This is a genomic window from Microbacterium sp. NPDC076895, from assembly GCF_040687115.1.
In the GTDB taxonomy this organism is placed as follows: domain Bacteria; phylum Actinomycetota; class Actinomycetes; order Actinomycetales; family Microbacteriaceae; genus Microbacterium.
In genome coordinates this window covers 1-51,014 of the sequence record NZ_JBFBMQ010000019.1, presented here as the reverse complement: position 1 = coordinate 51,014, position 51,014 = coordinate 1, and the positions used below count along the sequence as shown (strand labels likewise).

Here is a 51,014-nt window from a genome sequence, read left to right as displayed (position 1 = left end):
GTGCGACCCTCGCAGACCTTTCGGCGGCCATCGGACTGTCGGTGTCCGCGGTGCAAGCGCGGGTGCGCCGGCTGGAGAGCCGCGGCATCATCACGGGATACCGGGTCGTCGTCGATCCCGAGGCTGTCGGCAAGCCGCTCGCCGCCTTCGTCGAGATCACGCCACTCGACCCAGCTCAACCCGACACGGCACCCGAGATGCTCGCTCACCTGGAGGAGATCGAGGCGTGTCACTCCGTCGCCGGTGCGGCGAGCTACCTGCTGCTCGTGCGGGTCGCGACGCCCCGCCACCTCGAGTCCCTGCTTCGCGACATTCGGTTGGCCGCCAATGTCAGTACGCGAACGACCGTGGTGCTGCAGACCTTCTACGAGCATCGTCCGATCGCGCCGGCAGCCCGAGGCTGACGGGCGCGACATGCTCGACGCGAGAGGGGATGCCGGACCGACCGAGCGCCCTCGGCCGGTCCGGCGGGGACTACTGGCCGCCCTCAGTGAGCGTGACCTCGATCGGGGTGTACGTCGCTGAGACGTCGTACCCTTCCTCGACGAGCTCCGCGAGAGCTCGCTCGATGTACTCGTTGGAGTACGCCGACGCCGGCGGCTCAGCCGTGATGAGGTTCAGTCCGTCCTGGTTGACCGCCGAGAGGGCGCCGGCGACAGTCTTGTCCCAGGCTGCCGGGTCCATCACGCCGAACTCCGAACCGTTCCAGATGAGCTTGTTGACCTCGTTCATCATCCACTCCTGGTGAACAGGTCCGACCGGGAAGGCAGCTTCTGCGTTGATCGCGTAGTCGTAGGTGATCGCGGCAGCCTCGACGGGATTGTCGCGAGCGTAGATCCAGCCCTTCGCGATGGCCTTCAGGAACCGCACTGCCGCGTCGGCGTATGCCGGGTCGGACGCGAGGCGCTCGGTGTCTGCCCAGATCGCGTCCTGCAGCATCGCGCCCTCGGTCTCCTCGTACGAGATGACGTTCAGATCGTCGAGTGTGTACAGCTCGCCTGTCTCAGGGTTGACGGTCTCGAGCACCTGCGCGAGCTCGTTGTAGGTCATCGCCTGGGCCGCGTCCACATCGCCATCCAACAGCGCGTTCATGCTGAAGTCCTGCGTCGTGATCGACACCGTCGTGGAGTCGAGGTCATCGGCTGCCATCGCCGCGAAGATCTCCCACTCGTTGCCAAAGCCCCACGAGCCGATGCGCTTACCTTCGAAGTCGGCAACCTCGGTGATACCCGAGTCGGCCCAGGAGACCTGCGTCGTGCCAGATTCCTGGTAGACCTGCGCGATGTCGGTGAGTTCGACGCCGGTGGCCTCGAGGCTGCCGAGCACCTTCGGAACCCAGGCGATCGCGAAGTCGACGTCTCCCGCGATCAGGGCGTCCTGGGGGACGATGTCGCCGCCGGACGGGATGATCTCGACATTGTCGAAGCCCTCCTCCTCGAAGTAGCCCTGGTCGAGGGCGACGTAGTAGCCGGCGAACTGCGCCTGCGGGAGCCACTGCAGCTGCAGGCTGACGGTGGTGAGCGGTTCGAACTCACCGCTGTCTTCTGTCGTGGCTGGATCGGACGAGCCCGCGCACGCCGCCAGTGTGAGCGCGGCGACGGTGAGGGTGGATGCGGCGACAAGGCCGCGTCTGGTGCTGTGTCTCACGGTGTTCCCTTCTTCGGTGGGGGTGCTCTCTCGGTGGTGCGGGTGGTGCCGGTGGTGCTCGATGCCGGTCAGACCGGCATCCTTCGGGTCGCCAAGCGCTCCAAGAGCGAGGTGACCAGGAAGAAGACGAGGCCGATGATGATGCCGCCGAGGACGAACGCCCACGCCAGGGCCGCGCGCCCCGATTTCGCGTACGTCGCGATCGCGGTTCCGATGCCGTCGGCTGGCCCACCGAAGTACTCGGCCACGAGTGCCGCGATGACCGCGAGGGAGCTTGCGATACGCAAGCCCGTCATGAGGTACGGCAGGGCTGTCGGCAAGGTCAGCAGTCGGAAGGTCTGCCCGGGCGTTGCCGCCGAGGCCCGGAACAGGTCTCGGTGCACGGGCCGGCTCTGGCGCAGCCCGCGCAGCACATTGATGAAGACGGGGATGAACGCGGCAAGCCCCGCCACGGCCTGCCTGCCGAACTGGCTGGATGCTCCGAACATCGTGTTGAGCACGGGGGTGATCGCGACGATCGGAATGACCGCGAGGGCTGCAACGATCGGCGCAAGCATCCCGTCGAACTGTCGGATCGCCGCGGCCAGCGCCGCCAGCGCGATCGCGATGAGCGAGCCGACGAAGAGTCCGATCAGGGCGTTGGTGGCGGTGACCACCATCGCCTCCGTGATGATGTCGGCGTGTGCGATGAACTCTTGCACGATCGCGACCGGGCTCGGCAGCATCCGGGGCGCTGCAGCTGCCACATCCACATAGAGAATCCAGGCGGCAAGGCCGAGGATCCCGACACCGACGGGTGCAGCGATCCGTGCCCACCCCGGCAGGGGGCGGGCCGACATCGTCGTGTCGCGCAGACTCATCTCTCGTTCGCTCTCTCGACCTTGGCGCCGTGGAGGGCCTCCCGCACCGCCGTGACGCGCTCGAAGTACGCGGGTGACTCGCGGAGGTCCTCGCCTCGCGTCGAGTCCAGCCCGATGGGGACGATCTCGGTGATGCGGCCGGGCCGGGGACTCATGACAACGACCCGATCCGAAAGGAAGACGGCCTCGGGGATCGAGTGCGTGACGAACACGACGGCAGCGCCCGTCTCGCCGGCGATGCGCGTGAGTTCGGACTGCAGGTACTCGCGCGTCATCTCATCGAGCGCTCCGAACGGTTCGTCCATCAGCAGAAGCTTCGGACGTGCCGCCAGCGCCCGCGCGATGGCGACACGCTGCTGCATGCCCCCGGAGAGTTGGTCGGGGTAGCGGTCGATGAAATCCGAGAGTCCGACCAGGTCGGCTAGCTCCCGCACCCTCGCGTCGCGCGAGGACTTCACGGTGCCGTGCAACTCGAGGGGGAGCGCGATATTGCCCGCTACCGTGCGCCACGGCAGGAGCCCCGCCTGCTGGAAGGCGATGCCGTAGTCCTGATCGACTCGGGCCTGGTGTGCTGGTTTTCCGAAGATCTGCAGCTCGCCCGTGGTCGCGACATCCAGGTCAGCGATCAGGCGCAGCAGGGTCGACTTACCGCATCCTGATGGTCCGATGAGCGAGACGAACTCGCCCGCGGCGACCTCCAGGTCCACGTCGGTGAGCGCGGTGACGTCCGCGCTCGCGGTAGGAAACACCTTGCCTATTCCTCGCGCCTGCACGGCGAGGCTGTCGGGGGCGGTCGTTTCGGGGCTCATGCGGTGGCCTCTCCTCGTCGGTAGCGGTGCAGACCCACGCCGATCAGCGCGACGGAGCCGGCAGCGATCAAGCCCAGCGCGACCGAGCCGAAGATGGGCCCCCACGGGGCGGCAGGGTCGCTGGATGCTTGACCGGCGAGCTGGATCAGCATCCGCCCGATGCCGCCGCGCATGCCGATCGAGACCTCCGCGACGACGACCCCGAGTACGGCGTTGGCAGCCGCGAGGCGCAACGCGGGAAGCAGATGGGGGACCGCTGCAGGAAGGCGCAGGTGACGGAGGGTCGCCCAATAGCCGACGGCGTAGGTGCGCATCAGGTCGACGTGGATGCGGTCGGGCGCTTCCAGGCCCCGCAGAGCCCCGATGGCAACGGGAAAGAATGCAAGATACGACGCGATGACGGCTACCGAGAGCCACTGCGGCCAACTCGTTCCGCCGCGATCGATCTGGTTGCCGATCGCGTTGATGACGGGTGCGAATGCGATGAGGGGAACCGTCTGGCTCACGACGATCCACGGCAACAGGCCCCACTCGAGCAGCTGCCAGCGCTGCATGACGAGAGCCAGCGCACCGCCAACGACGACGCCGAGCACCCACCCGACTGCGGCGATCCCGAGGGTGGTGAACGCGGCGATCGCGACGGTGGCGATCAGGGGCGGTGTGTCGCCGCCGCTGGTCGGGGCGAAAAGTCGCGCGACCATGTCCCACACGTGGGGCATCGCGCGATCGTGAGTACGCGGCAGGATCATGAATCCAGAGCCGGTTTGCCCCTCGACAGCGCCGATCGTGACGCCGTCGGCGGGCCCGAGGAACTTGTACCCCTCCCACAGCAGGATGATCGCAAGAACGCCGAGGATGCCCCACCCGAGACCTTCGATCCGTCCGCGCATGCCAGCTCGGTTCATTCGCTCGCGTCGATCCTGTCGTGCCGTCGTCTCACGACTTCGCCGTGACCTTCTCGCGGAGGGCCGGGATCACGGTCTCGCCGTACACGCGGAGCGTCTCCTCCTTGTTGTCGTGCTGCAGGTACCCCGCGAACTGGGTGACGCCGAGTGCCCGCAGCGCCTCGAGTTTGGCGATGTGCTCCTCGGCGGTGCCGAGGACGCAGAACCGATCGACGATCTCGTCGGGAACGAAGTCCACGTGGTCGTTGTGGCTCTTGCCATGTGAGTTGTAGTCGTAGCCGGTGCGGCCAGCGATGTAATCGGTGAGTGCCTGCGGCACAGCGCCATCAGTGCCGTACTTCGCGACGATGTCGGCGACATGGTTGCCGACCATCCCGCCAAACCAGCGGCACTGGTCGCGCATGTGCTCCCAGTCGTCACCGATGTACACCGGGGCGGCGACGCAGAACGCGATCGACTCCGGGTCGCGGCCAGCGGCAGCGGCGGCATCCTTCACCGTCTGGATCATCCACGCGGCGATGTCGAGGTCCGCCAGCTGCAGAATGAACCCGTCGGCGACTTCGCCGGTGAGCTTGAGCGCGAGTGGACCGTAGGCGGCGACCCAGACATCCAACTCCGACCCTGTACTCCACGGGAACTGCAGCGTCGCGCCGTTGTATTCGACGGCGCGGGAGTTGGCGAGCTCCCGGATGACGTGGATCGACTCGCGCAGCTCCTTCAGCGTCGAGGGCTTGCCGTTCGTCACCCGAACCGCGGAGTCGCCGCGACCGATGCCGCAGATCGTGCGGTTGCCGTACATCTCGTTGAGGGTCGCGAACACGGATGCCGTGACCGTCCAGTCGCGCGTCGCGGGGTTCGTGACGAACGGACCGACGGTGACCTTGCGGGTCTCGGCGAGGATCGCCGAGTAGATGACGTAGGGCTCTTCCCAGAGCAGATGCGAGTCGAAGGTCCAGACGTGGCTGAACCCGTGCGCCTCGGCGAGCTTGGCAAGCTGGATCACCCGTGACGCGGGCGGATTGGTCTGCAGGACGACACCGAAATCCATGGTCTGCCCCTCACACCAGGTACTGGCTGAGGCCGCGCTTGACGAAGCTGCCGTCGCCCTTGCGGCCGAGGTACTGGCCGTCATCGACGATGACCTTGCCCTTGGAGATCACGGTGTCGACGTGCCCATCGATCTCGAACCCCTCCCAGGCGGAGTGGTCCATGTTCATGTGGTGGGTTTTGTCGTAACCGATGGAGGTGTGACCGTTCGGGTCGTAGACGACGATGTCGGCATCCGCCCCGGGCTGGATGACGCCCTTCTTGCCATACATCCCGAACATGCGCGCGGGGGTCGTGCTGGTGAGCTCGACCCAGCGCTCGAGGGTGATCTCGCCGGTGACCACGCCCTGATACATGAGGTCCATGCGGTGCTCGACAGAGCCGATGCCGTTGGGGATCTTGCGGAAGTCCTCCAGGCCCAGGGTCTTCTGATCCTTCATGCAGAACGGGCAGTGATCGGTGGAGACCATTTGCAGGTCGTTGGTGCGCAGGGCCTGCCACATGTGGTCCTGGTGGCCTTCGGCGCGGGAGCGCAGCGGCGTCGAGCACACCCACTTGGCGCCCTCGAACTCTCCCCACTGCTCGCTCGATGCCCCGAGCTGTTCCTCGAGCGAGAGATAGAGGTACTGCGGGCAGGTCTCGCCGAAGACGTTGAAGCCGTTGTCGCGGGCCGCGGCGAGCTGTTCGACCGCTTGCTTGGCCGAGACGTGCACGACGTACAGGGGTGCTCCGGTGATGTTCGAGAGCATGATCGCGCGGTGGGTGGCCTCTTCTTCTGCCTGCCACACGCGGGCCTTGCCGTGGAAGTAGGGCGAGGTCTTGCCGGCGTCGACCAGCTGCTGGGCCAGGACGTCGATGACCGGCCCGTTCTCGGCGTGCATCATCGTCAGCAGCCCGGTGTCGGCGGCGACCTGCATGGCCTTCAGGATCTGCGCGTCATCCGAATAGAAGACGCCCGGGTAGGCCATGAAGAGCTTGTAGCTCGTGATGCCTTCGTCAACGAGGGTCGGCAAGAACGCGAGCGATTCGTCGTCGATGCCGCCGACGATCTGGTGGAACCCGTAGTCGATCGCGCAGTTTCCCGCTGCCAACTCGTGCCACTTCGCAAGGCCGTCGGGCACTTTCGTGCCGTACGTCTGCACGGCGAAGTCGACGATGGTCGTCGTACCGCCCCACGCTGCCGCGCGCGTGCCGGTTTCGAACGTGTCGCTCGCGAACGTGCCCCCGAAAGGCAGCTGCATGTGCGTGTGGGCGTCGATGCCGCCGGGGATGACGTACTTGGCGCTCGCATCGACGACAGTGTCGACGGATGCCGCCAGGTTCGTGCCGAGCAGTTCCGAGCCGGGCGCGAGGACGGCGACGATCTTCTCGCCGTCGACGAGGACATCGGCCGGAGCCCGCCCGGTGGCGGAGACGACGGTGCCGCCGGTGATCAGTGTCGTGCTCACGGTGCGGAGATCCCTTCGTAGCTGTCGGGGCGACGGTCGCGGTAGAACTGCCAGTCGTCGCGCATCTCCTGCACCATGTCGAGGTTCAGGTCGCGAATGAGGACCTCCTCGTGCTCGCTCGAGCCCAGCGCCCCGACGAAATTGCCGCGCGGGTCGATCACCTGGCTCGTGCCGTAGAAGCTGACAGCCTCGTCGCCGTACTCGTTGTCCTCGCGGCCGACGCGATTGGGCTGGAGGACGAAGTAGCCGTTGGCAACAGCCGCGCACGGCCCCTCGACCTCCCACAGGCGGTTGGACAGGCCCGGCTTGGTCGCATTGGGGTTGAAGACCATGTGCGCGCCGTTCAGGCCGAGCTCGCGCCATCCCTCCGGGAAATGGCGGTCGTAGCAGATGTACATGCCGACCTTTCCGACCGCCGAGTCGAAGACGGGGTAGCCGAGGTTGCCCGGACGGAAGTAGAACTTCTCCCAGAACTTCTCGACGTGGGGGATGTGGTTCTTGCGATACGTCCCCAGCACGGTGCCGTCGGCATCCACGAGAACCGCCGTGTTGTAGTAGACCCCGGTCTGCGCTTCCTCGTAGATCGGCAGCACCATCACAGTGCCGAGCTCTTTCGCTACCGCGGCGAAGCGCTCCACGATCGGGCCGTCGACCGGCTCGGCATAGCGGTAGTACTTCTTGTCCTGTGTGATGCCGAAGTAGGGCCCGTAGAAGAGCTCCTGGAAGCACACCACCTGCGCGCCGTCGGCGGCGGCATCCCTCGCGAATTGCTCGTGCCTGTCGAGCATGGATGCCTTGTCGCCGGTCCACGTCGTCTGCGTGATGGCCGCTCTCACCGTCGTCATCTCGTGCACTCTCCGTCCGGTCGAAGGGGCCACGAAGCGCCGTGGCGTGTCTGTTATTGTTCGGCGTGAACATTTCCCTTCGGTTTCGTCCCGTGTCGCGACCGTAAATGTTGGTGTGATCGAGATTGGGTGGGCGATGACCACGGTGATCGATCGTGCGCACTTCACCGATCCCACGCCGCGCGCTATCGCGGCAGAGCTTGCCCGCCTGATCACGGCCGGCGATCTGGCCGCCGGTGAGCGACTGCCGACCGTGCGCGAGGTCGCGGGACGGCTCGGTGTGAGCCCTGCGACAGTGAGCGCTGCGTGGAAGGCGCTCTCGCAGGCCGGGCTGATCGTCTCCCGTGGGCGGGCAGGATCGTTCGTGCGCGAGGAACGGCAGGAGTGGATGTCGCCGCGCGTGCAGGGCCTTGCCCAGCATCCGGGATCGCCGCGGCTCGACCTCTCGGGAGGGACTCCGGATGCCGACCTGCTCCCCGACCTCGCGCGTGCCTTCTCGCGGGTGTCGCCGCGCGCTCACACCGGTCGTTACCACGAGTCGCCCGTGCTACCCGAACTGGAGACGTTGCTCCGCCGGGTGTGGCCGAGCGATGCGGAGGCGATCACTGTCGTCGACGGTGCCCTGGACGGCGTCGGTCGTGCGCTCGAACAGGTCGTGCGCTTCGGAGACCGCGTGGTGGTCGAAAACCCCGGCTTCCCGTACTTCTTCGACCTCATCGAGCACCTGGGGGCGCAGCCGATCCCCGTAGAACTCGACGCCGAGGGGATCGCGCCGAGTAGCTTCGCGCGTGCGCTTGCGACGAGGCCGACCGCGGTGCTTCTGCAGCCGCGCGCACACAACCCCACGGGTGTGTCGACGAGCCCCGAGCGCGCGGCTGAGCTTGCGCGATTGGTACGCGCCTCGCGAAACGGAGCGCGGGTCGTCATCATCGAGGACGACCATTCCGGGCTCGTCGCCGCAGCGCCCGAGGTGACGCTCGCCCGGTGGCTGCCAGAGCAGGTCGTGCACGTACGCAGCTTCTCGAAATCCCACGGTCCCGATCTGCGCATCGCCGCGCTCGGAGGCCCATCGCGCATCGTCGACCGCGTCGTGGCGCGCAGGCTGCTGGGGCCGGGATGGACCTCACGTACCATCCAGGCCGTACTCTTCGATCTCTTGTCAGACCCCGTATCGATCGAGGCTGTGGTTCGCGCCCGCGAGAGCTACCGGACTCGTCAGCGGGAGCTGGCCGGCGCACTGCGCCGCCACGGAGTCTCAGCCGTTGCCGGTGACGGCCTCAACGTCTCCTGGGACGTCGCGGACGAGCGCGCGGCGCTCCTTCATCTCGCTGCGGCCGGCATCGGTGTGGCGGCGGGGTCGCCCTTTTTCCTCTCAGACCGCACCGCTCGCCCCCTCATCCGCGTCACTGTCGGTCTCGTGAGCGGTGACGTCGATGCCGTGGCTGCCTCGCTCGCGCGTGCGGTGCGCGTGACGGGCTGAGCGCCACCGCCCCAGTTGCGGCATCCGGCTGTTCCCGACGTCCGAGCCGCGCAGTGCGCTTCCCCGCATGACGACTCCCGCTCCGGCGGATCCCACAGTTGCCTCCGTGCGTACACGCCTGTTCGGCACGGCGAACGAGCGGACGTTTCTGCACGTGCTCGTGAACACCGCTGCCGCGAACATCACGACGAGCTACCTGTGGTTCGCGCTCACCTTCTGGGTGTACCTCGAGACCCGATCTGTCCTGGCTACCGGGATCATCGGTGGGACCTACATGCTGCTGTTGGCCGTCTTCGCGATGTGGTTCGGCACGCTCGTCGACCGGCATCGCAAGCATCGCGTGATGGTCTTCTCCGCTGCCGCGACGTTGGTGGCTTTCCTGATCGCGGGGACTCTCTACCTCGCTCAACCCGAGTTCGCGCTGGTCGACATCACCGGGCCGTGGTTCTGGTTGTTCGCGGGTATCATCCTGCTCGGATCCATCGTCGAGAACATGCGAAACATCGCTCTGTCGACGACGGTTACTCTCCTCGTCCCCGAAGAGCGGCACGCGAACGCCAACGGTCTCGTCGGCACCGTCCAGGGCATCGCGTTCATCATCACGAGCGTCTTCAGCGGACTCTCGGTCGGCATGCTCGGCATGGGGTGGACACTGCTCATCGCCATCGTTGCGACGGTCATCGCCGGTGTTCACCTGCTCCTGCTTCGGATCCCCGAGGACCAGCCGACGGCATCCGTGGGGCGCGGCGTCGACCTGCGCGGCGCCATCACAGCAGTCCGGCTCGCGCCGGGACTGTTCGCGCTCATCATCTTCTCGACGTTCAACAACCTCATCGGCGGGGTGTACATCGCCCTGATGGACCCGTACGGCCTGACCCTGTTCACCGTCGAAGCCTGGGGAATCGTGTTCGGGGTCGCCGCGACCGGCTTCATCGTCGGTGGCATCGTGATCGCCAGGTTCGGCCTCGGGCGCAACCCGATACGCACGATGCTGCTCGTCGTCGCGGGCATGGGGCTGCTGGGTGCGCTGTTCACAATCCGGGAGTGGTGGTTGCTGTACGCCGCCGGCATCTGGCTCTACATGGCCCTCGTTCCAGCAGTCGAGGCAGCCGAGCAGACCGTGATCCAGAAGGTCGTGCCGTACGGATCGCAGGGGCGTGTGTTCGGGTTCGCCGCGGCTTTCGAATCGGCAGCCGCCCCTATCACTGCGTTCCTGATCGCGCCGATCGCGGAGTTCTGGATCATTCCGTACATGGAAACGCCGAGCGGCCAGCAGGCGTGGGGGTGGCTTCTCGGGGACGGTGAGGCGCGGGGCATCGCACTCTTGTTCGTCTTCGCGGGGCTTGCCATGGTCGTCATCGCCCTGCTCACATTCACGACGCGGTCATATCGGCTCATTACCGAGCAATACCGGACCGCGCCCGAGACGCCGTCGCAGACCGAGTCCGAGACCGAGACCGAGCGGACGCCTGCACCGTAGGCGGTCGGCCCGGCGCACATACATCTTCAGACTGACGCGCTCTGGGCGCGCGTTCCGTAGCGTGGGTGAGGTGAGACGCTCCGCACTCTTTCGTGAACTCCTGCCGTACCAGGTGGCAACCGATGTGTCGGTTGCGGGAGTGTTCGGGCTGCTCTGTCTCCCCTTTGAGCTGACGATCGGCGGCTGGGCAGCCGAGTCGGCACTGCCGACCGTGGTCATGTGCCTTCTCTTCGCGGCGGCGCTCGCGCTGCGGCGGCTCTCACCGCCCCTCGCGCTCGCTACGGCGTGGGTCGGCGCGACGATGCAGATGCTGATGCTGCGTCCACCGTCGCCCGTCGACCTCGCGATCTTCGCCGTGCTCTACGCGACGGCTGCCTACGGGAGTACGCTGGTGTACTGGCTCGGATTCTCGTCGGCGATCGTCGGGGCCACCATCATCACCGGCTATCTCTTCGGTTCGCAGCTGCTCAGTGCCGCGTCGTGGAGCGTCCTTCCGCTGGCAGCCGCTGTTCTCATCGCTGCGGGGTTCGCGTTGCTCCTGGCCTGGACCGTGGGTGCTCTGGTCCGAACGTCGCTGCGCGCTCGACGCACCCAGCGTGAGCGCGAGCGTGCCGAACGGGAACGCATCGAGGAGCAGGAGCGAGGTCGGATCGCGCGCGACATGCACGATGTCGTCGGTCATTCGCTGGCCGTCATCATCGCCCAGGCCGATGGGGCTCGCTACGCAGCCGACGCCGATCCGCAGGCGGGGAAGGATGCGCTCGCGACGATCTCGACAACGGCGCGCAGCGCGCTCGCTGATGTTCGGCTGCTGCTGGCGCAGTTGCGCCACAGCGAAGGGATGGCGCCGCAGCCGATGCTGAACGATCTGGAGAGTCTGTACTCCCAGGTGCGAGCTGCTGGACTCGCGGTGCGCGTAGACGTGGAACCGATGCCTCCCGCGAACGTGCCGGCTGCCGTGCAATTGGCCATCTACCGCGTGCTGCAGGAGGCGCTCACGAACGCCATCCGCCACGGCAACGGAGATGTCGAGGTGACGATGCGCTGGCTCCCGGACCGTCTGCACCTGTGGGCATCGAATCCTGTCGCGGAGCCCGTCGACCCGCCCGCGGCGGATGCCGCGCCCCTGACTGACCCCGCCGGAGTGACCCACGGTATCGTCGGCATGCGCGAGCGGGCGCGGCTGGTCGGTGGGGCAGTGGAGGCAGGGATGGTCGGGGAGCTGTGGGTCGTGCGGGCGACCTTCCCCTTCGCCGCGGAACCGCAACCTCACGGGTCCGCGGCACGATGAACGACCAGAGCAACCCCGGTCCGGGCGTCATCCGTGTCGCGCTCGTGGATGACCAGGCGCTCTTTCGCGCCGGCATCCGCATGGTGATCGACTCCCAACCCGACATGGCCGTCGTCGGCGAGGCGGGAGACGGCCAGGCAGCCTTGTCGATGGCGCGACACACGCATCCCGATGTCGTGCTCATGGACATCCGGATGCCCGTCATGGACGGGATCGAGGCGACGGCGCATTTGCTACAGGACCCTGACGCGCCACGGATCGTGATGCTGACGACGTTCGACCTCGATGAGGCAGCCGCACGCGCGATCCGCGGCGGCGCAAGCGGATTCCTGCTCAAGGATGCCGAGCCGGAGTTCGTGCTCGCCGCAATCCGCAGCGTGCACTCCCGTTCGGCGGTGATCGCGGCAACGGCCACGGCGCAGCTGTTCGCGCATTTCCGGGACGAGCAGACCCGGCCGGCGCCGCGCGCGTTCGGCGAGCTGACCGAGAGAGAACGCGAGATCTTCGGTCTCGCCGCCCGGGGCCTGTCAAACGCCGAGATCGCGACGCGAGAGTACCTTTCTGAGGCAACGGTGAAGACGCACATCAGTCGCGTCCTGGGCAAGCTCGGGCTGCGCGATCGCGTCCAACTCGTCGTCTTCGCCTACGAGCACGGCCTCGTCTGACCGTTCATACCTCGCGCGCGACGGATGCCGCGGAATCATCCTTCCGATGGATGACGCAGCGACGTCGGGCTGACGCGGGGATCGGTGTCCGATTCCTAGCGTCGGAGATATGAAGATCACCACGACGCAGATGGGCTTGGCCGCCCGCGTAGAGAACCTCGGCAAAACCTACGGCACCGGCAGCGGAGCGGTCAGGGCGCTCGATGACGTCACTGTCGGCATCCGTCGCGGGGAGTTCACCGCGATCATGGGCCCCTCCGGCTCGGGCAAGTCGACCCTCATGCACATCATGGCTGGGCTCGACGCCCCGACTGCCGGGCGGGTGTGGATCGGCGACACTGACATCACCGATCTCGGTGACCTCGAACTCACGATCCTCCGTCGTCGTCGTGTCGGCTTCGTGTTCCAGTCCTTCAACCTCGTGCCGACCCTCGATGCGCTCGGCAACATCCTGTTGCCCTTCGACCTGGACGGCCGCACGCCGAGTGTGTTGGAACGCTCGCGTATCGACGGGCTGATCGACACCCTCGGGCTTCGCTCGCGCTTGAATCACCGGCCGCACGAGCTCTCGGGTGGCCAGCAGCAGCGTGTTGCGATAGCCCGCGCCCTGGCGACCGCGCCCGACCTGCTCTTCGCCGACGAGCCGACGGGAAACCTCGACTCGCGCTCGGGGCGTGAGGTGCTCGCTCTGCTGGCTGAAGCGAGCCGCACCCGGGGGCAATCGATCGCCATGGTCACCCATGACCCCGTCGCCGCCAGCCACGCTGACCGGGTCCTGTTCCTCGGCGACGGGCGCCTCGTCGCCGACAAGCCCGCGCAGACCGCCGAGCAGATTTCGGCGCACATGCTGGCAGCCGACGGTGGCGACGCCGGCGCGCAGACGCGTCGGGCGGAGGTCGGCGCATGAGCGCGGTCGCGGCATCCGTCGATAAGCCGTCGCTGCGCGTGCCGCGCGCCCGGGCTAACGTCGCGTGGCTGCGTGAACGCGGGATGGGGGCGAGCATCCTGGTCGCTGCAATCTCGACCGTGTTCGGGGTCGTGCTCATCGCCACGACCGACTTTCTGGCGGCGATGCTGCGGGCGGACCCGTACATCGGCGACAGCGGCACCCTCGCCTTCATCCTCGGATTCCTCACGCTCCTGCTCGTCGCGCTCGCGGTCTATGTCGCCGGCATCGTCACGGCCAACACGTTCGCGACTGTCGTCGCCGGACGATCGCGCCAGATCGCCCTGCTGCGTCTGATCGGCGCGTCGGCGCGGTCGCAGCGAGCACGCGTGGCCTCCCAGGGCCTGATCGTCGGCGTGCTCGGCGCGACGATCGGCACGGTGCTGGGCATCGTCGTCTCTGCCGCCGGAGCGCAGATCGCGATAGTCCGCCTCGGGCTTGATGGCGTGCACGTCGCGCCCGTCACGCCGTCGATGCTGCTGCCCGCCGTGATCGTCGCACTCACCACGTGGCTGGCGGCGTGGATCGGTTCCCGGCGAGTTCTCGCGGTCACCCCGCTGCAGGCAGTGTCGGGCTCGGTTCCCCTCGCCACCGATGAGGTAGGCGCCCGTCGAGGCAAGCACGCGGTTGCCGGCATCCTGTTCGCCCTCGGCGCGGTTGCGCTTGCCGCGGGCATCCTGCTGGGACTTGTCTCACCGCTCGGCGTGGTCGTCGCCTTCGTCGGTGGAGTCCTCTCGTTCACCGGCATCACGATGGCAGCTCCGCTGGTCATGCCTCCGGCGCTGCGCCTGGTCGGCCGTGCTTTCGGGCGCTCCGCTCCTGCGCGGCTCGCGGTGCAGAATGCCTACCGGAACCCGGAGCGCTCCGCCCGGACATCGATCGGCATCGTCATCGGCGTGACGCTCGTCACGATGTTCGCCGTGGCTATCGAGTCGGTGAAGGCAGTGCTCACGGCCAACGCGGGAGGCAGTCTCGAACCCGAGCTCGCGAGCATCATGGACACGTTTGCCGCGATCATGATGGGACTGGTTGCGATCTCGGCGGTGATCGCGGGAGTCGGGCTCGTGAACCTGTTGACCCTCGGCGTCATCCAGCGCACCCGGGAACTGGGGCTTCTCCGCGCCCTCGGCGTCTCAATCGCGCAGATCCGCCGGATGGTGCTGTTGGAGGCGGTGCACGTGACGGTCACCGCGACCCTCCTGGGCATTCTGCTCGGCATCGTCTACGGCTGGGCCGGAGCGCAGTCGCTGCTCGGTAGCGTTCCCACGAACCCGGACGGGATCATCCAGGCCGGCATCGTCTACCCCGCGGTCCCGATGGTTCCGCTGATGGTGATCGTGGCGGCGACGGCGATCCTCACCGTCGTTGCGTCAGTCACCCCCACGCGCCTGGCAACCCGCGTCGCGCCGGTGGCGGCGCTGAGCGAGTAGCCGGTCAGAGGTCAGGCCGTGGCGGCCGCGTCGGCTTCTCCTGACTCGGCCGTCACGGCATCCGGATCGTGCGCCCACGACGGCGCGATCTGACGGATGCGGGCTGCCCGCCACTGCCAGAGCGCCCAGAGGCCCGGCCACAGCGCGGGTGCAGCAGCGCCACCGATCACGAGGCGCTCTCGCCACAGGGTGCGGCCATCCGGAAGGGGAGACACCGCCATCTGGTGGTCCCAGACGTCGAGGACCGCGAGTGGGCCGGTCAGCGGCATCCCGGAGTCACGGATGATCCGCACGCGCACCCCGCCTACCTCACGTTCGGCATCCGTGATCGAGATGAGCTGACGGCCGACCGGGATAAGCCCGGCGACGCTGAGCCCGACTGCGGCATTCTGGCCGTGCTCCCACTGCGTCGGGATCGCTTCCAGCGGCTGCATGTCGAGGAACGGTCCGTACACCTCGGCGAGTACCCGCGGTGAGTGCAGAGCGCGCCAGGCGGCGTCGGCGTCGCAATCGATCGTGAACTTGCTGAGCACGCGCATGCGGCAAGTCTCGCATCCGGTCTCGCCCTACGCTGGACGGATGCCGACAGTCGAGCCCGCGCCTCGCGAAGAACAGTCCCGGTACCAGGTGCGTTTCGATTGGGGTCTTGCCGGCCTCGACCGGGTCGCGCCGGCCGAGATCACGATCGTGGTCGACGTGCTGGCTTCGGGCACGGATGCCGAGCTCCTCGCCTCACGAGCCGCCGATCGCGGCGCCGTCGTGATCCGCGCTGACCTGCGCACAGCGAGCGCCGCAGCCGACGCTGCCGTCGCAGAACAGCACCGTCGGGCGGCGCGCACGAGTATTGCGGTGATCGCGGTCGGGCAAACCGACGCCAGTTCTGGTGCACTGAGGTTCGCGGTGGAGGACCTCTTCGGGGCGGGGGCCGTGATCGACGCACTCGCTGCGCGAGGGATCGATCATTCGTCTCCCGAGGCTGCTGCCGCTTGTGAGGCGTTCCGGGGACTGCGCCCCGCGCTTCGCCACCTGCTCACCGCCAGCGTCACCGGCCAGTGCTGGCTCGAAGAGGGTCGGCGCGACGCGGTTTTGGCCGCGGCCGAGGTCGACGCGGCTCGGTGAACTGCGTCGCCGAGAGAGGCGAAACCGAACGACACGCGGGTTTCGCGAGGCGTTGAGTCGCGTTCACGTCGCGGCCATGTTAGCGATAACTTCTGTCATCCTTCGCGGTGAGGTTCGTCCCCCGTCGGCATCGCCCGGTGCCGTCGTGGAAAGGAATCCTCCGTTCATGACCGTCGATCGACGCGTCACTCGGAGCGCTGCTGCAGCCTGTGCTGCACTCGCGCTCGGGTGCGCTCTCCTCGTTCCCGCTGTCGCTACCGCTGAAGACGGAAATCAGCTCGTCGGCCCCGCCGAGACGCTTCTCATCGAGAACGTCCATGCCGCAGGCAAGGTGCTCGTGATCGGCTCCGAGCAGGCTCAGCTGACCAATCCCGATGACACACCGGCTGCCGCAGCCATCTTCGAGATCGGTGAGACCGCGTCGGCGATCACCGCGCAGGAGGTCCTCGCATACCCGGTGCTCGGCAAGGAAGACGTGTTCGTCGTCACCAACGCCGACGGCGAGGTCCTTGCCCGCCGACCACGTAGCCATCGTGAACGATCCGGCAGCCGACACCGCGATCATGTACGTCGATGGCGTTCCGGTTCTGCGCAACGCGTCGTCGGTTGGCGGGATGATGGCAGCTGACTTCATGCCATGGATCATCGGCACCTCCACCTGGGAGACCGAGCCCGATCACGGCTGGTACGGATGCGTCGGTGAGACCCGCATCGTCGATCACGCGCTCACCACCTCGCAGTTCCTCTACAACCGAGTGAACATCGCCGATTCCTTTGCGGTGACGACCGATTTCGGCGCTGTCTACGCCCCCGACCAACAGCTCACCGAGGTCACGGGAACGGGCCTGCCCGGCTCCGGCGTGCGCATCGCGGACGCGGACGGCACCCTCGGTAGCGCCGAGGTCGGCGAGGACGGATCGTGGACGGTGACCCTCTCGACGCCCGTCGGCGGTCCCGGCGCGCATCCGTTGACGATCACTCCGAGCTTCGGAACACGCGACGGTGCCGCTCAGGAGGTCGTCTATCTGGTCGGCGTCACCGATCAGTGGCGCCCGTCGGACAGCGAGCTGACCGCTGACCTCGAGAACGCCATCACCGTCGCCCCGAACCCGTTCGCGCCGGGAGACACCGTGACGATCACCCTGCCGGCCGGTCACGAGGGAGACGCGGTGTACGTGTTCGCCTTCTCCGAGCCCACGGCGCTGGGGTCGGCGACGGTGTCGGGCGCCGCGCGCATCACGATGGTGACGCCCTCGAGTGAGCCGCTTGGAGCACACCGGGTTGCGGTCTACGCCGCCGACGGCACGCTCCTCGGTTGGCAGTCGGTCACGGTAGCTACCGCGACGCCGGCGAACCCGGCCGACCCCGGCGCGGCCCCCGGTGGATCCTCGCAGGGCGGCGACCTCGCCTCGACCGGCGGCCTCATCGGTGTGTCGGTCGCGCTAGCCGCGTTCGCTGCGGCCCTGGTGGGCGGCGGGCTGTGGCTCGTGCGTCGGCGCCGCACGGTGAGCTAACGAATCGCGCTCTCAGCCCGAGCCCGCCTTCCGTAACCTGTGGGAGGCGGGCTCGGGCGTTGCGGCGCCGGCGGCAGCCCCGCCGTCAGCGCGGGGTCATCGCCGCCAGGCGCGTGGACGCCGTGATCTCGCGCCTGGTCCACGTGAGCAGGTAGCGCTCGTCGAAGCGGGGAGCGCAGCGGGCGCAGGAGGTCTGCCGGCTCGCGCGGCGATGCCGGTAGGCGACGTGACCGGCGGGGCACACGCCGACCCAGGGCGCGAGTTCTGTCGCTGTCTCGCCGTGGTGCGTGGTCCCGCCCACATAGCCGAGGTCTCGCGCGATCGCTTTCCAGCGCGGCCCATGGCCTGCTGCCGCGCCGGCGAGGGCGTGCGCCACCTCGTGCAGCAGCGTCTGGTGGTTGGTGTCATCATCGTGGCGGGCCGCGAGATACCGGGACACCGTGATGCGCTTGCGGGTGAAGTCACAGAGGCCCGCGCGCCGCTTCGCGTTGTCGAAACCGAACGACCACTCCGGGCTCAGGTGCACCGAGAGCAGGGCCTCGGCCCAGTGGCGAACGCGGTGCAACTCGGACATGACGACAGCGTAAGTCGGGCCTCAGACACCGGCCGGTCAGCTGGCGACTGCCGCGCCGGCCTCGGCCCGCCGGCGCTCGGCGGCGTCGATCGCGAGAAGAGTCGACTCGAGCTGGTCGTCGGGGGCTGACGTGCTCTGGCGAGCGAAGAGTGCGCGCTTGAAGTCAGCGCGAGCTGCGTCGAAGTCTCCCGCGTCGTAGTGCACTTTGCCGCGGTGCTGGTACGCGAACGCGGCGATCGATGCCCAGCCTGCCCCCTCGGCCTCGACGGCGCAGGTGGTGAGCTCTTGCGCGGCGGCAGCGAGCGAGCCGCGAAACTGCAGCACTGTCGCGTGCAGGATGCGTGCGCGCAGCAGATCCTTGCGCGTTCCCGCCATCCGGGCCGTGCGCACCGTCTGGTCGGCGATCTCGAGCGCGTCGTCGAGGCGGTCCAGAACCTTCAGAAGCCACACCCGCTCGAGCAGGGCGGGGAGCGAGCGCTGGTCGCCGAGTTCGTCGAGGCGGTCGCGGCAGTCGCGGGGGTTGACTACTTCGCGCAGCGTGACGGGGTCGTAGCCGTGGATATAGCTCACTCGCGCTCCTTCCCGCAGAGCGGTGATCGCCGCGGTCAGGCCGCCCGATTCCGCATCCTTGCCGCACCTCGCCCCATACGCGGTGCGCTCTCATTGTGACGGCGTCGGCGAATCGCGCCGGCTTCCCACGCCGTCAGCGCTCGAACAGCGTCGCCGAGGGCGCTGGCGACGGCGCGGCGTCGGCATCCGTGACAGGGCGCGAACCTGCGACGAACGCGTCGATCTCTGCGCCCTGCGCCACCTTCGCCGGATGCGGTCCTGCAGCCATCAGCCGCGGGAGCCACGCGGTGGGAAGCGGGGTCCGGGATGCCGCGATCACGATGTTCCCGAACCGCCTGCCCTTCAAGACTTGCACTTCGGCCAGCAGCGCGACGTGCGGGAGTTCGCTGCGGACGGTGGCGGCTTGGCGCCGCGCAAAGGCGAGCCCCGCGCCGTCGGCGACGTTGACCAGCAGCACGCCAGTCTCCGTGAGGTAGCGCGCAACGAGGCAGTAGAACTCGAGACTCGTGACGTGAGCCGGCGTGCGCGCGCCGTGGAAGATGTCTGAGATCACCAGGTCGGCCTGACCGCGAATGCCCGCCGGCAGCCGTTCCAGCACGGCCCGGGCATCTCCGGTCCGCGTGCGGATCGAGCCGCCGGCGCGTGAACTGGACGGCAGCGGCAGATGTTCGCGGACGAGCGAAACCAGAGCCGGTTCGAGTTCGATGACCTGCTGCCGGGACCCCGGTCGGGTCGCTTCGACGTACCGGGGGAGCGTGTAGGCGCCGGCCCCCAGATGGATGGCGGTGAGCGGCTCGCCCGGCTCTCCGAGCTGATCGATGACGGCGCCCATCCGTGCGACGTACTCGAAGTGCAGGTGGGTGGGATCGGCGAGGTCGACATGGGACTGCGGGGTGCCGCCGACCTCGAGTTCCCATCCGCTTGCGAATGCCGACGGGACGATGCGCGCCACGGATCCGTCCGACAGCCGCACCTGGGGCGGCGGGGCTTCGACGTGCGCTCGGGCCACGCATCCACCGTAGACCGGGCGTACCGTGGTCGCATGAGGACCATCGACCTGAACGCCGACCTCGGCGAAACGGTCGACGGGGTGCCTACCGCTGACGACGAGGCGCTTTTCGCCGTCATCTCCAGCGCAAACATCGCCTGCGGTGGTCACGCCGGAGACCCGGACTCCATGGTTGAGGCTGTCGAACGGGCTGCCCGGTTCGGGGTGGTGATCGGCGCTCACCCCTCCTACCCCGACAGGCCCGGATTCGGCAGGCTGCCGCTCGCGATGGCGACGGCCGAGCTTCGCGGCACCGTGTCTGCGCAGCTGGATGCTCTCGCGGACGTCGGCGCCGACATCCGGTATGTCAAACCCCACGGTGCGCTGTATCACGCTGTTCGCACGGATGCCGCGCACGCGGCGGCGCTCGCCGCCGCTGTGGCAGATCTGTCGGGTCGGCTGGGCCGAGGACTGCCGATCCTCGCTATGCCGGGCGAGATCTCCGAGGCGGCGCGAGAGCACGGTCTGGAGGTCGTAGCTGAAGCGTTTCTCGACCGCGGCTACACGCCGAGCGGAGAGCTCGTCCCCCGCGGCGAGCCCGGCGCGGTTCTCGAGAATCCTGATGCCGCCGCGATCCGGGCCGTGCGCCTGGCACGCCAGGGCACCGTCGTCGCCGTTGACGGCACGAGTATCGCGGTGAGCGCTGCCTCCCTCTGCCTGCACGGCGACTCGCCAGGGTCGGTTGCGGCGGCTCGTGCGGTGCGGGCGGCCCTGGATGCTGCGTCAATATCAGTGCGAGCGCCGTGGTGAGCAGCGCCGGGGTCCGAGTCTTCGGCGACACGGGTCTGCTCGCTGAGGTGCCCGAGAGCATCAGCCCCGCCGAGGCGCTGCGGGTCGTCATCTCGCTCCGCGAGCGACTCTCCAGTTCACAGCCCGCGGGCGTCGTGGATCTCGTCCCTGCCGCGCGCACCGTCCTCGTGCGGTTCGCACCGCGCGAGGTAGCCACCTCGGTCGTGCGCGCCTGGATCGAGAAGAGTCTCGCCGATGCCCTCGCGGTGACTGACGTACCGGCGCGTGCGGCCGTGGACGGGAACACGGATGTCGAGATCGGCATCCGGTATGACGGACCCGACCTCGACAAGACCGCGGCCTTCCTCGGCATCCACTCCGCTGACCTCGTCTCTGCTCATCTGGCGGCCACCTGGACGGTCGCCTTCACGGGGTTCGCGCCTGGCTTCGGGTATCTCGTGAGCGAGGACTGGCCCTTCGACGTGCCTCGCCTCGCGTCGCCGCGTACGCGGGTCCCGGCAGGCTCGGTGGGACTTGCCGGGAGCTTCTCGGGTGCCTACCCGCGATCGACGCCGGGAGGATGGCGGCTGATCGGCACCACCTCCGCCCCGCTGTTCGACCCGGATGCCGCATCCCCCGCGCTCCTACGCCCCGGCATGCGCGTTCGATTCCGCGAGGTCGCCGACCTCCCCGCGTCCGGCCCCTCCCTCGAGCGCGGCAGTTCTGTGCATCCGCTGCGCATAAATGCGCAGCACTCGCACGAAACCGCCGCACACGCGCGAGGCGGAGTGGAGGCGGATGCCGGCAGTGGTCCCGTGCTGCGGGTCGAGGCGCCGGGGCTGCTCGCGACGGTCCAGGATGCCGGGCGCCCGGGACACGGGTCGCTGGGCGTCTCCGTCTCTGGCGCCCTCGACCGCGCGGCCCTGCGCACCGCCAATCGCCTCGTCGGGAACCCCGAGGGCGCGGCGGGCCTGGAGATCACAGCGGGCGGATTCGAAGCCACCGCGCTCGCTGACGTGTGGATCGCCGTGGCCGGCGCGTGGGGCGAGCTCACCATCGACGGACGCGGCATCGACCACGGCGCGGCGCAGCTGTGGCGGCGCGGTGAGCGCCTGCGGATGGGGTGGTTCACGGCCGGCGTTCGCGCGTACCTCGCCGTTCGCGGCGGCATCGAGGCCCGGCGCGTCCTGGGCTCGGCCGCTACCGACACCCTCGCCGGCCTCGGGCCAGAACCCCTCCGCGCCGACGCAGTCCTCTCCGGCGGGGCGCTCGCGGTCGACGAGATCCCGGCATCCGATCTGGCGCCCTGGAGTCCCCCGCCGGCCGATCTGGTCGTCCGCCTCGTGCCCGGACCCCGCGAGGATGCCTTCACTCCGGCGTCGGGAACCGCGCTGTTCGAAGCGGCGTGGACTGTCGGCGCTGCTGCCGACCGGGTCGGGATGCGGCTGGAGGGGCCGCGGCTGGATCGCACGGATGCCGGGGAGTTGCCGAGCGAGGGGATGGTTCCGGGGGCGATCCAGGTGCCACCGTCGGGCTCTCCCACGATCCTGCTGGCCGACGGTCCCGTGACCGGCGGCTACCCGGTGATCGCCACGGTTCTGGATGCCGATCTCGACCTGCTCGCACAGGCGGGGCCGGGCGCCACGATCCGCTTCATACACGCGACACAGCACTGAGATCGCTGGTTATACCGCACGAATTTCGACTCGTCAAGAATCCCGCTGGACACGGCGTGCCGGAACGCGTATAGTTGGTGGTTGCGCTCTTGGATTCCCCCTGCCCTCATATGGTGGTCGGCTGTGCCTGCGTGTCCCCGCTCGATGCGGTGCGAGACGCGCTGGTTTTCGGGGAGGACCGAACGCTTCACCTGACGACAAGGATAGTGCCCCGCCCGGGCCCACGGAGGTAATCCCCTTGGCTGCTGCGCGCAACGCAACCACCACCACATCCCCGAAGAACGGCCGCGGAGCATCCCGCCTCTCGTTCGCCAAAATCTCCGACACGCTGACGGTCCCCGACCTGCTGGCGCTGCAGACCGAGTCCTTCGATTGGCTCGTCGGAAACGAAACCTGGAAGGCCCGCCTCGCCGAAGCGCAGGCAGCCGGCCGCACCGACATCTCGGTCAAGAGCGGCCTCGAGGAGATCTTCGAGGAGATCTCGCCGATCGAGGACCTCAGCGAGACGATGCAGCTCTCGTTCACCAACCCCTACCTCGAGCCCGAGAAGTACTCGATCGAAGAGTGCAAGGAGCGTGGCAAGACCTACGCCGCTCCGCTGTACGTCGAGGCCGAGTTCATGAACCACCAGACCGGTGAGATCAAGACCCAGACGGTCTTCATGGGCGACTTCCCCCTGCAGACCGACAAGGGAACGTTCATCATCAACGGCACCGAGCGTGTCGTCGTCTCCCAGCTCGTGCGTTCGCCCGGTGTCTACTTCGACAAGACTCCTGACAAGACCTCCGACAAGGACATCGTCTCGGCGCGCATCATCCCGAGCCGCGGCGCCTGGCTCGAGTTCGAAATCGACAAGCGCGACCAGGTCGGTGTGCGCATCGACCGCAAGCGCAAGCAGTCGGTCACCGTTTTCCTCAAGGCCCTGGGCCTGACCAGCGAGCAGATCCTCGAGGAGTTCGCCGGTTTCGACTCCATCGAAGAGACCCTGTCCAAGGACACGATCCTCACGAAGGAAGACGCCCTCCGCGACATTTACCGCAAGCTCCGTCCGGGCGAGCAGGTAGCCGCTGAGGCCGCCCGTGCGCTGCTGGACAACTTCTACTTCAACGCCAAGCGCTACGACCTCGCCAAGGTCGGTCGCTACAAGATCAACCAGAAGCTCGGCCTGTCGGGCCCGCTCAGCGACTCGGTACTCACCGTCGACGACATCGTCGCGACGATCAAGTACCTCGTTCGCCTCCACCGCGGCGATGCGAGCTTCGAGGGCGTTCGCGGCGGCAAGCCGGCGACCATCCGCCTGGATGTCGATGACATCGACAACTTCGGCAACCGCCGCATCCGCGCCGTCGGCGAGCTCATCCAGAACCAGGTCCGCACGGGTCTGTCGCGCATGGAGCGTGTCGTTCGCGAGCGCATGACGACGCAGGACATCGAGGCGATCACCCCGCAGACCCTGATCAACGTGCGCCCGGTCGTTGCCGCGATCAAGGAGTTCTTCGGAACCTCGCAGCTGTCGCAGTTCATGGACCAGAACAACCCGCTCGCGGGGCTGACCCACAAGCGTCGCCTCTCGGCGCTCGGCCCCGGTGGTCTGTCGCGTGAGCGCGCAGGCGTCGAGGTCCGTGACGTTCACCCGTCGCACTACGGCCGCATGTGCCCGATCGAGACGCCGGAAGGCCCGAACATCGGTCTGATCGGTTCGCTCGCATCGTTCGCGCGGATCAACGCCTTCGGCTTCATCGAGACGCCGTACCGCAAGGTCATCGACGGCCGGGTCACCGACCAGATCGATTACCTCACTGCCGCCGAGGAGGACGACTACATCGTCGCCCAGGCCAACGCGCCGCTGAAGGCCGACGGTCACTTCGAAGAGACCCGCGTGCTCGCCCGTTCGAAGGGCGGCGAGGTGGAGCTCGTTCCCGCCGAAGACATCGGCTACATGGATGTCTCGCCGCGCCAGATGGTGTCGGTGGCAACCTCGCTCATCCCGTTCCTCGAGCACGACGACGCCAACCGCGCCCTCATGGGTGCGAACATGCAGCGTCAGGCTGTGCCGCTGCTGCGCAGCGACTCGCCCGTCGTCGGAACCGGTATGGAGGGCTTCGCCGCGATCGACGCCGGTGACGTGGTCACCGCCAAGCGCTCCGGTGTCGTCATCGAGGTCTCGGCGGACGTCGTCGCCGTCCAGACCGACGAGGGCGGGATCGACGAGTACTTCCTGCGCAAGTTCGACCGCTCGAACCAGGGCACGTCCTACAACCAGCGCGTCATCGTCTCGGCTGGTGAGCGGATCGAGGCCGGCGAGGTCATCGCCGACGGTCCTGCCACCGAGAACGGTGAGCTGGCCCTCGGAAAGAACCTCCTCGTCGCGTTCATGACGTGGGAAGGCCACAACTTCGAGGACGCCATCATCCTGAGCCAGGACCTGGTGAAGGATGACACCCTCTCGTCGATCCACATCGAGGAGTACGAGGTCGACGCCCGTGACACCAAGCTCGGTAAGGAGGAGATCACCCGTGATCTGCCCAACGTCAGCCCCGACCTCCTGAAGGACCTCGACGAGCGCGGCATCATCCGCATCGGCGCCGAGGTTCGTCCCGGCGACATCCTGGTCGGCAAGGTCACGCCCAAGGGTGAGACCGAGCTGTCGGCCGAGGAGCGCCTGCTCCGCGCGATCTTCAACGAGAAGAGCCGCGAAGTGCGTGACACGTCGCTGAAGGTCCCCCACGGTGAGCAGGGCACGATCATCGCCGTCAAGGAGTTCAACGCCGAAGACGGTGACGACGAGCTCGGCTCGGGCGTGAACCGCCGTGTCGTGGTCTACATCGCCCAGAAGCGCAAGATCACCGAGGGTGACAAGCTCGCCGGCCGTCACGGCAACAAGGGTGTCATCGCCAAGATCCTCCCCGTCGAAGACATGCCCTTCCTCGCTGACGGCACGCCGGTCGACATCATCCTGAACCCGCTCGGTATCCCCGGCCGCATGAACTTCGGTCAGGTGCTGGAGCTTCACCTGGGATGGATCGCCAAGCAGGGCTGGAAGATCGAGGGCAACCCCGAGTGGGCAGCGCGTCTGCCCGAGATCGCTCGCGAGGCAGCTCCCGGCACGAAGGTCGCGACCCCCGTGTTCGACGGTGCCTACGAGTCCGAGCTGGCAGGCCTGCTCGACTCGACACTGCCCAACCGGGACGGCATCCGCCTGATCGACTCGACGGGTAAGACGCAGCTGTTCGACGGACGTTCGGGTGAGCCGTTCCCGGCACCGATCTCGGTCGGCTACATGTACATCCTGAAGCTGCACCACCTCGTCGACGACAAGATCCACGCACGCTCCACCGGTCCGTACTCGATGATCACGCAGCAGCCGCTGGGTGGCAAGGCGCAGTTCGGTGGCCAGCGTTTCGGTGAGATGGAGGTGTGGGCCCTCGAGGCCTACGGCGCCGCGTACGCGCTCCAGGAGCTCCTCACGATCAAGTCCGACGACATCCTCGGCCGCGTCAAGGTGTACGAGGCGATCGTCAAGGGCGAGAACATCCAGGAGCCCGGCATCCCCGAGTCGTTCAAGGTCCTCATGAAGGAAATGCAGTCGCTCTGCCTGAACGTCGAGGTCCTCTCGGCCGACGGCACCGCGGTCAACCTCCGCGACACCGACGACGACGCCTTCCGTGCTGCCGAGGAGCTCGGCATCAACATCTCCAGCCGCTTCGAGTCCTCGTCGATCGACGAGATCTGACCCGGCCAGGCAACACAGAATTCCGATACAGGAGAACTGAGAACTCGTGCTCGAATCAACAACTTTCGATCAGCTTCGCATCGGCCTGGCCACCGCTGACGACATCCGTCGCTGGTCCTTCGGTGAGGTCAAGAAGCCCGAAACCATCAACTACCGCACCCTGAAGCCCGAGAAGGACGGTCTGTTCGGTGAGCAGATCTTCGGCCCCTCGCGCGACTGGGAGTGTGCGTGTGGCAAGTACAAGCGCGTGCGCTTCAAGGGCATCGTCTGTGAGCGCTGCGGCGTGGAGGTCACCAAGTCCTCCGTGCGGCGCGAGCGCATGGGCCACATTGAGCTCGCCGCTCCCGTCACGCACATCTGGTACTTCAAGGGCGTTCCCTCGCGCCTGGGCTACCTGCTCGACATGGCGCCGAAGGACCTCGAGAAGGTCATCTACTTCGCCGCGTACATGGTGATCTCGGTCGACGAGGATGCTCGTCACCGCGACCTCGCGACGCAGGAGAACAACATCCGTCTCGAGCTGAAGACGCTCGCCGACCGTCGCGATGCGCGGATCGCCGCTCGCCTCCAGAAGTTGGAGGAGGAGCTCGCCGCGCTCGAGGCCGAGGGTGCGAAGTCCGACCAGAAGAAGAAGGTCAAGGACGCCGCCGAAAAGGACATGTCGCAGGCCCGGAAGCAGGCCGACGACCAGATCGCCAAGCTTGAGCGCGTGTGGGAAGAGTTCCGCACGCTCGAGGTCGGCTCGCTCAAGGCTGAAGACGAGATCTTCCAGGAGCTGCAGGACCGGTTCGGTCAGTACTTCGAAGCCCACATGGGTGCCGAGTCGATCCAGCGGCGTCTTGCTGCCTTCGACCTGGCAGCCGAGGCCGAGAGCCTGCACCTGCAGATCGCCGAGGGCAAGGGCCAGCGCAAGATCCGTGCGATCAAGCGCCTGAAGGTCGTCAACGCGTTCCTGCAGACCGGCATGAGCCCGGCATCCATGGTGCTCGACGTCGTTCCGGTCATCCCGCCGGAGCTTCGCCCCATGGTGCAGCTGGACGGTGGCCGCTTCGCGACCTCCGACCTGAACGACCTGTACCGCCGCGTCATCAACCGCAACAACCGTCTCCGTCGCCTGATCGACCTCGGTGCCCCCGAGATCATCGTCAACAACGAGAAGCGGATGCTGCAGGAGGCCGTCGACGCCCTGTTCGACAACGGTCGTCGTGGTCGCCCCGTCACCGGCACCGGCAACCGTGCCCTGAAGTCCCTCAGCGACATGCTGAAGGGTAAGCAGGGTCGGTTCCGTCAGAACCTGCTCGGTAAGCGCGTGGACTACTCGGGCCGTTCGGTCATCGTCGTCGGTCCCCGTCTGCAGCTGCACCAGTGTGGTCTTCCCAAGCAGATGGCCCTCGAGCTGTTCAAGCCGTTCGTGATCAAGCGCCTCATCGACCTCGGTCACTCGCAGAACATCAAGGCCGCCAAGCGTGCCGTCGAGCGTACGCGTCCCGAGGTCTGGGACGTGCTCGAAGAGATCATCCGCGAGCGCCCGGTGCTGCTGAACCGTGCACCCACCCTGCACCGTCTGGGCATCCAGGCGTTCGAGCCGCAGCTCGTCGAGGGCAAGGCCATCCAGCTCCACCCGCTCGTGTGTGCAGCCTTCAACGCTGACTTCGACGGTGACCAGATGGCTGTGCACCTGCCGCTGTCGGTCGAGGCTCAGGCCGAGGCCCGCATCCTGATGCTCGCCTCGAACAACATCCTCAAGCCCTCGGACGGCCGTCCCGTGACCCTGCCTTCGCAGGACATGATCATTGGCCTCCACCACCTGACCACGGTCAAGGAGGGGGCGACCGGTGAAGGCCGCGTGTTCGGTTCGGTGTCGGAGGCGATCCTCGCCAAGGACGAGGGCACCCTCGACCTGCAGGCCAAGGTCCGCATCCGTGTCCCCGGCCTCACGTTCCTCGAGGGCGACGCCCCCGAGGGCTACGAGCGCCACGGGCTGCTGGATGCCTCGCTCGGCCAGGCGATCTTCAACGACGCGCTGCCCAAGGGATACCCGTTCGTGCGCGAGCAGGCCGACAAGGGCAAGCTCAGCCAGATCGTCAACAAGCTCGCCGAGGAATACCCCAAGGTCGAGGTTGCTGCGACGCTGGACCGCATCAAGGATGCCGGTTTCTACTGGGCCACGCGCTCGGGTGTGACAGTCGCCCTCAGCGACATCCTCACGCCGCCGTCGAAGAAGGAAATCGTCGCCGGATACGAGAAGCAGGCCGCGAAGGTCCAGGCACAGTTCGAGAAGGGTCTCACCACCGACGCCGAGCGTCGTCAGGAGCTCATCAAGATCTGGACCGAGGCAACCGACGAGGTCCAGAAGGCGATGCGCGCCCACTTCCCCGAAGACAACACCATCAACCGCATGGTCAGCTCGGGTGCTCGTGGTAACTGGCTGCAGATCCGGAACATCGCCGGTATGCGAGGCCTGGTGAACAACCCGAAGGGTGAGATCATCCCCCGTCCGATCATCTCCTCGTACCGCGAGGGTCTGTCGGTGGCTGAGTACTTCATCGCAACGCACGGTGCCCGTAAGGGTCTGGCCGACACGGCTCTCCGTACCGCCGACTCGGGTTACCTCACGCGACGCCTCGTGGATGTCTCGCAGGATGTCATCATCCGTGAAGAGGACTGCGGCACGTCTAAGGGTCTCGAGTTCACGATCGCTGCTCCCGGTAGCGACGGCAAGCTCGTCCGCGACCCGAACGTCGAGAACTCGGTGTTCGCGCGGACCCTCGCTGCGGACGTCATCGGCGAGAACGGCGATGTCGTGGCCGAGGCCGGCGACGACGTGGGCGATGTGCTCATCGACAGGCTGGTTGCTGCCGGTGTCACCTCCATCAAGGTGCGTTCGGTTCTGACCTGTGACTCGGCTGTCGGTGTCTGCGCGACCTGCTACGGCCGCTCGCTTGCCACCGGCAAGATCGTCGACATCGGTGAGGCAGTCGGCATCATCGCTGCCCAGTCGATCGGTGAGCCCGGTACCCAGCTGACGATGCGTACCTTCCACACCGGTGGTTCTGCCTCCGCGGAAGACATCACGCAGGGTCTGCCCCGTGTGCAGGAGCTCTTCGAGGCCCGTACCCCCAAGGGTGCGTCGCCGATCGCGGAGTTCGACGGTCGCATCACGATCGACGAGACCGACAAGTCGAAGAAGATCATCCTCACGCCCGACAACGGCGACGAGGCTGTGGTGTACCCCGTCCTCAAGCGCGCGACGCTGCTGGTCGAAGACGGCCAGCACGTCACCGTCGGTCAGCCCCTGCAGGTCGGCACGCTCGACCCCAAGGAGGTCATGCGTGTCCAGGGTGCTCGCGAGGTGCAGAAGTACCTCGTGAACGGTGTGCAGGGCGTGTACCGCTCGCAGGGTGTGCCGATCCACGACAAGCACATCGAGGTCATCGTGCGCCAGATGCTGCGCAAGGTCACGGTCGTCGACCACGGCGACACCAACCTGCTGCCCGGTGAGCTGGTCGACTTCCGTCGCTACCAGGACATCAACCGCCAGGCTGTCGCCGAGGGCAAGCGCCCGGCATCCGGTCGCCCGGAGCTGATGGGTATCACCAAGGCGTCGCTCGCTACCGAGTCGTGGCTGTCGGCCGCCTCCTTCCAGGAGACGACCCGCGTGCTCACGCAGGCTGCGATGGAGGGCAAGAGCGACCCGCTGGTCGGCCTCAAGGAGAACGTCATCATCGGAAAGCTCATCCCCGCCGGAACCGGACTTGCGAAGTATCGCAACGTCGCGGTCGAGGCGACGGAAGAGGCCAAGAGCGAGCGGTACCCCAACCGCATCTTCGCCTCGGACGGCGCGTACAGCGACGCCGACCTGAGCTTCGTCGACTTCGACAGCTTCTCGACCGACGACTTCACGGGCAACTACAACTGACCCACGTCGTCACGGTACGCAGGGCCTCGGGATTTCCCGGGGCCCTGCGTCGTTCCTGTCCTTTTCTAGGCCGAGTTGTCCCTCGCGTCCGGCTCCGCGGCGTGCCCTGCGCGGGGACATGCCCTCGCCGGCTGCGCCGGGTCCCGCCAGACCCGGGGCCAGCCCCGCAGTCCGGGTGCCCCGCTGCGCCTGTGCTCCTGCTTAGGCTCGGAAAGCTGACGCGTATCGTCGCTTCGCGCGCGGATGCCGACACATCGCGACAACTTTTCGGGGCCTCGCGGGCGTCCTGGCCGACTTCCCGGGCATCGGCGTCGTACGGTTGCTGGCGGAGGTCACCATGGCTCGCGTTCCCGGTCGCGACAACCGCATCGCCATCCCTGCAATCGTGCTGTCTCTGGCGATTGTCGGGGCGCTCGTGTGGTTCGCCGTGCCCGCTATGCCGCTGGTCATGGCGTGGGCGGGAGGAACCGCGGGAAACGCAGCGACGATGCTCGCCGCAACCCCGACACTGCACGCCGTCGTCGCGGACGGACTGGACGTCGCCGAAGCTGACTGCCGCGAGCTGTACCCGACCGACCTCTGGAACGAACTCACCTGGACCTCGGATGCGATTCTGAGCCAGTCCACGGCTGGACCCACGACAGCGATGACCGACCTCGTCTCGGCGCTGGCGCCGACGGCAACGCGTACCTGCACCTGGACCGACAGTTCCGGGCAGGCGGTGGTCACAACCTTCGCGACAGTGTCAGCGGATGCCGCCGGGATCGCGGAGGCTTCCCTGCGTGGGCAGGGGTTCTCCTGCGCAACGGCAGACGGCACACTGGAGTGCTCCTCGACGACGGATGCCGGCAACGAACACCAGTCGGTGCGGGGAGCGCTGTGGGTCGCGACGGTGTCGAGTGCGTGGTACCCGGACGACTACGACCAACGCATCGCCATCCACCTCTGGCAGTGATGCCCGAGAGCCCGGATGCCTCGGGGGCGTCACCGAGAATCGATATCGGCGTCCGTACGGCCTCGTTCCGCGGATCTGAACCCGGGTCGGGGTAGTCTGCGAGCCGAGGATCTACCTCGGGAGGAGTTTCGCATGAGTGACGACAAGCCCACGCCCGGCGAGCCCGTGGAGGAACCGGTCGGCGAGCCCGTCGCCGAGGAGCCGCCCGTCGATGACGTTGTCGGCAGCGCGCGCGAGAGCCTCGCGGATGCCGAAGCCGCTGGGTCGGCAACGCCCGAGGCTGATGCACCTCCCGCCGAGCCCGTGGTCGTTGAACCCGTCGTGGTCGAGCCTGTGGCAGAGCCGACGAGCGTCGAACCCGAGGCCGAGCCCGTTGTTGTCGAATCCGCGCCAGCGGAGGCGGCAGCCCCCACCGAAGCATACGAGGCCACCGTTGTCGCACCCGTGGTGACGGCGAGCGAGCCGGGCGTGGGACCCTACGGTGCGCAGCCGATCTTCGTTCAGGCGCCTGAGGCTCCGCGTCCTCGCGGCAACCGTGCCGCTGCGGGCGCGATCGGCCTGCTCGCGGCGCTCTCGTTCGGAGTTCTCTACCTCGCCGTCTGGGTCGGTCTTGGCCTCATCGACGGATCCGTGACCGTGGGCAGCATCGGCACCGCGCTGCTTGCGGCGCTGGGGACCTGGGCCCTGTGGGTGCCGGTCGTTGTGTTCTTCGTCGCGTTCTGGTTGCTTGGTGCGATCATCAACCGCGGCCGCTGGGCGGCGTGGGTGATCTTCGGTCTCATCGTCGGGGTCGCGGCCTACGGGGGGCACCTGCTGGGGCAGCTGTTCCAGGCGCCGTTCTGGAACCTCACGGCCGCGGAGGGCGCAGAGCTGGTCGAAGGCCAGCTGTTGGCTCCGTTGGCTATCGCTGCCTTCATCATCGGCCGTGAGCTCACGATCTGGTTCGGTTCGTGGGTTGCCGCGCGCGGCAAGCGGATGACCGAGCTCAACGTCGAGGCGCGCCGTGAGTATGAGCGCACTCTCGAGGCGGGTCCGCAGCTGCACCAGTACTAAGGCGCGGTGGGAGCACCCGTGACGGTGGCTCGGAGCGCGTCCAGCTCATGAGCCGGTCGCGGAGGGCAGCAGCAACGGCGGCGGGAGCCGTGCTGTTCGCGGCGGTGCTCATCGCAGCGTTCGGTATCGTCAGCCTGCTCCTGGACGAGGACGTCATCGTCACGCCGGGCCTGGGTCAGGCGCCGGGCATCATCGCCGTCGGCGCTTCGCTCGCGGCGGTGGCGGCGACGATCTGGGCGCGGATGCTGTCCCCAGGCATCTGGGGAACGCTGTTGTGGAGCGGCCTTGCCGGCTTCCTCGGTTACCTCGCGGGGCTGGGTGTGGCATCCGTGTGCGCGTCGGCGGATGTCGCCCGTGCGCTCTCCGCCGTCGGGCGCGCAGCAACCACTTGGCCGGGTCTGGTCGTGATCGCAGCGGCGATCCTGGCAGCGGCGATGGCTCTGGCAGTCGTGCGCGGCGCCGATGAAAACGCCCGGTGGCCGTGGGAACGAGAGGACGACGAGTGAGCGCCTCGACACGCGCAGTCTGCGACGGAGCCTCGGCGGACGAGGGCTCCGGCGCTACCGTAGAGGTGTGGAGCGCTCGCTCGAGACGGAGGTGAGCCAGGCAGTCGATGCCTGGCTGCGCTGGCTTCCGCGCTGGGAACCCGCGACCCACCGCGGGCGGGTGGCGCCGTGTCGACGGTGCTTCGGGTCACCAATCCTGTCGGCGGCGGGTCTTGGCTCCGATGTGCCGCACGGTGTGCAGCACGGCCTGTCGACCCGCATCAAGACGATCGTCGACCATGCGGTTGCCGATTACACGGCACAGAACCTCCCGATGCTGCAGGCGGAACTCGATCAGCAGGCTGCCCGTAACCGCGCCCGCAGCTACCGGCCGGCAGAAGGCCTTGAACCCGAGTTCGAGGGTCTGCCGCTGGACCCTGATCCGGTTCCCGGTGCTCCGTTCCTGTTCACGATCTCGGGTCTTGCCGACGAGGCGGACGCCGATGTTCCGGCGCTTCCGCCCCTGAGCCCCGAGGCGAAGGCGGCGCTGCGCCAAGAGGTCGGGCTGGCCGACGACTATGCCAACATGATCGGGCGGGATGTCTGCACGATCCTGCTCCATCATCGACTGCGCATCCAACAGGGAGTCAGCCAGTACGTCGAGCCGCAGATCACGGCGATGCTCGACGATCTCGCCCGGTCGCTGGACGCGCCCTTCGATCCCCGTGACGCCGTCGGGGAGTGATGGCTCTACGGTGACCGGACGCGTCGTCGCGCATGGCTGCGGCCTAGGGTGGATGCCATGACCGACGGCACAGCGGTGAGTCAGGCGTTGATTCTGTTGATCCCCGTCTCGGTGACGATGATCGCCCTCTACGTCTGGTGCGCCCTCGCGCTGGGTGCCGTCTTCGCGAAGTCCGGTGAGCCGCGCTGGAAGGCGTGGGTCCCGTTCGTGAACATCGCCGCACTTCTCGTCCTGGGGGGAATCCCGGGATGGTGGGTCCTGTTGGTGCTGGTTCCCGGGTTCGGTGGTGTCGCCGTCTGGATCCTCATGATCGTCGCCGCTCACCGCGTCGGGCTCTCCTTCGGGTACGGGGGAGGGATGACGGTGCTGGCTGCGCTCCTGTTCCCAGTGTGGGCCACGATCCTCGGTTTCGGATCGGCGCGGTGGATCGGGCGGGAAGGTCGTCGGCGCCGCGGCACGGGACCCGACACCGGCGTCTTCAGCGGCTCGGACGCGGGCGCGAAAGCGTCGTCGGCGCCCCCGCCCCCGCCTGCACCACCCGCGCTCTCACCGTTCGCTCCACCGCCCCCGGAGCCCGCAGCATCCGAGACGGCCGCTGGACCCGCGACGCCCGCGGCGGAACCGCGCGCCGACGAGGCGTGGGACATGCTGTCGGCGTTCACAGAGGCCGAGCAGAGCCCGCCTGCCGCGGCTGCCCGGAACGACGTCGCCTCGGAGCGCGGACCCGACCACGACGCAGTCCCGGCTGTCCCTGACACCGTCGAGCCATCCGAACCGTTCGCGCCGCCCGCGCGTGCTGCGCGACCCCCCGAGACCGGTGCTACGGGCCTGGCGCCGGCGGCCGACGCCGATGCCCCGGGCCGTATGCAGGCGGGGGAGCCGATCGATGACGTGACGGATGCCGTTCCCGGCGCACCGGCGCCGGTTTCGGCGGTCAGCGGTCGGTCGCCATATGAGGACGCGCCCCTGTTCCCGCCGGTTGCCGACGGCGAACACTGGGCGACGGGGCCGGACGCAGAGCCCTTCCCCGAGACCTCGGGTGCAGTTTCGGCGATCGTCGGTTCCCCGGTGGCGGGATCGCCGCGAATGGCGCGATCGGCGGTGTCATCATCCGCTGACGCCGACGGTGACTTCGACGCGACGCTGCTGGCCCACCGCAATCGTCAGCGGTGGTCGCTCGTGACGGCGGCGGGCGACGAGTTCGAGTTGCGCGCGCAGGTCGTCATCCTCGGGCGGCGCCCGTCACCCGACCCTGCTCACTCAGGCGCGCAGCTCGTGGCACTCGATGACGTCACGGTCTCCAAGACACACGCTCGGTTGGAGTTGCGCGGCGAACAGTGGCACGTCGTCGATCTCGGGTCCACGAACGGCGTCGTTGTGATTTCGGTCACGGGGAGCGAGCTCGAACTCGCTCCCGGAGGGGAAGCTCCGGCCGGGGAACGGATGCTGCTCGGCGACCTCGAGTTGCGACTGGTCCGCGCGTCGCGTTGACAGCAGGGTCGAGAATGGTCTGCGTTTGACCGACCTCCGAAAACCCGCGTATCATTGATCGGGTGTGCGCCTGCGCGCCACTTGTGCTGCGCCTCGGTGTGTCGCAAGGCAAGCGCGGTCCGCACATCAGGGAACGGCCTGCGAACAGGCCACCCCCACGGCATATCCACCACACGACTCGCGACAGACTTCTGGCGCGCCGGTGGATCTGTGGTGAAACCACGAGCTGTCACCGTGCAGCACAACCAAGGAGAAAACGTGCCAACCATTCAGCAGTTGGTTCGAAAGGGACGGTCGCCCAAGGTCAGCAAGACCAAGGCCCCCGCACTGAAGTCGAACCCGCAGCAGGCCGGGGTCTGCACCCGCGTCTACACCACCACCCCCAAGAAGCCGAACTCGGCGATGCGCAAGGTCGCTCGTGTGAAGCTGCGTAACGGCACCGAGGTGACCGCCTACATCCCCGGTGAGGGCCACAACCTGCAGGAGCACTCGCTCGTGCTGGTGCGCGGCGGCCGTGTGAAGGACCTTCCCGGTGTGCGCTACAAGATCGTCCGTGGCGCCCTGGACACCCAGGCTGTCAAGAACCGCAAGCAGGCCCGTAGTCGCTACGGCGCGAAGAAGGGCTGAGAAAAATGCCTCGTAAGGGTCCCGCCCCCAAGCGCCCCGTCGTCAACGACCCGGTCTACGGTGCTCCGATCGTCACCCAGCTGGTCAACAAGATCCTCGTCGACGGCAAGAAGTCGCTCGCCGAGTCGATCGTGTACGGCGCCCTGTCGGGTGTCGAGTCCAAGAACGGCCAGGACGCTGTTGCCACGCTCAAGAAGGCGCTCGACAACGTGCGCCCCACCCTTGAGGTCAAGAGCCGCCGCGTCGGTGGTTCCACCTACCAGGTTCCCGTTGAGGTCAAGCCGCACCGTGCGAACACCCTCGCGCTGCGCTGGCTTGTCAGCTACGCGAAGGGTCGTCGTGAGAAGACGATGACCGAGCGCCTGCAGAACGAAATCCTGGATGCCTCGAACGGCCTCGGTGCCGCGGTCAAGCGCCGCGAAGACACCCACAAGATGGCCGAGTCGAACCGCGCATTCGCCCACTACCGCTGGTAACACCCCTCCGCCGTTCCCGCAGGCCACGAACCTGCGGGAACGGCAGAGTCCGCGACATCCCTCACCACACGTAAGGACATCCTGTGGCACAAGAAGTGCTCACCGACCTGAACAAGGTCCGCAACATCGGCATCATGGCTCACATCGACGCCGGCAAGACGACGACGACCGAGCGCATCCTCTTCTACACGGGTGTCAACCACAAGATCGGCGAAACTCACGACGGCGCTGCCACCACCGACTGGATGGAGCAGGAGCAGGAGCGCGGGATCACGATCACCTCCGCGGCAGTGACCTGCTTCTGGGAGGGCAACCAGATCAACATCATCGACACGCCGGGTCACGTCGACTTCACCGTCGAGGTGGAGCGCTCGCTGCGCGTCCTCGATGGCGCAGTCGCCGTCTTCGACGGCAAGGAGGGTGTTGAGCCCCAGTCCGAGACGGTGTGGCGTCAGGCCGACAAGTACAACGTCCCCCGCATCTGCTTCGTCAACAAGATGGACAAGCTCGGCGCGGACTTCTACTTCACTGTCGACACGATCGTCAGCCGCCTCAAGGCCAAGCCGCTCGTGCTGCAGATCCCGATCGGGGTCGAGAATGACTTCGTCGGCGTCATCGACCTCATCTACAAGCGTGCGCTGGTTTGGCCTGGTGACGCCAAGGGTGACGTGACGATGGGCGCGAAGTACGAGATCCAGGAGATCCCTGCCGACCTCGTCGAGAAGGCCGAGGAGTACCGCGCGAAGCTGCTCGAGGCCGTCGCCGAGACTGACGACGAGCTGCTGGAGAAGTACTTCGGTGGCGAGGAGCTCACCCCCGAAGAGATCAAGGGTGCTGTTCGCAAGCTCACGATCGCCGGTGAGGCCTACCCGGTGCTGTGTGGTTCGGCGTTCAAGAACCGCGGTGTGCAGCCGATGCTCGACGCCGTCGTGGACTACCTGCCCTCGCCCCTGGACGTTCCCTCGATCGAGGCTCACGACCCCAAGGACGAAGAGAAGATCATCGAGCGTCACGCCGACCGCGAGGAGCCGTTCGCTGCTCTCGCGTTCAAGGTCGTTTCGCACCCGTTCTTCGGACGCCTGACCTACATCCGCGTGTACTCCGGTCACCTCGACTCCGGTTCTGCCGTCGTCAACTCGACGAAGGGCAAGAAGGAGCGCGTCGGGAAGATCTTCCAGATGCACGCGAACAAGGAGAACCCGGTCGAGTCGGTCACCGCTGGTCACATCTACGCGGTCATCGGCCTGAAGGACACGACGACCGGTGACACCCTGTCGGATGCCGACAACCAGGTCGTCCTCGAGTCGATGACGTTCCCGGAGCCGGTTATCGAGGTCGCCATCGAGCCCAAGACGAAGGCCGACCAGGAGAAGCTGGGTCTCGCGATCCAGAAGCTCGCCGAAGAGGACCCCACGTTCCGCGTCGAGCAGAACTCGGAGACGGGTCAGACCGTCATCAAGGGGATGGGCGAGCTTCACCTCGACATCCTCGTTGACCGCATGAAGCGCGAGTTCAAGGTCGAGGCCAACGTCGGCAAGCCGCAGGTGGCCTACCGCGAGACGATCCGCAAGGCCGTCGAGCGTCACGACTACACGCACAAGAAGCAGACCGGTGGATCGGGTCAGTTCGCGAAGATCCAGTTTGCGCTCGAGCCCCTCGAGGTCACTGCCGAGAAGATCTACGAGTTCGAGAACAAGGTCACCGGTGGCCGCATCCCGCGCGAGTACATCGAGCCGACCAACCAGGGCTTCCAGGATGCAATGAACGTCGGTGTGCTCGCGGGCTACCCGATGGTCGGCATCAAGGCGATCCTCATGGATGGCGCGTCGCACGACGTCGACTCGTCCGAAATGGCGTTCAAGATCGCCGGTTCGATGGGCTTCAAGGAGGCCATCCGCAAGGCGAGCCCCGTCATCCTCGAGCCGCTCATGGCGGTCGAGGTGCGTACTCCCGAGGAGTACATGGGTGACGTCATCGGTGACCTGAACTCGCGTCGCGGCCAGATCCAGTCGATGGAGGATGCCGCGGGCGTCAAGGTCGTCCGTGCCCTGGTTCCCCTCTCGGAGATGTTCGGCTACATCGGTGACCTGCGCTCGAAGACCTCGGGTCGTGCGGTCTACTCGATGGAGTTCGACAGCTACGCGGAGGTCCCCAAGGCTGTCGCCGACGAAATCGTCCAGAAGAACAAGGGCGAGTAATCGCCCACGGATGCCGCACCCGCGGCATCCGGTTCTTCGGGGTTACAACTTCACACCAGAAACACACACACCCTCTCGCCTAGACTGAGAGACATCCCCGTAGAGTGCCGGTCGCAATCCAGCGCCCGGAGCTTCTACATGACCGTCCTGAGGAGGACCCAGTGGCTAAGGCCAAGTTCGAGCGGACCAAGCCGCACGTGAACATCGGAACGATCGGTCACGTTGACCACGGCAAGACGACGCTCACCGCGGCGATCTCGAAGGTGCTCGCCGACAAGTACCCGTCGGCCACCAACGTGCAGCGTGACTTCGCGTCGATCGACTCGGCTCCCGAGGAGCGTCAGCGCGGTATCACGATCAACATCTCGCACGTTGAGTACGAGACCCCCAAGCGTCACTACGCACACGTTGACGCCCCGGGTCACGCCGACTACATCAAGAACATGATCACCGGTGCTGCCCAGATGGACGGCGCGATCCTCGTGGTTGCCGCCACCGACGGCCCGATGGCTCAGACCCGTGAGCACGTTCTGCTCGCCAAGCAGGTTGGTGTTCCCTACCTGCTGGTCGCGCTGAACAAGGCTGACATGGTCGACGACGAGGAGATCCTGGAGCTCGTCGAGCTCGAGGTCCGCGAGCTGCTCTCGAGCCAGGACTTCGACGGTGACAACGCTCCGGTCGTGCGCGTCTCGGGCCTGAAGGCTCTCGAGGGCGACGAGAAGTGGACCGAGGCGATCGTCGAGCTCATGAACGCTGTCGACGAGTCGATCCCCGACCCGGTGCGTGACAAGGACAAGCCGTTCCTCATGCCCATCGAAGATGTCTTCACGATCACCGGTCGTGGCACCGTCGTCACGGGCCGCGCCGAGCGTGGCACGCTCGCGATCAACTCCGAGGTCGAGATCGTCGGCATCCGCCCGACGCAGAAGACCACGGTCACCGGTATCGAGATGTTCCACAAGCAGCTCGACGAGGCGTGGGCCGGTGAGAACTGTGGTCTGCTTCTTCGTGGCACCAAGCGCGAGGACGTGGAGCGCGGCCAGGTCGTCGTGAAGCCCGGTTCGGTTACCCCTCACACCAACTTCGAGGGCACCGCGTACATCCTGTCCAAGGACGAGGGTGGCCGTCACAACCCGTTCTTCACGAACTACCGCCCGCAGTTCTACTTCCGCACCACCGACGTGACCGGCGTCATCACCCTCCCCGAGGGCACTGAGATGGTCATGCCCGGTGACACCACCGACATGACGGTCGAGCTGATCCAGCCGATCGCCATGGAAGAGGGTCTCGGCTTCGCGATCCGTGAGGGTGGCCGCACCGTCGGCGCCGGCACGGTCACGAAGATCCTGAAGTAATCTTCGGCGTCTGACGAACGAGGGGTCGTCCGCTTCGGCGGGCGGCCCCTCGTTCGCGCGGAGCAGACGCTTGGCCTGTGGGCACTACGATCGAGGAACTTCACGAACGGAGAACGATGGATGCTCAGTCTGATGCTGCTTTCCCCGTCTTCGTAGAGCAGCCGCCGCCGCGTTCCCACGCGCGTCTGATCATCTCGATTGTCGGACTCGCGCTCTATGCAGGAGTTGTTCTGCTAGCAACGATGTGGCCGACGCCGCTGGATCGCGGCTATTCGGAGTCCATTGATCGCGTTCTCGAGGTTTTGCACCGCAACGGGGTGCCGACGTGGTTCGGATACAGCAAGTTCGAGTTCACCGCGAACATCGCGATGTTCTTCCCGCTCGGGTTCCTTCTTTCGCTTGCCCTGCCACGGCGGGTGTGGTGGGTTGCCCTTGTTCTGCTTCCTCTCTTCTCGGGAACGATTGAGCTGTTGCAGGCAACGTTTCTCGCGGAGCGATTCGCGTCGGTGTTCGACGTCATCGCAAACACGTTGGGGGGCTACCTTGGCTCAGCTGTCGCTCTGGTCGTCCGCGCCATTGTGCGTGCACGCGACGAGACCGTGCTCGCGCGTGCGCTGTGGGAGGCGGGGGTGCGTCGGTATCCCGCTCCGTAGGATGGGATCCGTGCCCGGCATCTTGGTTCATGAGTGGCTGTCTCGCTACGGTGGCTCGGAGAACGTCTTCGATGCGTTGTCTCGCGCGTATCCCGGTGCGGAACGGTTTTGCCTCTGGAATGACAGTGGCGATCGCTTCTCGGGGGTGCAGGAATCGGTGTTGGCCCGCACGCCTTTGCGTCGAAGCAAGGCGGCGGCTCTGCCGTTCATGCCGATCGTGTGGCGGCATCTCCCGGCCCGGGATGCGGAGTGGGTGCTGTGCAGCAGTCATGTCTTCGCCCATCACGCGCGTTTTGCTGGCACCGCGCGCGAAGCTCCGAAACTCGTATATGCACACACTCCCGCGAGGTACGTCTGGGCGCCGGAACACGATGGGCGGGGGGGCGGCGGAGCCGCTCGCGCGGTGTCAGCCCTCGTGAAACCACTCGACAGGCGCCGGGCCGCTGAACCTGTCGCCATCGCTGCGAACAGTCGCTTCGTTGCTGCGCGTATCGCGGACGCGTGGGATCGGGAGGCCTCAGTCATCTATCCGCCGGTCGACGTGGCGGGTTTCAGGGCAACCGAGAGGCAGCTGACTGCTCGGGAGGAGTCGCTTGTCTCCTCACTGCCGCAGCCGTATCTGCTCGGGGTGTCGCGCTTTGTGCCTTATAAGAGGCTGGAGCGCGTCATCGCTGCGGGTGTTGCCGCGGGGCTCCCGGTTGTGCTGGCTGGCGGAGGTTCCGACGAGGGACGATTGCGAGCGCTGGCGCAAGACAGCGGCATCCGCGTGGCGTTCGTTCGCGACCCGTCGCGTGACCTGCTTGCCGAGCTATACCGTCGCGCGCTCGCGCTTGTCTTCCCCGCGATCGAGGACTTTGGCATTATGCCGGTTGAGGCGATGGCATCGGGTACACCGGTCATCGCCGGGCGTATCGGCGGAACGTCCGAGTCCGTCGTCGATGGCGTGACGGGTGCACTCGTGGACGAGTGGAGTGCACCGGAGATGCTCGAGGCTGTCGAACGCGCGGCGCGAGCGGATGCTGCAGCATGTGTGGCTCGTGCTGCTGAATTCGACGAATCGACATTCCGGGCGAGAATCACGGGGTGGGTTGCGGAGTACGGCAGCGGCTCAGCGCCGGCATCCATGGGTGCATCGGGCGAAGGTCGACATGGGTGAACTGCTCGTGGACGACCGCTATCGCGGCGCTCACGGGATCGGTCGCTACGCTGCCGAGGTGCTTCCGCGGCTGCGCCCGGCCTGGCGCCCGCTCGGTCTAGACGGCACGCCCTCCTCGCCTCGGGACTCTCTACGAGCGGTCCCCGTTGGTGCCGACACCGTGATCTACTCGCCCGGCTATGGCGCGTTCGCGCGGGCACAGAGACAGATCCTGACCGTGCATGACCTGATTCATCTGCGTCAGCCCTTTCCGGCTCGCATGAAGTTCTTGGCGTACTACAACGGTCCGGTTCGACGAGCGATCAAGCACGCGGGAGTCGTCTTGACAGTCTCGGAGACTTCGGCGCAAGAGATTCGCGAATGGATCGACGATGACAATGTCCGTGTCGTTAACGCGGGTAACGGCTGCTCCGCGGCGTTTCGGCCGGGGCTAAAGGCTGGACCCTCGTCGCAGCCCTACATTCTGTTCGTCGGTAACATGCGTAGCCACAAGAACTTCGATGTTGTGTTGCGCGCGCTCGCGCATGCGCCTGACGTGTATGTGAACGCGGTGGTGCCGCGGGGAGAGCGCGCCGAAGCGGAGGGGTCCGCGGCGCGCCGTGGCGTCACAAGCCAGGTGCGCTGGCTTCACGACATCAATGATGATCAGCTGGCCGATCTGTACCGAGGGGCCGCGGCGACCGTGATGCCGTCGACGCTCGAAGGGTTCGGGCTGCCGGCGCTCGAGTCGATCGCGTGTGGGATCCCCGTCCTGTATTGGCGAGGGTGCGCTGCGGTCGCGGAGGTCGTTGCGGATCGGGGCTGGGCACTCTCGTCTGCCCATGACGCGGAAGAATGGGCGGCCGCGTTGAGCACAGCGCTCTCGATGTCGCGGCGGGTACAGCCGCCCGGGATCGCCTACGACTGGGGCCGTACGGCACGGGTCGTGTCTGACGTTCTCGAGAGTGTCCTCCCGACACACTGAACGATGGTCAGCGCGGCCGGTTGAGATCGGCGAGAAAGTCCAGGAAGGCGCGGGTCTTGACCTCCCAGGTCTCGGCGGCCGCCCGTTTTGCTCCGGCCATGTTGGGGGAGGGATACGAGAGCGCCCGGGTGAGCGCGGCGTCCGCGTCGGTGGCATCGTTGTACGTGAAGACCCCGGCTGACTCGTCGGGGCCGATCACGGGTGTGCGGCGGGCTACGACCGAGAGCTCGGCGGCCAGGTACTCGTGGAGCTTCATCGGGCTGCGGCCCGCGTTGCCCGGATTGTCTGAGAGAGGCAGCATTCCCACACGTGCTGAGCGCAGCAGAGCTGGCAGGTTGGCGTAATCCACGGCGCCGACGAGCGAAATGTTGGCGGGAAGCCCTGGCGGGGTAGAGGGTGCGGCCGGGCCAGCCACAACGAAACGCGTCGAGGGCAGGCCCGTAGCCCACCCGATCAGCTGTGCCCAGTCGAGCCGGGAATCGAGCGCGCCAACGTACACGCAGATGTCTTCGCGGGGCGACGCGTGAGGTGAGGAGGCCGCGAAGTGCCGGGCGTCGACGCCATTCTCCAGAACGAGGGTGGGCACGGATAGGGCTCCGAGGCTGGTGAGCACCTCATCCGAGGTGGCGACGACTGCATCCGCCTGGGCAACGACTTGCTCCTGCAGGCGAGCCTTGATCCCGTCGGGATAGGTGTCTGTTGGCCGGTAGATGAGCTGCGGTGCGAGCTGGCGCACCGAGTGGTCCCACAGCAGTGGCTGATCGAGCAGAACGGCGTCGAACGTTGGATCGATGCCCTGCCGAGCGAGTTCCCGGTCCACGCGAAACCGACCGTAAGGGCGGGGAAGCACGGTTCGGGGGACAACGTGCACAACGCCGAAGTCGTCGCGGTGAGCTCCGCGCGGAACAGCATCCAGCTCTGCGCTGCTGACGCGACCGGTCACGCGATGAGCGAAAGAGACCGGAGTCGACAGGTGGACGACGTCGATCCCGATTCTCGCGAACTCGCGGGCGTAGTGGTGGCTGCCCACGCGAAAGGGACCGTAGATGTTGGTGTGGGCCAGAAGGAGCATCCGGCTCATGCTCGTGCCGCCGCTATCGTGGCCCGGACCTCGGCCTCGAGGGTGTCCAGGTGCGCAGCGGCCGCGCGGACCTTCTCGCGTACCTCGTCTGTGCGGAGGGACTGGGCCCGCAGGAATTGGGTCATCGTCGCGATGTCAGACGATGTGGCATCCATCGTCAGACCGGACAGGCCGATCGGCGCGAAAGCTCCAGCAATCTTGCCTGTCGGGCCGGAGACGAGCTCGGTGGGAACCGCACCGCTGAGAGCGGCGAGGATGAGGACGTGCAGGCGGTCGCTGACCACGAGGCGGGCGCCGTCGTAGCGTGCGCGGAGTTGGGCTTCGTGCGCGACTGGGTCCGTGTTCTCCCACGGTTCGTACACGCCGCCGAGGGCGAGAGCGAGCTCGCGTGCGCGAGATTCGTCTTCGCGTACTTGCACGACGGTGCGAATGCGCAGGTCTGCGGCCTGGGCGTAGCCGCGGACCGCCTTGATCCACTCTGCTGGAGGTGAGGGGCGCTTTCCCCGAAGGCTGACGATGAGCTCGTTGCGCTCGTGGTCGGCGAGACCTGGTCGAATACCCGCCGCGAACCCGATGTCGGGAACGACGCGAGTACTGCCGACGAGCTCTGCGCTGGCGGCGTCGCGCCAGAGTGCGATTTGGGAAAGACGCGCGGCGCGGGCATGCAGCCACAGTGCAGGGAAGGTTGGGGCGCGGATGCCGCGAGGCGGCCGCACTACGACACCACGCTTGAGGCGCACGATTGCGGTTTCCGCGAGAAACACCAGTTCGCGCATGACGTTGCCACGGTCGAGTGGCACCTCTCCTGCCTCGAAAACCAGCACGGGGCGGGTGGGGGCGGTGATGAGCAGCCACAGCCAGCGAGCAACGCTGCGCTTCGATCGCAGTACGCGCGTTCCGTTCGAGAGATTCAGTTGCAGCAGCCAGGCGTCCGGCGCATCGCCCACGTACACGACCAGCTCGTCGGAGGTTCCTCGCACCCAGTCCAGTCCACCGCGACGGATGAGGGCGTCCCCGATGTTGCCCGCAGGGCCGGTGAGGGAGACGAACGTGCGGCTCGGGCGAGTCATGTGCACCGGCGCTCGCATCCTGTAGTGATCGTCAACATCGCCTTCGAAGACTATCCGAGCACGCCAGGAGATGCCGGCGAGCAGTTCCGGCCTGCTACGGGCGAGACGGTGTGGCGTCGATCTCTCGGAGACGCGTGATGATCTGCCTCACCGCGTCGGCGGTGGACACTACAGACGCATCGATCACCAGCTCGGCGTCAGTGGGCACTTCGTAGGGATCGCTGATTCCCGTGAACTGGGCGACCTCTCCCGTGCGGGCTTTTGCGTAAAGACCCTTTCGGTCGCGCTGCTCGCACACATCAAGCGGAGTCGAAACGTGCACGAGCAGGAAGCGCCCCGCTGCTTCCGCGCGTTCCCGCATCTCCCTGCGCATCACTTCATAGGGGGCGATGGGAGCGCAAACCGCAATGCCGCCGTGCCGAGCCACGAGCGCTGCAACCCAGCCGATGCGGCGCACATTGAGAACCCGATCGTCGCGGGAGAAGCCGAGGCCTGCCGACAGGATCAGTCGTACTTCATCTCCGTCCAGGAGCGTCGTCGTGCGCCCGTCAGCCTGGGCCAGCTCTTGCACGAGCAGCTTTGCGATCGTCGACTTTCCCGATCCTGAGAGGCCGGTGAGCAAGATCACGCGTCCCGACGCGGATGCGCGAGGAGTGGCCCACAGAGAGACCTCGTCGGCAATGAGATATCGGGCAGCGTCGATGACGAGGTCCTCCCACTCATCGGGATTGCGGTCTCGTTCTGCCGGGGCGGGGAGCACCACGCACGCGCGGCCGACCGAGCGAACCCCCATGACGGCCGCTGCCAGCGCGTGGCTGTCGCCACGGTCAAGGACGGTGACCACCGTGTCAGCGAGGATGCCGGTCCATCCGGGGTCGTCCGCCGCGGGGACATCGCCCGTAATAACGACGGTGCGTGACGCGCGGGTGCGATCCGTTGTCGCGCGCAGTTCGAGGCGATCGCGGTGTCCCAGTTCGCGTTCCGCGAGGACGATCCCGCTGATCCGTTCGCGCGTGAGTAGTGCCGGTGCATCGCCGGCTCCGATCACCGGTCCGCTCTTCACCGGAGCGGGCATCGTCTCCGCGTCTTCTACTTGGAGTTGCGCAATGACGGTGCCTTCCTCATCAGCGAGGCGCACGCACTCTCCCGCCCCCGCCGGCAGAACCAGCGAGACTTGTCCCGACCATGCGCCCGCGAGAGCAAGCTCCACATCGCGGAGCTGCTCAGCTGTCAATGTCGCGGTTGTGATCGGCATCGTGTCGTTCATGAGCGAGTTCGGGGCGGAGGGCTCGTTCGCCTTTCGCGGCGCCGCGTGATCTCTAGGCCATGGGAGCGTCGAAGGGCCATCCATCCAAATGTACCGAGCACCACTGCACTGGCCGCGGCGGCGAGGACGACTACATTGTCGACGTTGAGCATCTTCAGGCCAGATGCGAGGAGCACGACCGCAAGGGCCCGACGCACGTACCCTCCGGGGATCCGCGAAGAGAACTGCGCTCCGATCCATGCGCCGGGGATCGATCCGATCATGAGTGGAATCGCCACGGCCCAGTCCACCGCACCGAACAGCAGATGTCCGAGAGCCGCGGCGATGACGAGTGGAACGGCTTGAACGAGATCGGTGCCGACGAGCTTGTTCATTCCGAGTAGCGGGTAGAGCAACATCAGCGCGATGATGATCAAGGACCCTGAGCCAACGGACGTTAGTCCAACCATGAGGCCACCGATAGCGCCCACGATCACCGTGGGGACTATGCGAACAGTGATCTCCGCGCTATTGCTCCGCTTGGTTGTGGTTCCGTCGCGGCGTTCGCGGGCGCGGTTTCGCATCCCGATGTAGGCGCGAACGAAAATCAGCACTGCGGCGAGCAGAAGGACATAGCCCAGTGTCGTCTTTACGAAGGCCTGCACACCGGCCAAGGGGCCGACCGCCGAGATGATCAGTGACCCGGCGAAGGCGGTCGGTACCGATCCGATCATGAGCCAGAGCACGATCTTCCAGTGCACGGATCCGTAACGGATGTGCACCAGTGAACCGACGGGCTTCATCACCGCCGAAGTGACAAGATCGCTCGACACTGCCGTGAGGGGCGGTACCCCGAAGAACAGCACAAGAGTGGGCGTCATCAGTGCTCCGCCACCCATTCCGGTGAGGCCGACGATGATGCCGATGCCTAACGCCGCAAATACCAGACCCAGGTCCACGACACGACCGTAACAGTTTCGCAAACGGGCACCTACTTGCGCCTGCTTAAGAGCGATCTCGGGCGATACGAACTGCTGCGGTAGTCTCAAAAGATCGTGTCCGACCTGATTGGATATCACCACACGTGAGCTCTCACGAGACTAGCCGTGCCGCTGATTCGCTTCTTGCGCGCACGGTGGCAACGGCGGCAGCCCGGCGTCTGCTGGAGGTGCGAGAGGCGAACGCGAACCTCGATGGTCGCGCCCTGAAGGATCTTGGTGATACAGAGGCGCAGAAGCTGATCGCCGGAATGCTGGCCGAACATGTGCCCGACGACGCCGTTTTGAGCGAGGAGGCCGCTGACAGCGAGGCTCGTCTGCGGTCTAGTCGGGTGTGGATTATCGATCCACTTGACGGCACAAGGGAGTTCAGCGAGGGTCGCGCGGACTGGGCGGTACACGTTGCGCTCGTCATCGATGGCGACCTTGCGGTCGGTGCTGTTGCTTTGGGCGGGCCGGAGGTTGTACTTGTCTCTGAAGACGTCACGACGCACGCGCCCGCGCACGAGGGGCCGATTCGAATCGCGGTGAGTCGGACTCGACCGCCGGTCTTGGTCGAGCACGTCGCCGATGCGCTCGACGCGGAGCTCGTGCCGATGGGATCGGCTGGCGTGAAGATTTCCTCTGTCGTGTCGGGCGCATCCGATGCATACATCCATGGCGGCGGACAGTACGAGTGGGATTCGGCCGCGCCGATCGCTGTCGCGCGCGCTGCGGGTCTCCACACCTCACGCCTCGACGGGTCCACCCTCGTGTACAACCAGCCCAATCCCTACCTGCCGGATCTTGTCGTGTGTCGACCCGAGTTGAAGGACCGCGTTATGGCCGCGGTCTCTGCCGCGCTCGCAGATCAGCCCGAGTGAAAGGAAGCGCCTCGTTGTCTGACTCTCATTACTCGCTGTCTCAGTTGAGACAACTCGAAGCTGAGTCGATCCACATCATCCGAGAAGTGGTAGCGCAGTTGTCGAAGCCTGCGCTGATGTTCTCGGGTGGCAAGGACTCCCTCGTCATGCTGCATCTTGCGATGAAAGCGTTCGCGCCAGCGCGACTGCCCTTTCCGATCGTGCATGTCGACACTGGCCATAACTTCCCCGAGATCTTGACCTTTCGCGACCATTACGTACAGAAGCATGGTCTGAGGTTGATTGTCGGCTCCGTGCAGGAGGCGATCGATCGCGGCCTCGTGAGGGAGGAGCCGAACGGCTCACGTAACCGCATCCAGACGCCAGTCTTGCTGGAGACTGTCGAGAAGAACGGCTTCGATGCGATGCTCGGCGGCGCAAGACGCGACGAGGAGAAGGCTCGCGCGAAGGAACGCGTGTTTTCGTTTCGTGATGAGTTTGGTCAGTGGGATCCGAAGAATCAGCGCCCCGAGATCTGGAACCTCTACAACGGACGCGTGCATCCGGGCGAGTCGATCCGGGTCTTCCCGTTGTCAAACTGGACTGAGCTGGACATCTGGCAGTACATCAAGGAAGACAGCGTAGAGATACCCAGTATCTACTTCGCTAGCGAACGCCAGACGTTCGTGCGGGCAGGAATGGTCTTCGAAGCGAACCAATTCTGCCCGCCGAAGGAAGGCGAAGAGGTGTCTACTCGCATGGTTCGCTACCGCACGGTGGGCGACGCCACCTTGACGGCGGCGGTGGAATCTGACGCAGACACGCTCGACAAGATCATTGAAGAGGTCGCCTCTACTCGCATCACAGAACGCGGCGCCACGCGCGGTGACGACAGAGTGAGCGAGGCTGCAATGGAGGACCGGAAGAAGCAGGGGTACTTCTAGACATGGACATGCTGCGACTTGCGACCGCCGGATCTGTCGACGACGGCAAGAGCACTCTCATCGGTCGGCTGCTGTTCGATTCGAAGTCGATCTTCGAGGACCAGCTCTTGAGCATCGAGGAGACGTCAAAGGGGCGCGGGAATGAGTACGTTGATCTTTCGCTTCTGACTGACGGTCTGCGCGCTGAGCGTGAGCAAGGCATCACGATCGACGTTGCCTACCGGTACTTCGCGACGCCCAAGCGTAAGTTCGTCATCGCGGATACACCAGGCCACGCCCAGTACACGCGCAACATGGTCACGGGCGCGTCGACAGCAGACCTCGCCATTGTGCTCGTTGATGCCCGCAAGGGTGTGCTTGAGCAGAGCCGTCGGCACGCATCGATTGCCTCGCTGCTGCGTGTTCCACACGTGGTACTCGCGGTGAACAAGATGGATCTTGTGGGCTTTGATGAAGAGGTCTTCAATCGAGTCCGCGATGACTTCCTCGACTTCGCCTCGCGGCTGCACATCACGGACATCACGGCCATTCCGATGTCGGCGTTGCGCGGAGATAATGTCGTTACTCGGAGTGAGAACACGCCCTGGTACGACGGTCCCTCGCTGCTCCATCATCTTGAGAATGTCTACATCGGGGCGGACCGCAATCTCCAGGACGTGCGTTTCCCCGTGCAGTACGTGATTCGTCCGCAACAGAGCGATGTGCTCGATTATCGCGGCTACGCCGGCCAGGTCGCTGGCGGGGTGCTGCGAAAGGGCGACGAAGTGATCGTGCTGCCCTCGGGTCTGTCATCGACCATCGCTGCAATTGAGACTGCGGATGGTGAGATCGACGAGGCTTTCCCCCCGATGTCGGTCACGCTGCGTCTCGACGATGAGATCGATATCTCGCGCGGAGATGTGATCGCACGACCAAAGAATCAACCCACTGTTTCGCAGGACATTGATGCGACAATCTGCTGGATGGACGAGACTCCCATGGTCTCCGGCAAGAAGTACGCGGTTCTGCACAACAGTCGTGAAGCTCGATGTGTGGTGAAGGAGATTCAGTACGAACTGGATGTCAATACGCTGCACCGCAAGCAGGACATCACGCAGCTTCCGCTCAATGCGATCGGGCGCGTAACTCTCCGAATGACGACGCCCCTCGTTGTGGACCCTTATGCGCGGAATCGCAACACGGGCGCGTTCGTTTTGATCGACGAGGCGACCAATGCCACGGTGGCCGCATGCACGGTGAACGAGGCGGGATGATGACGAGCCATCGACGCACAACTAAGCGGCATGCTGGCTCGGATTCGGACTTGAGCGATCTGAGTGTCGCTTGATCGTTCCGCCGCTGTGGTGAATGAGCGATCTTGCAGAGGACGTTGGCATCTCCGGTCGGTGTTGCTCAGCGCCGAACCCTGGCTGCGTCGCGCGCGAGGCTACCGACCATGGACCCTGCGATCTCCTCAAAAGTGTGGTGCGGAAGGGGTGGCGGATCAGCCTGCAGAGGAAGCGTCGTATCTGAGAAGAGTTCTGATCGCCCTAGATATTGACGCGCAACGTCGCGATTCCCTGGCTCCGCTGCTTGCAGCACCCGCGCACGTTGTTCGCTCGTCAAGTAGAACTTACCCAGCGCACCGAATGAGGATGCCTGCCGGCGTGCCATGGTCTCAACCCAGTGGCGAACAGGAGCGTTCCATGCCGGCTCGATGCTCGCATTGATCACACGCTTGAACTCGACCAGTTCGCGCGGCACGGTCACGTTGCGTCGACTTCCAAAGGTAAGGGAATCAGAAACAGTCCCACCAACCCACTGGAGAAAATAGCGCTCAAGGGAGGCTCCGTATTCAGCTGCCTCGTAAGGGCGCACGTGAATATTCTCAGATCCGAAAACCGCCCCCCACTCCGCAAGCCGCTGCGCGTAGTCCGCCTGCGGCGCTCTGTCGGCGATGAAGCGTTCAATTGGATCGCGATAGGTACCCGCCATTATGTTCTCGGAATACAGCGATTCGAGGAAGAGGTCCTGCCGGCGCACCATCGCAATGACCGAGACATCGAAGTCGCCGATAGCGTCGCGGACCGCGCGAAGGTAGGCCATCCGCCCCAGGCTCTTCCCTTGTGCGTCTCGCAAGCGATGACGGTAGAGCGGCTCTGCGGAGATGACGACAGTCTCGCCGGGTACGACCCGATCCCGCAACGCGTCGAAATACGCCTTCGCGCGACTGGCTCCCGTACCGTCGCCCGACACGTTGGCGATCGCGTGGGCGATCGCATGGTGCGCGTACTGGTCCCCAAATTGGCCTCCGAGGTCCGTTGGCGGATAGAAGATGCCCTGGGCTCGGAGCGCATCGCGGTTCGAAGCGAAAAAGTGCTGCACGCTGGTGGTGCCGGTCTTATGAGTGCCGATGTGCAGGAGAAGCTTCGACATGAAAAGTGTCCTTATTATCCGAGATTGCACGTTCCCGGCTGGCTGACTCATGCCTACCCGCGCACGCGACATTCTACTTGCTCACTCCGGCACGCTCGTGAGCTCGGGACGACGGCAGGGGCTGAGAGGCGGAGGGTCCGGTTGTTAGGATCGACGATGGCCGTCCGACAACCTGTGGGGAGCGACATGCGATGACCGTATTTTCCGCACAAGGTATGAAGCTTCTCTTTGTTCACGTACCTAAGACCGGCGGCACGTCCGTCGAATACGCGTTTCGCGATCAGGGCTGGGAGCTCAGCTACTGGGATAACCGTCATGACGAGAACATTTATCGAACGTGTCCACCTCAGCACATGCATGCTTCTCTGCTTCGTGAAACCCTCCGGCTCTCTCGTTTCGATGGCATCTTCATGACGGTTCGCGATCCCATGGCGCTTGACCCCTGATCTTGGACACGCTGATTCCAGCACGATGCTGGGGAAGCGAGAATCCAAGGGATGGCTAGGAAGAACTACACGGACGAGT

General features: G+C 66.3%; 46 protein-coding genes. 30 read left to right on the top strand and 16 right to left on the bottom strand.

The annotated features are described in order from the left end of the window. Positions 1-404, top strand: a 404-nt coding sequence (locus AB0O89_RS13935) for an Lrp/AsnC family transcriptional regulator (protein ID WP_363498738.1), incomplete at its 5' end; no start/stop codon positions are given. Between the two features lie 70 nt (positions 405-474). On the opposite strand, the gene AB0O89_RS13930 is transcribed toward AB0O89_RS13935, so the two are convergent. From AB0O89_RS13930 to AB0O89_RS13900, 7 genes are all read right to left on the bottom strand, one after another. Next, a complete protein-coding gene (locus AB0O89_RS13930) occupies positions 475-1,647 on the bottom strand; it encodes an ABC transporter substrate-binding protein (RefSeq protein WP_363498735.1) in 1,173 nt (390 codons plus the stop codon). 68 nt (positions 1,648-1,715) lie between these two features. Next, positions 1,716-2,507: an ABC transporter permease subunit gene (locus AB0O89_RS13925; RefSeq protein ID WP_363498732.1), complete on the bottom strand. Its 792-nt coding sequence runs from the start codon at positions 2,505-2,507 to the stop codon at positions 1,716-1,718. Continuing rightward, positions 2,504-3,316 carry an ABC transporter ATP-binding protein gene (locus AB0O89_RS13920; RefSeq protein WP_300590380.1) on the bottom strand — a complete coding sequence of 271 codons (813 nt, stop codon included), beginning with the start codon at positions 3,314-3,316 and terminating at the stop codon, positions 2,504-2,506. The genes AB0O89_RS13925 and AB0O89_RS13920 overlap by 4 nt, the downstream gene beginning before the upstream one ends. After that, positions 3,313-4,206 (bottom strand): ABC transporter permease subunit, encoded by an 894-nt coding sequence (locus AB0O89_RS13915; RefSeq protein WP_363498729.1) that lies wholly within the window; start codon positions 4,204-4,206, stop codon positions 3,313-3,315. Before AB0O89_RS13915 ends, AB0O89_RS13920 begins: the two co-directional genes overlap by 4 nt. Before the next feature lie 46 nt (positions 4,207-4,252). Further along, positions 4,253-5,269, bottom strand: coding sequence for a TIGR03842 family LLM class F420-dependent oxidoreductase (locus tag AB0O89_RS13910; protein ID WP_363498726.1), 1,017 nt, complete (start codon positions 5,267-5,269; stop codon positions 4,253-4,255). Positions 5,270-5,279: 10 nt separating this feature from the next. Continuing rightward, a complete protein-coding gene (gene hydA / locus AB0O89_RS13905; protein WP_363498723.1) occupies positions 5,280-6,716 on the bottom strand; it encodes a dihydropyrimidinase in 1,437 nt (478 codons plus the stop codon). Next, positions 6,713-7,561, bottom strand: coding sequence for a nitrilase-related carbon-nitrogen hydrolase (locus AB0O89_RS13900; protein WP_228177351.1), 849 nt, complete (start codon positions 7,559-7,561; stop codon positions 6,713-6,715). The genes hydA and AB0O89_RS13900 overlap by 4 nt, the downstream gene beginning before the upstream one ends. 136 nt (positions 7,562-7,697) lie before the next feature. On the opposite strand from AB0O89_RS13900, the gene AB0O89_RS13895 reads away from it, so the two are divergent. The 6 genes from AB0O89_RS13895 (at position 7,698) to AB0O89_RS13870 (ending at position 14,853) form a co-directional block, all read left to right on the top strand. Further along, positions 7,698-9,041, top strand: a complete 1,344-nt coding sequence (locus AB0O89_RS13895) for an aminotransferase class I/II-fold pyridoxal phosphate-dependent enzyme (RefSeq protein ID WP_292727973.1) — start codon at positions 7,698-7,700, stop codon at positions 9,039-9,041. Between the two features lie 106 nt (positions 9,042-9,147). Continuing rightward, positions 9,148-10,521: an MFS transporter gene (locus tag AB0O89_RS13890; protein ID WP_363498719.1), complete on the top strand. Its 1,374-nt coding sequence runs from the start codon at positions 9,148-9,150 to the stop codon at positions 10,519-10,521. A gap of 70 nt (positions 10,522-10,591) precedes the next feature. Further along, positions 10,592-11,812: a histidine kinase gene (locus tag AB0O89_RS13885; protein WP_363498716.1), complete on the top strand. Its 1,221-nt coding sequence runs from the start codon at positions 10,592-10,594 to the stop codon at positions 11,810-11,812. Then, positions 11,809-12,477, top strand: a complete 669-nt coding sequence (locus AB0O89_RS13880; RefSeq protein WP_363498713.1) for a response regulator transcription factor — start codon at positions 11,809-11,811, stop codon at positions 12,475-12,477. The genes AB0O89_RS13885 and AB0O89_RS13880 overlap by 4 nt, the downstream gene beginning before the upstream one ends. A 109-nt stretch (positions 12,478-12,586) precedes the next feature. Further along, positions 12,587-13,384: an ABC transporter ATP-binding protein gene (locus AB0O89_RS13875; RefSeq protein ID WP_363498710.1), complete on the top strand. Its 798-nt coding sequence runs from the start codon at positions 12,587-12,589 to the stop codon at positions 13,382-13,384. Then, positions 13,381-14,853 carry an FtsX-like permease family protein gene (locus AB0O89_RS13870; protein WP_363498707.1) on the top strand — a complete coding sequence of 491 codons (1,473 nt, stop codon included), beginning with the start codon at positions 13,381-13,383 and terminating at the stop codon, positions 14,851-14,853. Before AB0O89_RS13875 ends, AB0O89_RS13870 begins: the two co-directional genes overlap by 4 nt. An 11-nt stretch (positions 14,854-14,864) precedes the next feature. Here the strand turns inward: AB0O89_RS13870 and AB0O89_RS13865 are convergent, their stop codons facing one another. Then, entirely contained in the window at positions 14,865-15,392 is a 528-nt protein-coding gene (locus tag AB0O89_RS13865) for a hypothetical protein (RefSeq protein WP_363498704.1), read from the bottom strand. 40 nt (positions 15,393-15,432) lie between these two features. Here AB0O89_RS13865 and AB0O89_RS13860 point away from each other — a divergent pair, with 40 nt between their 5' ends. The 3 genes from AB0O89_RS13860 (at position 15,433) to AB0O89_RS13850 (ending at position 17,486) form a co-directional block, all read left to right on the top strand. Continuing rightward, a complete protein-coding gene (locus AB0O89_RS13860) occupies positions 15,433-15,972 on the top strand; it encodes a phosphosulfolactate phosphohydrolase (protein ID WP_228177343.1) in 540 nt (179 codons plus the stop codon). A gap of 166 nt (positions 15,973-16,138) precedes the next feature. Continuing rightward, entirely contained in the window at positions 16,139-16,600 is a 462-nt protein-coding gene (locus AB0O89_RS13855; protein ID WP_363498701.1) for a hypothetical protein, read from the top strand. Then, positions 16,506-17,486 (top strand): Ig-like domain-containing protein, encoded by a 981-nt coding sequence (locus tag AB0O89_RS13850; protein WP_363498698.1) that lies wholly within the window; start codon positions 16,506-16,508, stop codon positions 17,484-17,486. Before AB0O89_RS13855 ends, AB0O89_RS13850 begins: the two co-directional genes overlap by 95 nt. A gap of 85 nt (positions 17,487-17,571) precedes the next feature. Here AB0O89_RS13850 and AB0O89_RS13845 read toward each other — a convergent pair whose 3' ends face one another. From AB0O89_RS13845 to AB0O89_RS13835, 3 genes are all read right to left on the bottom strand, one after another. Continuing rightward, on the bottom strand, positions 17,572-18,060 hold the full coding sequence (locus tag AB0O89_RS13845) for a SprT-like domain-containing protein (protein ID WP_228177340.1): 489 nt from the start codon (positions 18,058-18,060) through the stop codon (positions 17,572-17,574). A gap of 36 nt (positions 18,061-18,096) precedes the next feature. Continuing rightward, positions 18,097-18,630, bottom strand: coding sequence for a tetratricopeptide repeat protein (locus tag AB0O89_RS13840; protein WP_228177339.1), 534 nt, complete (start codon positions 18,628-18,630; stop codon positions 18,097-18,099). A 133-nt stretch (positions 18,631-18,763) separates the two neighbouring features. Then, complete coding sequence (locus tag AB0O89_RS13835; protein WP_228177338.1) at positions 18,764-19,639, bottom strand: fused MFS/spermidine synthase; 876 nt, start codon at positions 19,637-19,639, stop codon at positions 18,764-18,766. 33 nt (positions 19,640-19,672) lie between these two features. On the opposite strand from AB0O89_RS13835, the gene AB0O89_RS13830 reads away from it, so the two are divergent. From AB0O89_RS13830 to AB0O89_RS13755, 16 genes are all read left to right on the top strand, one after another. Then, positions 19,673-20,428, top strand: coding sequence for a 5-oxoprolinase subunit PxpA (locus AB0O89_RS13830; RefSeq protein WP_363498694.1), 756 nt, complete (start codon positions 19,673-19,675; stop codon positions 20,426-20,428). Further along, complete coding sequence (locus AB0O89_RS13825; RefSeq protein WP_363498691.1) at positions 20,425-22,083, top strand: urea amidolyase family protein; 1,659 nt, start codon at positions 20,425-20,427, stop codon at positions 22,081-22,083. The genes AB0O89_RS13830 and AB0O89_RS13825 overlap by 4 nt, the downstream gene beginning before the upstream one ends. A gap of 238 nt (positions 22,084-22,321) precedes the next feature. Continuing rightward, a complete protein-coding gene (locus AB0O89_RS13820; protein WP_228177335.1) occupies positions 22,322-25,816 on the top strand; it encodes a DNA-directed RNA polymerase subunit beta in 3,495 nt (1,164 codons plus the stop codon). 46 nt (positions 25,817-25,862) lie between these two features. Continuing rightward, positions 25,863-29,735, top strand: coding sequence for a DNA-directed RNA polymerase subunit beta' (rpoC, locus tag AB0O89_RS13815; RefSeq protein WP_363498688.1), 3,873 nt, complete (start codon positions 25,863-25,865; stop codon positions 29,733-29,735). Between the two features lie 337 nt (positions 29,736-30,072). Then, positions 30,073-30,690: a hypothetical protein gene (locus AB0O89_RS13810; RefSeq protein WP_363498685.1), complete on the top strand. Its 618-nt coding sequence runs from the start codon at positions 30,073-30,075 to the stop codon at positions 30,688-30,690. A 132-nt stretch (positions 30,691-30,822) separates the two neighbouring features. Next, the gene (locus AB0O89_RS13805) at positions 30,823-31,743 is read left to right on the top strand and encodes an ABC transporter (RefSeq protein ID WP_228177332.1); all 921 of its coding nucleotides are present in this window, start codon (positions 30,823-30,825) and stop codon (positions 31,741-31,743) included. Positions 31,744-31,790: 47 nt separating this feature from the next. Beyond that, on the top strand, positions 31,791-32,249 hold the full coding sequence (locus AB0O89_RS13800) for a hypothetical protein (protein ID WP_292734392.1): 459 nt from the start codon (positions 31,791-31,793) through the stop codon (positions 32,247-32,249). Positions 32,250-32,316: 67 nt separating this feature from the next. Beyond that, complete coding sequence (locus AB0O89_RS13795) at positions 32,317-32,973, top strand: spermidine/putrescine ABC transporter substrate-binding protein (RefSeq protein ID WP_228177330.1); 657 nt, start codon at positions 32,317-32,319, stop codon at positions 32,971-32,973. Positions 32,974-33,030: 57 nt separating this feature from the next. Continuing rightward, positions 33,031-34,464, top strand: a complete 1,434-nt coding sequence (locus tag AB0O89_RS13790; RefSeq protein ID WP_363498681.1) for a DUF5684 domain-containing protein — start codon at positions 33,031-33,033, stop codon at positions 34,462-34,464. A gap of 258 nt (positions 34,465-34,722) precedes the next feature. Then, positions 34,723-35,091: a 30S ribosomal protein S12 gene (gene rpsL / locus AB0O89_RS13785; RefSeq protein ID WP_013584051.1), complete on the top strand. Its 369-nt coding sequence runs from the start codon at positions 34,723-34,725 to the stop codon at positions 35,089-35,091. A 5-nt stretch (positions 35,092-35,096) separates the two neighbouring features. Beyond that, positions 35,097-35,567 carry a 30S ribosomal protein S7 gene (gene rpsG / locus AB0O89_RS13780; RefSeq protein ID WP_228177328.1) on the top strand — a complete coding sequence of 157 codons (471 nt, stop codon included), beginning with the start codon at positions 35,097-35,099 and terminating at the stop codon, positions 35,565-35,567. Positions 35,568-35,650: 83 nt separating this feature from the next. Further along, a complete protein-coding gene (gene fusA, locus AB0O89_RS13775; RefSeq protein ID WP_363498677.1) occupies positions 35,651-37,765 on the top strand; it encodes an elongation factor G in 2,115 nt (704 codons plus the stop codon). 161 nt (positions 37,766-37,926) lie between these two features. Then, complete coding sequence (gene tuf, locus AB0O89_RS13770) at positions 37,927-39,120, top strand: elongation factor Tu (protein ID WP_363498674.1); 1,194 nt, start codon at positions 37,927-37,929, stop codon at positions 39,118-39,120. A 116-nt stretch (positions 39,121-39,236) separates the two neighbouring features. Then, positions 39,237-39,773, top strand: a complete 537-nt coding sequence (locus tag AB0O89_RS13765) for a VanZ family protein (RefSeq protein WP_363498671.1) — start codon at positions 39,237-39,239, stop codon at positions 39,771-39,773. A gap of 10 nt (positions 39,774-39,783) precedes the next feature. Then, complete coding sequence (locus AB0O89_RS13760) at positions 39,784-40,929, top strand: glycosyltransferase (RefSeq protein WP_363498668.1); 1,146 nt, start codon at positions 39,784-39,786, stop codon at positions 40,927-40,929. Further along, positions 40,922-41,893, top strand: coding sequence for a glycosyltransferase family 1 protein (locus AB0O89_RS13755; protein ID WP_363498665.1), 972 nt, complete (start codon positions 40,922-40,924; stop codon positions 41,891-41,893). The genes AB0O89_RS13760 and AB0O89_RS13755 overlap by 8 nt, the downstream gene beginning before the upstream one ends. Positions 41,894-41,900: 7 nt before the next feature. On the opposite strand, the gene AB0O89_RS13750 is transcribed toward AB0O89_RS13755, so the two are convergent. From AB0O89_RS13750 to AB0O89_RS13735, 4 genes are all read right to left on the bottom strand, one after another. Beyond that, complete coding sequence (locus AB0O89_RS13750; protein WP_363498662.1) at positions 41,901-42,965, bottom strand: glycosyltransferase; 1,065 nt, start codon at positions 42,963-42,965, stop codon at positions 41,901-41,903. A 5-nt stretch (positions 42,966-42,970) separates the two neighbouring features. After that, complete coding sequence (locus AB0O89_RS13745) at positions 42,971-44,044, bottom strand: polysaccharide pyruvyl transferase family protein (protein ID WP_363498659.1); 1,074 nt, start codon at positions 44,042-44,044, stop codon at positions 42,971-42,973. Positions 44,045-44,138: 94 nt separating this feature from the next. Then, the gene (gene cysC / locus AB0O89_RS13740; protein ID WP_363498656.1) at positions 44,139-45,299 is read right to left on the bottom strand and encodes an adenylyl-sulfate kinase; all 1,161 of its coding nucleotides are present in this window, start codon (positions 45,297-45,299) and stop codon (positions 44,139-44,141) included. An 8-nt stretch (positions 45,300-45,307) separates the two neighbouring features. Then, entirely contained in the window at positions 45,308-46,249 is a 942-nt protein-coding gene (locus tag AB0O89_RS13735; RefSeq protein ID WP_363498653.1) for a sulfite exporter TauE/SafE family protein, read from the bottom strand. A 125-nt stretch (positions 46,250-46,374) separates the two neighbouring features. Here AB0O89_RS13735 and AB0O89_RS13730 point away from each other — a divergent pair, with 125 nt between their 5' ends. Genes AB0O89_RS13730 through cysN form a run of 3 tightly spaced genes read left to right on the top strand, consistent with a single transcriptional unit; the run spans position 46,375 to position 49,327 of the window. Further along, positions 46,375-47,151: a 3'(2'),5'-bisphosphate nucleotidase CysQ gene (locus AB0O89_RS13730; RefSeq protein ID WP_363498650.1), complete on the top strand. Its 777-nt coding sequence runs from the start codon at positions 46,375-46,377 to the stop codon at positions 47,149-47,151. After that, positions 47,148-48,074 carry a sulfate adenylyltransferase subunit CysD gene (gene cysD, locus AB0O89_RS13725; protein WP_363498647.1) on the top strand — a complete coding sequence of 309 codons (927 nt, stop codon included), beginning with the start codon at positions 47,148-47,150 and terminating at the stop codon, positions 48,072-48,074. The genes AB0O89_RS13730 and cysD overlap by 4 nt, the downstream gene beginning before the upstream one ends. 2 nt (positions 48,075-48,076) lie before the next feature. Then, the gene (gene cysN / locus AB0O89_RS13720; RefSeq protein ID WP_363498644.1) at positions 48,077-49,327 is read left to right on the top strand and encodes a sulfate adenylyltransferase subunit CysN; all 1,251 of its coding nucleotides are present in this window, start codon (positions 48,077-48,079) and stop codon (positions 49,325-49,327) included. Between the two features lie 139 nt (positions 49,328-49,466). Here cysN and AB0O89_RS13715 read toward each other — a convergent pair whose 3' ends face one another. Next, positions 49,467-50,489, bottom strand: a complete 1,023-nt coding sequence (locus AB0O89_RS13715; RefSeq protein WP_363498641.1) for a hypothetical protein — start codon at positions 50,487-50,489, stop codon at positions 49,467-49,469. A 191-nt stretch (positions 50,490-50,680) separates the two neighbouring features. On the opposite strand from AB0O89_RS13715, the gene AB0O89_RS13710 reads away from it, so the two are divergent. After that, complete coding sequence (locus tag AB0O89_RS13710) at positions 50,681-50,935, top strand: hypothetical protein (protein WP_363498638.1); 255 nt, start codon at positions 50,681-50,683, stop codon at positions 50,933-50,935. Positions 50,936-51,014 lie beyond the last annotated feature (79 nt).

Bases quoted from the DNA above. Each gene is read 5' to 3' on its own strand.
- AB0O89_RS13750 (WP_363498662.1), bottom strand. From the start codon at position 42,965: ATGCTCCTTCTGGCCCACACCAACATCTACGGTCCCTTTCGCGTGGGC.
- rpsG (WP_228177328.1), top strand. From the start codon at position 35,097: ATGCCTCGTAAGGGTCCCGCCCCCAAGCGCCCCGTCGTCAACGACCCG.
- AB0O89_RS13925 (WP_363498732.1), bottom strand. From the start codon at position 2,507: ATGAGTCTGCGCGACACGACGATGTCGGCCCGCCCCCTGCCGGGGTGG.
- AB0O89_RS13855 (WP_363498701.1), top strand. From the start codon at position 16,139: ATGACCGTCGATCGACGCGTCACTCGGAGCGCTGCTGCAGCCTGTGCT.
- AB0O89_RS13830 (WP_363498694.1), top strand. From the start codon at position 19,673: ATGAGGACCATCGACCTGAACGCCGACCTCGGCGAAACGGTCGACGGG.
- AB0O89_RS13790 (WP_363498681.1), top strand. From the start codon at position 33,031: ATGACCGACGGCACAGCGGTGAGTCAGGCGTTGATTCTGTTGATCCCC.
- AB0O89_RS13895 (WP_292727973.1), top strand. From the start codon at position 7,698: ATGACCACGGTGATCGATCGTGCGCACTTCACCGATCCCACGCCGCGC.
- AB0O89_RS13810 (WP_363498685.1), top strand. From the start codon at position 30,073: ATGGCTCGCGTTCCCGGTCGCGACAACCGCATCGCCATCCCTGCAATC.
- AB0O89_RS13870 (WP_363498707.1), top strand. From the start codon at position 13,381: ATGAGCGCGGTCGCGGCATCCGTCGATAAGCCGTCGCTGCGCGTGCCG.
- cysN (WP_363498644.1), top strand. From the start codon at position 48,077: ATGGACATGCTGCGACTTGCGACCGCCGGATCTGTCGACGACGGCAAG.
- AB0O89_RS13745 (WP_363498659.1), bottom strand. From the start codon at position 44,044: ATGACTCGCCCGAGCCGCACGTTCGTCTCCCTCACCGGCCCTGCGGGC.
- AB0O89_RS13710 (WP_363498638.1), top strand. From the start codon at position 50,681: ATGACCGTATTTTCCGCACAAGGTATGAAGCTTCTCTTTGTTCACGTA.
- AB0O89_RS13805 (WP_228177332.1), top strand. From the start codon at position 30,823: ATGAGTGACGACAAGCCCACGCCCGGCGAGCCCGTGGAGGAACCGGTC.
- AB0O89_RS13875 (WP_363498710.1), top strand. From the start codon at position 12,587: ATGAAGATCACCACGACGCAGATGGGCTTGGCCGCCCGCGTAGAGAAC.
- AB0O89_RS13765 (WP_363498671.1), top strand. From the start codon at position 39,237: ATGGATGCTCAGTCTGATGCTGCTTTCCCCGTCTTCGTAGAGCAGCCG.
- AB0O89_RS13845 (WP_228177340.1), bottom strand. From the start codon at position 18,060: ATGTCCGAGTTGCACCGCGTTCGCCACTGGGCCGAGGCCCTGCTCTCG.
- AB0O89_RS13910 (WP_363498726.1), bottom strand. From the start codon at position 5,269: ATGGATTTCGGTGTCGTCCTGCAGACCAATCCGCCCGCGTCACGGGTG.
- AB0O89_RS13715 (WP_363498641.1), bottom strand. From the start codon at position 50,489: ATGTCGAAGCTTCTCCTGCACATCGGCACTCATAAGACCGGCACCACC.
- AB0O89_RS13755 (WP_363498665.1), top strand. From the start codon at position 40,922: ATGGGTGAACTGCTCGTGGACGACCGCTATCGCGGCGCTCACGGGATC.
- AB0O89_RS13865 (WP_363498704.1), bottom strand. From the start codon at position 15,392: ATGCGCGTGCTCAGCAAGTTCACGATCGATTGCGACGCCGACGCCGCC.
- AB0O89_RS13800 (WP_292734392.1), top strand. From the start codon at position 31,791: ATGAGCCGGTCGCGGAGGGCAGCAGCAACGGCGGCGGGAGCCGTGCTG.
- AB0O89_RS13915 (WP_363498729.1), bottom strand. From the start codon at position 4,206: ATGCGCGGACGGATCGAAGGTCTCGGGTGGGGCATCCTCGGCGTTCTT.
- AB0O89_RS13920 (WP_300590380.1), bottom strand. From the start codon at position 3,316: ATGAGCCCCGAAACGACCGCCCCCGACAGCCTCGCCGTGCAGGCGCGA.
- AB0O89_RS13860 (WP_228177343.1), top strand. From the start codon at position 15,433: ATGCCGACAGTCGAGCCCGCGCCTCGCGAAGAACAGTCCCGGTACCAG.
- AB0O89_RS13880 (WP_363498713.1), top strand. From the start codon at position 11,809: ATGAACGACCAGAGCAACCCCGGTCCGGGCGTCATCCGTGTCGCGCTC.
- cysC (WP_363498656.1), bottom strand. From the start codon at position 45,299: ATGCCGATCACAACCGCGACATTGACAGCTGAGCAGCTCCGCGATGTG.
- AB0O89_RS13900 (WP_228177351.1), bottom strand. From the start codon at position 7,561: ATGACGACGGTGAGAGCGGCCATCACGCAGACGACGTGGACCGGCGAC.